General features: G+C 67.1%; 49 protein-coding genes, 1 pseudogene and 1 riboswitch (2 of these 51 running past the window's edge). Of the genes and pseudogenes, 22 read left to right on the top strand and 28 right to left on the bottom strand.

Annotation, left to right across the window (positions count from 1 at the left end):
* The 3 genes from TFC3_RS03195 to TFC3_RS03185 all read right to left on the bottom strand — a co-directional run.
* Positions 1-359, bottom strand: the start of a protein-coding gene (locus TFC3_RS03195) for a rhamnulokinase family protein (protein WP_236717962.1). It extends 1249 nt beyond the left edge of the window; only the first 359 of its 1608 coding nucleotides appear in the window; its start codon is at positions 357-359; its stop codon lies off the left edge, out of view.
* Positions 356-2386, bottom strand: a complete 2031-nt coding sequence (locus TFC3_RS03190; protein WP_067495358.1) for a bifunctional rhamnulose-1-phosphate aldolase/short-chain dehydrogenase — start codon at positions 2384-2386, stop codon at positions 356-358. The genes TFC3_RS03195 and TFC3_RS03190 overlap by 4 nt, the downstream gene beginning before the upstream one ends.
* A gap of 191 nt (positions 2387-2577) precedes the next feature.
* A complete protein-coding gene (locus tag TFC3_RS03185) occupies positions 2578-3609 on the bottom strand; it encodes a LacI family DNA-binding transcriptional regulator (protein WP_236717961.1) in 1032 nt (343 codons plus the stop codon).
* A gap of 133 nt (positions 3610-3742) precedes the next feature.
* Between TFC3_RS03185 and TFC3_RS03180 the strand changes: the two genes are divergently transcribed.
* From TFC3_RS03180 to rhaI, 5 genes are read left to right on the top strand one after another with little or no spacing between them, the layout of a single operon-like run.
* Positions 3743-5230, top strand: a complete 1488-nt coding sequence (locus TFC3_RS03180; protein ID WP_236717960.1) for a sugar ABC transporter ATP-binding protein — start codon at positions 3743-3745, stop codon at positions 5228-5230.
* Entirely contained in the window at positions 5230-6240 is a 1011-nt protein-coding gene (locus TFC3_RS03175; protein WP_067495351.1) for an ABC transporter permease, read from the top strand. The genes TFC3_RS03180 and TFC3_RS03175 overlap by 1 nt, the downstream gene beginning before the upstream one ends.
* On the top strand, positions 6233-7216 hold the full coding sequence (locus TFC3_RS03170; RefSeq protein WP_067495349.1) for an ABC transporter permease: 984 nt from the start codon (positions 6233-6235) through the stop codon (positions 7214-7216). Before TFC3_RS03175 ends, TFC3_RS03170 begins: the two co-directional genes overlap by 8 nt.
* 24 nt (positions 7217-7240) lie before the next feature.
* Entirely contained in the window at positions 7241-8314 is a 1074-nt protein-coding gene (gene rhaS, locus TFC3_RS03165) for a rhamnose ABC transporter substrate-binding protein (RefSeq protein ID WP_067495348.1), read from the top strand.
* Positions 8315-8336: 22 nt separating this feature from the next.
* Positions 8337-9503, top strand: a complete 1167-nt coding sequence (gene rhaI / locus TFC3_RS03160) for an L-rhamnose isomerase (RefSeq protein WP_067495340.1) — start codon at positions 8337-8339, stop codon at positions 9501-9503.
* Positions 9504-9612: 109 nt separating this feature from the next.
* Here the strand turns inward: rhaI and TFC3_RS03155 are convergent, their stop codons facing one another.
* Positions 9613-10470 (bottom strand): AraC family transcriptional regulator, encoded by an 858-nt coding sequence (locus TFC3_RS03155; RefSeq protein ID WP_067495337.1) that lies wholly within the window; start codon positions 10468-10470, stop codon positions 9613-9615.
* A gap of 97 nt (positions 10471-10567) precedes the next feature.
* Between TFC3_RS03155 and TFC3_RS03150 the strand changes: the two genes are divergently transcribed.
* Positions 10568-11554 (top strand): aldo/keto reductase, encoded by a 987-nt coding sequence (locus TFC3_RS03150; protein WP_082771834.1) that lies wholly within the window; start codon positions 10568-10570, stop codon positions 11552-11554.
* 68 nt (positions 11555-11622) lie between these two features.
* Here the strand turns inward: TFC3_RS03150 and TFC3_RS03145 are convergent, their stop codons facing one another.
* The 3 genes from TFC3_RS03145 to TFC3_RS03135 all read right to left on the bottom strand — a co-directional run bounded on the left by TFC3_RS03145 (position 11623) and on the right by TFC3_RS03135 (position 14683).
* Complete coding sequence (locus TFC3_RS03145) at positions 11623-12396, bottom strand: ATP-binding cassette domain-containing protein (protein WP_067495330.1); 774 nt, start codon at positions 12394-12396, stop codon at positions 11623-11625.
* Positions 12397-12659: 263 nt separating this feature from the next.
* On the bottom strand, positions 12660-13712 hold the full coding sequence (locus tag TFC3_RS03140; protein WP_236717959.1) for an ABC transporter permease: 1053 nt from the start codon (positions 13710-13712) through the stop codon (positions 12660-12662).
* Positions 13685-14683: a substrate-binding domain-containing protein gene (locus TFC3_RS03135; RefSeq protein WP_236717958.1), complete on the bottom strand. Its 999-nt coding sequence runs from the start codon at positions 14681-14683 to the stop codon at positions 13685-13687. The genes TFC3_RS03140 and TFC3_RS03135 overlap by 28 nt, the downstream gene beginning before the upstream one ends.
* A gap of 223 nt (positions 14684-14906) precedes the next feature.
* Between TFC3_RS03135 and TFC3_RS03130 the strand changes: the two genes are divergently transcribed.
* Positions 14907-15836 carry a LacI family DNA-binding transcriptional regulator gene (locus tag TFC3_RS03130; protein WP_236717957.1) on the top strand — a complete coding sequence of 310 codons (930 nt, stop codon included), beginning with the start codon at positions 14907-14909 and terminating at the stop codon, positions 15834-15836.
* Here TFC3_RS03130 and TFC3_RS03125 read toward each other — a convergent pair.
* Positions 15823-18024 (bottom strand): discoidin domain-containing protein, encoded by a 2202-nt coding sequence (locus TFC3_RS03125; RefSeq protein WP_067495321.1) that lies wholly within the window; start codon positions 18022-18024, stop codon positions 15823-15825. The two genes, TFC3_RS03130 and TFC3_RS03125, sit on opposite strands and share 14 nt — an antisense overlap.
* A gap of 387 nt (positions 18025-18411) precedes the next feature.
* Here TFC3_RS03125 and TFC3_RS03120 point away from each other — a divergent pair, with 387 nt between their 5' ends.
* Positions 18412-18915, top strand: a complete 504-nt coding sequence (locus tag TFC3_RS03120; protein WP_067505861.1) for a metallophosphoesterase — start codon at positions 18412-18414, stop codon at positions 18913-18915.
* A 36-nt stretch (positions 18916-18951) separates the two neighbouring features.
* Entirely contained in the window at positions 18952-19092 is a 141-nt protein-coding gene (locus tag TFC3_RS35275) for a hypothetical protein (protein WP_201787115.1), read from the top strand.
* On the opposite strand, the gene TFC3_RS03115 is transcribed toward TFC3_RS35275, so the two are convergent.
* Positions 19085-20158, bottom strand: coding sequence for an L-dopachrome tautomerase-related protein (locus TFC3_RS03115; protein ID WP_067505857.1), 1074 nt, complete (start codon positions 20156-20158; stop codon positions 19085-19087). The genes TFC3_RS35275 and TFC3_RS03115 overlap by 8 nt on opposite strands.
* A gap of 44 nt (positions 20159-20202) precedes the next feature.
* Positions 20203-21624, bottom strand: coding sequence for a glycine hydroxymethyltransferase (locus TFC3_RS03110; protein WP_067495319.1), 1422 nt, complete (start codon positions 21622-21624; stop codon positions 20203-20205).
* A 19-nt stretch (positions 21625-21643) separates the two neighbouring features.
* A riboswitch (ZMP/ZTP riboswitch) is annotated at positions 21644-21738 on the bottom strand.
* Between the two features lie 26 nt (positions 21739-21764).
* Between TFC3_RS03110 and TFC3_RS03105 the strand changes: the two genes are divergently transcribed.
* On the top strand, positions 21765-23318 hold the full coding sequence (locus TFC3_RS03105) for a sodium:proton antiporter (RefSeq protein WP_067495316.1): 1554 nt from the start codon (positions 21765-21767) through the stop codon (positions 23316-23318).
* On the opposite strand, the gene TFC3_RS03100 is transcribed toward TFC3_RS03105, so the two are convergent.
* Positions 23291-23923 (bottom strand): maleylpyruvate isomerase family mycothiol-dependent enzyme, encoded by a 633-nt coding sequence (locus TFC3_RS03100; RefSeq protein WP_161952522.1) that lies wholly within the window; start codon positions 23921-23923, stop codon positions 23291-23293. The genes TFC3_RS03105 and TFC3_RS03100 overlap by 28 nt on opposite strands.
* A 5-nt stretch (positions 23924-23928) precedes the next feature.
* The gene (locus TFC3_RS03095; RefSeq protein ID WP_201787114.1) at positions 23929-24534 is read right to left on the bottom strand and encodes a TetR/AcrR family transcriptional regulator; all 606 of its coding nucleotides are present in this window, start codon (positions 24532-24534) and stop codon (positions 23929-23931) included.
* 119 nt (positions 24535-24653) lie between these two features.
* Between TFC3_RS03095 and TFC3_RS03090 the strand changes: the two genes are divergently transcribed.
* Positions 24654-25907, top strand: a complete 1254-nt coding sequence (locus TFC3_RS03090; RefSeq protein ID WP_067495306.1) for a DUF6271 family protein — start codon at positions 24654-24656, stop codon at positions 25905-25907.
* A 1-nt stretch (position 25908) separates the two neighbouring features.
* Entirely contained in the window at positions 25909-27051 is a 1143-nt protein-coding gene (locus tag TFC3_RS03085; RefSeq protein WP_067495302.1) for an MFS transporter, read from the top strand.
* 65 nt (positions 27052-27116) lie between these two features.
* On the opposite strand, the gene TFC3_RS03080 is transcribed toward TFC3_RS03085, so the two are convergent.
* The 5 genes from TFC3_RS03080 to TFC3_RS03060 all read right to left on the bottom strand — a co-directional run bounded on the left by TFC3_RS03080 (position 27117) and on the right by TFC3_RS03060 (position 33237).
* Entirely contained in the window at positions 27117-27653 is a 537-nt protein-coding gene (locus TFC3_RS03080) for a YsnF/AvaK domain-containing protein (protein WP_236717956.1), read from the bottom strand.
* Positions 27654-27721: 68 nt separating this feature from the next.
* The gene (locus TFC3_RS03075) at positions 27722-28471 is read right to left on the bottom strand and encodes a DUF2382 domain-containing protein (RefSeq protein WP_067495296.1); all 750 of its coding nucleotides are present in this window, start codon (positions 28469-28471) and stop codon (positions 27722-27724) included.
* A gap of 408 nt (positions 28472-28879) precedes the next feature.
* Complete coding sequence (locus tag TFC3_RS03070) at positions 28880-29515, bottom strand: hypothetical protein (RefSeq protein WP_153040073.1); 636 nt, start codon at positions 29513-29515, stop codon at positions 28880-28882.
* A 36-nt stretch (positions 29516-29551) separates the two neighbouring features.
* A complete protein-coding gene (locus TFC3_RS03065; RefSeq protein ID WP_067495290.1) occupies positions 29552-29878 on the bottom strand; it encodes a hypothetical protein in 327 nt (108 codons plus the stop codon).
* A 392-nt stretch (positions 29879-30270) separates the two neighbouring features.
* A complete protein-coding gene (locus TFC3_RS03060) occupies positions 30271-33237 on the bottom strand; it encodes a discoidin domain-containing protein (protein ID WP_067505854.1) in 2967 nt (988 codons plus the stop codon).
* Positions 33238-33405: 168 nt separating this feature from the next.
* Here TFC3_RS03060 and TFC3_RS03055 point away from each other — a divergent pair, with 168 nt between their 5' ends.
* The 3 genes from TFC3_RS03055 to TFC3_RS03045 all read left to right on the top strand — a co-directional run bounded on the left by TFC3_RS03055 (position 33406) and on the right by TFC3_RS03045 (position 36783).
* The gene (locus tag TFC3_RS03055) at positions 33406-34803 is read left to right on the top strand and encodes a hypothetical protein (protein WP_067495287.1); all 1398 of its coding nucleotides are present in this window, start codon (positions 33406-33408) and stop codon (positions 34801-34803) included.
* 91 nt (positions 34804-34894) lie between these two features.
* Positions 34895-36148 (top strand): ATP/GTP-binding protein, encoded by a 1254-nt coding sequence (locus tag TFC3_RS03050; RefSeq protein ID WP_067495284.1) that lies wholly within the window; start codon positions 34895-34897, stop codon positions 36146-36148.
* Positions 36145-36783 (top strand): RloB family protein, encoded by a 639-nt coding sequence (locus tag TFC3_RS03045; protein WP_082771832.1) that lies wholly within the window; start codon positions 36145-36147, stop codon positions 36781-36783. Before TFC3_RS03050 ends, TFC3_RS03045 begins: the two co-directional genes overlap by 4 nt.
* A 74-nt stretch (positions 36784-36857) precedes the next feature.
* Here the strand turns inward: TFC3_RS03045 and TFC3_RS03040 are convergent, their stop codons facing one another.
* The 9 genes from TFC3_RS03040 to TFC3_RS03000 all read right to left on the bottom strand — a co-directional run bounded on the left by TFC3_RS03040 (position 36858) and on the right by TFC3_RS03000 (position 47735).
* Positions 36858-39086: a family 43 glycosylhydrolase gene (locus TFC3_RS03040; RefSeq protein ID WP_067495276.1), complete on the bottom strand. Its 2229-nt coding sequence runs from the start codon at positions 39084-39086 to the stop codon at positions 36858-36860.
* Positions 39087-39103: 17 nt separating this feature from the next.
* Positions 39104-39919, bottom strand: a complete 816-nt coding sequence (locus TFC3_RS03035) for a formylglycine-generating enzyme family protein (protein WP_236717955.1) — start codon at positions 39917-39919, stop codon at positions 39104-39106.
* A gap of 89 nt (positions 39920-40008) precedes the next feature.
* The gene (locus TFC3_RS03030) at positions 40009-41430 is read right to left on the bottom strand and encodes a sulfatase (RefSeq protein WP_067495269.1); all 1422 of its coding nucleotides are present in this window, start codon (positions 41428-41430) and stop codon (positions 40009-40011) included.
* Positions 41427-42893 (bottom strand): sulfatase-like hydrolase/transferase, encoded by a 1467-nt coding sequence (locus TFC3_RS03025; RefSeq protein WP_201787113.1) that lies wholly within the window; start codon positions 42891-42893, stop codon positions 41427-41429. The genes TFC3_RS03030 and TFC3_RS03025 overlap by 4 nt, the downstream gene beginning before the upstream one ends.
* A complete protein-coding gene (locus TFC3_RS03020) occupies positions 42890-43873 on the bottom strand; it encodes an aliphatic sulfonate ABC transporter substrate-binding protein (protein ID WP_067495267.1) in 984 nt (327 codons plus the stop codon). The genes TFC3_RS03025 and TFC3_RS03020 overlap by 4 nt, the downstream gene beginning before the upstream one ends.
* The gene (locus TFC3_RS03015; RefSeq protein ID WP_236717954.1) at positions 43870-44628 is read right to left on the bottom strand and encodes an ABC transporter ATP-binding protein; all 759 of its coding nucleotides are present in this window, start codon (positions 44626-44628) and stop codon (positions 43870-43872) included. Before TFC3_RS03015 ends, TFC3_RS03020 begins: the two co-directional genes overlap by 4 nt.
* Positions 44625-45428 (bottom strand): ABC transporter permease, encoded by an 804-nt coding sequence (locus TFC3_RS03010; RefSeq protein WP_067495261.1) that lies wholly within the window; start codon positions 45426-45428, stop codon positions 44625-44627. The genes TFC3_RS03015 and TFC3_RS03010 overlap by 4 nt, the downstream gene beginning before the upstream one ends.
* Positions 45425-46579, bottom strand: coding sequence for an ROK family transcriptional regulator (locus TFC3_RS03005; protein ID WP_067495258.1), 1155 nt, complete (start codon positions 46577-46579; stop codon positions 45425-45427). Before TFC3_RS03005 ends, TFC3_RS03010 begins: the two co-directional genes overlap by 4 nt.
* A 100-nt stretch (positions 46580-46679) precedes the next feature.
* Positions 46680-47735 (bottom strand): aldo/keto reductase, encoded by a 1056-nt coding sequence (locus TFC3_RS03000; protein WP_067495256.1) that lies wholly within the window; start codon positions 47733-47735, stop codon positions 46680-46682.
* A 248-nt stretch (positions 47736-47983) separates the two neighbouring features.
* Between TFC3_RS03000 and TFC3_RS02995 the strand changes: the two genes are divergently transcribed.
* Positions 47984-48820 carry a helix-turn-helix transcriptional regulator gene (locus TFC3_RS02995; protein ID WP_369819561.1) on the top strand — a complete coding sequence of 279 codons (837 nt, stop codon included), beginning with the start codon at positions 47984-47986 and terminating at the stop codon, positions 48818-48820.
* A gap of 13 nt (positions 48821-48833) precedes the next feature.
* On the opposite strand, the gene TFC3_RS02990 is transcribed toward TFC3_RS02995, so the two are convergent.
* Positions 48834-49640, bottom strand: coding sequence for an SDR family oxidoreductase (locus TFC3_RS02990; protein ID WP_067495253.1), 807 nt, complete (start codon positions 49638-49640; stop codon positions 48834-48836).
* Positions 49641-49745: 105 nt separating this feature from the next.
* Here TFC3_RS02990 and TFC3_RS02985 point away from each other — a divergent pair, with 105 nt between their 5' ends.
* From TFC3_RS02985 to TFC3_RS02970, 4 genes are all read left to right on the top strand, one after another.
* Positions 49746-50930 carry a zinc-dependent alcohol dehydrogenase gene (locus tag TFC3_RS02985; protein WP_067495250.1) on the top strand — a complete coding sequence of 395 codons (1185 nt, stop codon included), beginning with the start codon at positions 49746-49748 and terminating at the stop codon, positions 50928-50930.
* A 9-nt stretch (positions 50931-50939) separates the two neighbouring features.
* Positions 50940-51449, top strand: coding sequence for an LURP-one-related/scramblase family protein (locus tag TFC3_RS02980; RefSeq protein ID WP_067495247.1), 510 nt, complete (start codon positions 50940-50942; stop codon positions 51447-51449).
* Positions 51450-51682: 233 nt separating this feature from the next.
* A complete protein-coding gene (locus TFC3_RS02975; RefSeq protein ID WP_067495244.1) occupies positions 51683-52492 on the top strand; it encodes an RNA polymerase sigma factor SigF in 810 nt (269 codons plus the stop codon).
* A 64-nt stretch (positions 52493-52556) separates the two neighbouring features.
* Positions 52557-53756, top strand: coding sequence for an alpha-amylase family glycosyl hydrolase (locus tag TFC3_RS02970; RefSeq protein ID WP_082771831.1), 1200 nt, complete (start codon positions 52557-52559; stop codon positions 53754-53756).
* 84 nt (positions 53757-53840) lie between these two features.
* Here the strand turns inward: TFC3_RS02970 and TFC3_RS02965 are convergent, their stop codons facing one another.
* Positions 53841-55634 (bottom strand): sulfatase-like hydrolase/transferase, encoded by a 1794-nt coding sequence (locus TFC3_RS02965; RefSeq protein WP_153040072.1) that lies wholly within the window; start codon positions 55632-55634, stop codon positions 53841-53843.
* On the opposite strand from TFC3_RS02965, the pseudogene TFC3_RS40305 reads away from it, so the two are divergent.
* Both TFC3_RS40305 and TFC3_RS02960 read left to right on the top strand, forming a co-directional pair.
* A pseudogene (locus tag TFC3_RS40305) lies at positions 55605-55730 on the top strand (DNA polymerase ligase N-terminal domain-containing protein); the annotation flags it as partial. The gene TFC3_RS02965 and the pseudogene TFC3_RS40305 sit on opposite strands and share 30 nt — an antisense overlap.
* A gap of 301 nt (positions 55731-56031) precedes the next feature.
* Positions 56032-57671, top strand: partial view of a GH92 family glycosyl hydrolase gene (locus TFC3_RS02960; RefSeq protein WP_067495241.1) — the 5' portion only. Its footprint extends 1225 nt past the window's final position; 1640 of the gene's 2865 nt are visible here — the first part of the coding sequence; it begins with the start codon at positions 56032-56034; its stop codon lies off the right edge, out of view.

Raw genomic sequence — 57671 nt, 5'->3', positions numbered from 1 at the left:
TGAATCGGATTCCCCAGCAGAGCACCGGACTCGTCGAGCAAGCCATAGTCCACCGCCCACGAGTCAACCCCCATGCCGGCAACCGGGCCCGCCCGCCGCAAGCCTTCGAGGACACCCCGGTACAGGGCAAGAATGTCCCAGTGCAGCGTCCCGCCCACCCGCACCGGCTCATTGGCGAACCGGTACACCTCGGTCAGCCGCAGCTCACCGGCCCCCACCCGGCCCAGCATCACCCGACCGCTGGAGGCACCCAGGTCAACCGCCGCAAAGACCGCAGGAACGCCGCCAAACTCGAAACCGGCAGCAGACACCGCAGGATCGCCACCCCCGGAACCCGCAGCAACCTCCACCGCGGTCACCGCAGGAACGCAGCCGCGACGCCCGCATCGACCGGGATGTGCAGCCCCGTGGTGTGCGTCAGATCGCCGCCAGCCAAAACGAAAACCGCGTTCGCCACATGCTCGGGCAAGACCTCGCGCTTCAGTAAGGTGCGTTGGGCGTAATACTCCCCGAGCTTTTCTTCCGGCACGCCATATACTGCGGCTCGTTGGGCGCCCCAGCCTCCGGCGAAGATGCCTGATCCCCGCACCACTCCGTCGGGGTTTATGCCGTTGACTTTGATGCCGTGCGGGCCCAATTCCGCGGCCAACAGCCGGACCTGGTGCGCCTGATCGGCTTTCGCAGCACCGTAGGCCACATTGTTCGGGCCGGCGAACAACGAGTTCTTACTGGAAATGTAGACGATGTCGCCGCCCAAGCCTTGCGCGATCAGCACCTTCGCCGCGGCTTTGGACACCAGGAACGAACCCTTGGCCATCACGTCGTGCTGCAGATCCCAGTCAACCTCGGTGGTTTCCAGCAGCGGCTTGGACACCGACAGTCCGGCATTGTTGACTACCAGGTCGAGGCCGCCGAACGCCAGCACGGCTTCGCGGACCGCCGCCGCTACGGCCGCTTCCGAGGTCACGTCCGCTTCTACGGCTACGGCTGTGTCCGTACCCCCCATCTCCGCTGCCACTTTCCGGGCCGCCGCTGCGTTGCGGTCCGCGACCACAACGCAGGCGCCCTCCGCAGCCAGCCGCAGGGCAATCGCCCGGCCGATGCCCGAACCGCCGCCCGTGACCAGCGCGATCCGGGTGGCCAGCGGCTTGGGCCGGGGCAGGCGCTGCAACTTGGCCTCTTCGAGCGCCCAGTACTCGATCCGGAACTTCTCGGCTTCGTCAATCGGAGCGTAGGTCGACACGGATTCAGCGCCGTGCATCACGTTGATGGCATTGACATAAAACTCGCCGGCCACGCGCGCGGTTTGTTTGGTCGCGCCGAAGCTGAACATGCCCACGCCCGGCACAAGCACGATCGCGGGGTCCGCACCACGCATGGCCGGACTTTCCGCGTCCGCATGCCGCCGGTAATACGCACGATAATCCTCGCGATAGGCCGCGTGCAATTCTTTCAGTCGAGCTTCGACCAGTTCCAGGGCAGCATCGGGCGCCGTATCCAAGACCAGAGGCCTGATTTTGGTACGCACAAAGTGGTCCGGGCACGAAGTGCCAAGCGCCGCCAACTCGGGCATGCGCTCGCGTCCCACGAAGTCCAGCACAACATCGGTGGCGGTGTAATGGCCGACCTGGGTCCGGTCGGCTGATACCAGCCCGCGCACGATCGGCAGAAGCTCGGCCGCGCGCTCACGACGTACCGGCTCAGGAAGTGGCTCTTGAATGAGCTCTCCGAATGGCTCGGGGCGCGCATGCCCGGTCAGGTAGGCAGCCGCGGTGTTGATGATCTCGTGCGACCGCGCCTCGCATTCTTCGCTGGTCGCGCCCCACGCGGTGATCCCGTGCCCGCCGAGAATGACGCCGATGGCCTGGGGATTCGCGCGTTGAACGGCCGCGAGGTCGAGGCCCAACTGGAATCCGGGACGACGCCACGGCACCCACAGCACCCGATCGCCGAAGATCTCCTTGGTCAGCGCCGGCCCGTCGGCGGCGGTGGCGATCGCGATGCCCGCGTCCGGATGCAGATGGTCCACATGCGACGCGTCAACCAACCCGTGCATGGCGGTGTCGATGGAAGGCGCGGCGCCACCCCGGCCGTGCAGGCAGTAGTCGAACGCGGCAACCATCTCGTCCTCTCGCTCGACCCCGGGATAGGCACCGGCGAGCGCACGAAGACGGTCGAGGCGGAGTACGGCCAAACCGGGCTCCGTCAGGGTGCCCAGGTCGCCGCCGGAACCCTTGACCCACAACAGCTCGGCGGGTTCCTGGGTGACCGGGTCGGTTTCCGTCCCCTTGGCCGAGGTGTTGCCGCCGGCGTAGTTCGTGGTGCGCGGGTTGGCGCCGAGGCGGTTGCTGCGGCCGAGGAGTTCGCTGACTACGGGGTTCGCCATGAGCTTCCTTCGGGTTGGGGAGCGGTCATCCGAGCCGGGCCTTACCGTTCGGCGCTTTCCGGGCCTGCATTGTTATGAAACGTTTCATAAACTGGATGCAGGCTACGGCCGCAACGGCATGGGGGTCAATAGCGACGGATTGAAGCGCGTCCATCTGAAACGTTGCGAACGAGCGCTCGGAAACATCGCGTTCAGTAGTTGCGCCGGGAAACCGTCGAAGCGCGCGCCACCAACTCCGGCACGAACGACAACTGCTCGTGGCGATGCTCTGGGTTTCCCGACTCGTCGAGCACCAACTTCGCCGCCGCGCGCCCCAACTCCTGCCGGGGCTGGCGTACCGACGTCAGCGGAACAGCCGCAGCAGCCGCGAACTCGATGTCGTCGAAACCCACGATCGCCAAGTCCTCGGGAATCCGCAGCCCCGCCCCGATCGCCTGCTGCAACAACCCCAGCGCCAGCAGATCGTTCACGCAGAACGCAGCCGTGGGACGACGACGCACGGGAAGACCGGCGAGCCGCTCCCCCGCCGAGCGCCCCTCCACCACCGTGGATCCCGCCGTCGGCAGGAACGTCAGATCATCCGCTGCCATCCCCAGCTCGGCCCACACCTGCCGGGCACCTTCGAGGCGTTCGCGTACCTGCCCTATCGACTCGGGGCCACCGATCACCGCGACCCGGCGGTGGCCCTGTTCGACCAGGTGTTCCACCGCTATCCGGCCGCCCAGAACGTCATCCACCGCCACCGAGCAGAACTCGCCGCCGGCCGCGACGCGGTCGACGATGACCACCGGGATGCCGCGTTTGGCGATCTCCCGCAAGTGTTTGGCACCGGGGTCCACCGGGGTGATCAACAAACCCTGCACCCGCTGCTGCACCAACCGGTCGAGATGAACTTCCTCGCGCCCGGGCCGGCCGTTGCTGTTGCAGATGAACAGGGACATGTCCGCGTCCTCGGCGGCCAGTTCGATGCCCTGGGCAACGTCGTGGAAGAACGGGTTGCTGCCGTCGAGCATGACGTACGCCAGCGCCCGGCTGGTGCCCGCGCGCAACTGGCGGGCCGACTCGTTGCGGATGAAGCCGAGGTCGGCCATGGCTCGTTCGACCCGTTCGCGGGTGGCCGCGCTGACCACCTCGGGCCGATTCATCACATTCGATACGGTGCCGAGGGAAACCCCGGCGGACGCGGCGACGTCCTTGACGGACGGGCTTCTGCCGATGGCCACCCTGCCCCCTTTGAAACGTTGAAGCGACATCGTACGGCACGTGTCTTATTTGCCGCTTGACACTTGTGATCCGCGCCACCTACGTTCGTGACACGGCGGATGAAACATTTCAACCGGTGATCCGGAGGTGATCGTGAGCCCGTTGCTCGAGATCCGCGGCGTGAGCAAATCCTTCGGGGCGGTGTCTGCCGTGCAGGAGGTCAGCTTCTCTCTCGTGGCCGGCGAGGCCCACGCGCTCGTCGGGGAGAACGGCGCCGGGAAGTCGACAATCGTCAAGATGCTGGCCGGGGTGCATCGGCCCGACACCGGCACCCTGCTCGTTGACGGCCGCGAGGTGACGTTCACGAACCCGGCCGACGCCAAGGCCGCCGGGATTGCCGTCATCTATCAGGAACCCACGCTTTTCCCGGACCTCTCGGTCGCCGAGAACATCGCGATGGGCAACCAGCCGCTGACCCGCCTGCGGCAGATCGACCGCAAAACCATGAATGCCAACGCGGTACGGCTGTTCGCGCGCCTTGGCGTCCACATCGACCCGGCCCGCCCGGCTCGCGGCCTGTCCATCGCCGACCAGCAGCTCGTCGAAATCGCTAAGGCCCTGTCGAGCCACGCGCGGGTGCTCATCATGGACGAGCCAACCGCCGCGCTCAGCGGCGTGGAGGTCGACCGCCTGTTCGCCGTCACCCGAGCCCTCCGCGACGAAGGCGCGGCGATCATGTTCATCTCGCACCGCTTCGAGGAGATCACCGCGCTCTGCCAGCGCGTCACGATCATGCGCGACGGCAAGCATGTCTGCACCGAGCCGGTCAGCGACCTCGGCGTCGACGACATGATCCGGCGCATGGTCGGGCGAGACCTCAGCGCGCTCTATCCCAAGCAGGAAGCCACGATCGGCGAAACAGTCCTCGAAGTCCAGGGTCTGAGCCGCGCGGGCGTGTTCCGCGACATCAGCTTCCAGGTCAGGGCCGGCGAGATCGTGGCGCTGGCCGGGCTGGTGGGGGCCGGACGCTCGGAGGTCATGCAGGCCGTGTTCGGCGTGGACAAGTACGACAGCGGCACAGTCACGTTTCTCGGCAGGAAGCTCAAACCCGGCAACCCGCGCGCGTCAATGACGGCCGGGATGGGGCTGGTACCCGAGGACCGCCGCCAGCAGGGCCTGGTCATGGAACTCTCCATCGAGCGGAACGTGACGTTGCCGCGCTCGCGGGCGCTGGCCAAGCTGGGACTGCTCTTCGGCGGCACCGAGCGCCGCGAAGCCGCCGGGTGGACCAAGCAGCTGCAGACCAAATTCGGCCGGCTGACCGATCCGGTCGCCACGTTGTCCGGCGGCAACCAGCAGAAGGTAGTGCTGGCCAAGTGGCTGGCCACCGGGCCGAAGCTGCTGATCGTCGACGAACCTACCCGCGGCATCGACGTGGGCACCAAGGCCGAAGTTCACCGGCTGCTGTCGTCGCTGGCGGCCCGCGGCCTGGCCGTCGTCATGGTCTCGTCCGAGCTGCCCGAGGTGCTCGGGATGGCCGACCGCATCGTCGTGCTCCGGGAGGGCCACGTGACCGCCCAGCTGACCCGAGCCGAGGCCACCGAGGAGAGCGTCATGTACGCGGCGATGGGAGCCTCGTGATGGCCACCGTCGCCAGTCCGCCCCACGCCCGGCAGAACCCGCTGGCAAAGACCCGTGAGCTGGGCATCGTCATCGCGCTCGCGGCACTGGTCGCTTACACCACCGTCAGCCAGCCGCGGTTCTTGTCGGCGCAGAGCATCCGGGACATCCTGCTGAACACCGCGATCCTGGCGGTGATGGCGGCCGGCCAGGCGGTTGTCGTGATCACCCGCAACATCGACCTGTCGGTGGGCTCGGTGCTCGGGGTCAGCGCGTTCACCGTCGCCAGCATGATGAGCGCCGACCCGGGCCTGCCGATGGTCGTGGCGCTGGTGACCGGGCTCGTGGTCGGCGCGGTGGCCGGGCTGCTCAACGGGGTGCTGGTCCGCTACGGCCGGGTGCCCGCGCTGGTGGTCACGCTCGGCACGATGTACATCTTCCGCGGGCTCATCTACTCCTGGGCCGGCGGCGGGCAGGTGAACGCCGATGAGTTGCCCACGCACTTCCTGCAGTTCGCCAACGACTCGATCCTGGGCGTCCCGTGGCTGGTCCTGATCGCGCTGGTGGTGGTCGGCGGGGTCGCGCTGCTCATGCGCAACTACCGGCTCGGCCGCGAGCTGTACGCCATGGGATCCAGCCCCAGCGCCGCCGAGCTGGCCGGCATCAAGGTGGCCCGCAACCTGCTCACCGCGTTCATCGTCAGCGGGGCGCTGGCCGGGCTGGCCGGGGTGCTGTTCGCCTCGCGCTTCGGCACCATCGACGCCTCGGCCGGCAACGGCTACGAGCTGAACGTTGTGGCCGCGGTGGTGGTCGGCGGGGTCGCGGTCTCCGGGGGCAGCGGCACGGTGTGGGGCGCGGGTCTCGGCGCGCTGCTGCTGACCGTGATCGGTAGCGCCCTGACCGTGCTGGACATCAACCAGTTCTGGCAGCAGGCCATCGTGGGCGCGCTGATCGTGCTGGCAATCTGTGCCGACCGCATTGTGGCCGTCCGCATCGCCCGCTCCCTGCGAAAGAGGGACAGCCATGTTTAGGGGCAGACTCGCGAGCTGGGACGCCATCATCCTCGCGCTGACCGTCGTGGTGCTGGTGGTGGCCTCGCTCGGCGTGCCCAACTTCGGTACCAGCCGCAACTTCACGTTCCTGGTGCTCGATCTGATGCCGATCGCGCTGGTCGCGCTCCCGATGACGCTGATCATCGTGACGGGCGAGATCGACTTGTCGGTGGCGAGCATCCTGGGTCTGGCGAGTTCGCTGATGGGCTGGTTCTGGAACAACGGGTTGTCCATCGAGACGATCATCCCACTGGTCGTCGTGATCGGTGCGGTGCTCGGGGCGGTAAACGGCTTGCTGGTCAACGCGCTCGGGCTGCCCTCGCTGGCCGTCACCATCGGCACCCTTGCGCTGTATCGAGGGCTGGCCTTCGTGGTGCTCGGCGACGGCGCGGTGGCCGACTTCCCGTTCACCTACACCGGCTGGGTCACCGGCACGATCGGCGGCGGTCCGGTGCCCAACGTTCTCATCCTGATCGTGGCGCTCGCCGTGATCTTCGGCATCGTGCTGCACGCGACGCCCTTCGGCCGCTCGCTGTATGCGATCGGAGCCAACGACAAGGCCGCGCATTTCTCCGGCATCCGAGTGGCGAGAAGCAAATTCTGGCTGTACGTCGCCAGCGGCGCGATCGCGGCACTGGTCGGTATCCTGTGGACCCTGCGCTACTCCAGTGCCCGCGCGGACAACGGTTCCGGCCTCGAACTCGCCGTCGTCGCGGCGGTGCTGCTCGGCGGCGTTTCCATCTTCGGCGGCAAAGGCAACCTTCCGGGCGTACTCGCTGGCGTTGTTCTGCTTGCCGCTCTGCAGAACGCCTTACGCCTGCAGGACGTCTCCGGTCAGGCCCTCAACATCGTCACCGGGGCTTTGCTCGTGCTCTCGGTTCTGCTGCCCAACCTTGCTTCTTCGCTGCGCACCGCACTTCAACGGCGTAAGCGCCGTCAAGCCGTAACCAGCTGAATTCCCCCGGCCCGAGGAGTTGCCATGTTCCGCTCGCACCCACGGATAGTGACCGCAGCCACCGCCTCCCTGCTCGTCGTTGGCCTGTCCGCTTGCGGCGGCACCACCAAGGACAGCGCGTCCAGCAGCGGCGGCGGTTCCCAGGCCAGCGCGGCCGCCGACCCGAACGCGAAGATCGAGGAAGGCTTGAAGATCGCCTATCTGCCCAAGCAGCTCAACAACCCGTACTCCGACGTCGAGACCAGCGGCGGCAAGGTGGCAGTCGGCGAGCTCAAGGGCGAGTACAAGCTGGTCGGCCCCAACGATGCCAGCGCGTCGTCGCAGGTCAGCTATATCAACACGCTGATCCAGCAGCAGCAGAACGTGATCGTGGTGGCGGCCAACGACCCGAACGCGGTCTGCCCGTCACTCAACCAGGCCCGCCAGGCCGGCATCAAGGTGGTGTCGTTCGACTCCGATGCCTCCAAGGACTGCCGCGACGCGTTCATCAACCAGGCGACCACGCAGGGCATCGGCGAAAGCCTGACCAAGATGGCAAACGAGCTGGCCGGTGGCGAGGGCGAGATCGCGATCCTGTCGGCCACCCCGAACGCCACGAACCAGAACGCGTGGATCGAGGTGATGAAGACCGAGTTGGCCAAGCCCGAGAACAGCAAGCTCAAGCTGGTCAAGACCGTGTACGGCAACGACGACGACCAGAAGTCGTTCCAGGAGGCGCAGGGCCTGCTGCAGTCGTACCCCAATCTGAAGGTGATCGTGTCCCCGACCACGGTGGGTATTGCCGCGGCCTCGCGCTACGTCAGTTCTTCGAATTACAAGGGCAAGGTGCAGATCACCGGGCTGGGCCTGCCGAACCAGATGCGCGAGTACGTCAAGGACGCCACGGTGAAGAAGTTCGCGCTGTGGAACCCGGCCGACATCGGCTACCTGGCCGCCTACGCCGGTGCCGCCCTCGCCTCCGGGCAGATCACCGGCGCGCAGGGTCAGAAGTTCACCGCCGGCAAGCTCGGCGAGTACACGATCGGCGCCGACGGCGAGATCGTGCTCGGCCCGCCCACCGAGTTCACCGCTGAGAACATCGATCAGTTCAACTTCTGATGCGGGAAGAAGCGTGACAGCCATGACCGATCTCGCCGCCGTCAAGCGCACCCTGAGCGCCCAGCGGGTGGAGACCCCATCCTGGGCGTTCGGCAATTCGGGAACCCGCTTCAAGGTCTTCGCCCAGCCCGGCGTCCCGCGCTCCCCGCAGGAAAAGATCGCCGACGCCGCGGTCGTGCACAAATACACGGGCGTGGCGCCCACAGTGGCTTTGCACATCCCCTGGGACAAGGTCGACGATTACGCCTCGCTGGCTGCTTACGCTTCGTCGTTGGGCGTGGCGATCGGTGCAATGAACACCAACGTTTTCCAGGACGACGATTACAAGCTGGGCTCGGTGACAAACCCCGATCCGGCGGTACGGCGAAAAGCCACCGATCACCTGCTCGAAGCGATCGCCATCATGGACCAGACCGGCTCCCGTGATCTCAAGCTGTGGTTCTCCGACGGCATCAATTATCCCGGCCAGGACGACCTGACCAACCGCCAGGACCGGCTCGCCGAGGCGCTGCGCGAGACCTACGCCCGGCTCGGGGAAAACCAGCGGATCCTCTTGGAATACAAGCTCTTCGAGCCGGCCTTCTACGCCACCGACATTCCCGACTGGGGTACGTCCTACGCTCACTGCCTGGAGCTGGGCCCCCGAGCCACGGTTTGCATCGATACCGGCCACCACGCTCCCGGCACCAATATCGAGTTCATCGTGGCGTTTCTGCTACGCCAGAAGAAGCTCGGTGCGTTCGACTTCAACAGCCGCTTCTACGCCGATGACGACCTCATGGCAGGGGCGGCAGACCCGTTCCAACTGTTCCGGATCATGTACGAAATCGTGCGGGGCAACGCGCTGGACCCGGCGTACGGCATCAATTTCATGCTCGACCAATGCCACAACATCGAGGCAAAGATCCCGGCCATCATCCGCTCGGTGCTCAACATCCAGGAAGCGACGGCCAAGGCTCTGCTGGTGGATCGGAACGCCCTGGCTGCGGCGCAGAACAACGGCGACGTGCTGGAGGCGAACGGGGTGCTGATGGACGCTTACAACACCGATGTACGGCCGCTGCTCGCCGAGGTCCGCAGCGATCTGGGCCTGGACCCGGATCCGGTGGCGGCGTACAAGCGCAGCGGCTACCAGGAGAAGATCGTCGAGGAGCGGGTCGGCGGCCAGCAGGCCGGCTGGGGAGCCTGATCCGCCGGCCACTGACGGGCCGCCGAAGCTCACCGGATCCTCGAAGCCCGCGAGAACCTGGGCAAGGTGCTGCGCCGGCCTTGACCGCTCCGTGACGCTGGCGCGTGGCTCAGCTCTCAACAGAGCTGAGCAGCAGCCGGTCGGTGTCGCGGCCCGGCGGCAAACCGTAGAAGCGGCGGTACTCCCGGTTGAACTGGGTGGCGCTGGCATATCCGACGGCCACGGCGACCTGGGCTGCGGTGGCTGAGCCGCGCAGCAGCAAGCGCCGGGCCTCCTGCAGCCGCATTTGCTTCTGGAACTGCAGCGGGCTCAAGCCGGTGGCGGTCTTGAAGTGCCGGTGCAGCGTGGCCGGGCTCATGTGGGCGATCGCGGCCAGGTCGTCGATGCGCAAAGGCTGGGCGTAGTGGCTGACGATCCAGGACGCCGCCGTGCGGATGCGGGCGGCAGCGGTGTCGGCGTGCGCCCATTGCCGCAGGGCCGGGCCGAGCGGGCTGGTCAGGAGCCGGTAGAGGATTTCGCCTTCGATCCGCTCGGCCAGCGCCTTGATGTCACGCGGCTCGTCCAGCAGGGCGACCCAGCGGGTGACCGCGTCGACGATGCCGGGGGTCATCGGCGCGGTCGTCTGCATCTCCATCAGCTCCTGCGGGCCGGCGTCCATCAGCACGTCGTCCAGCGCGCTGATTTCCAGATGCAGAACCACCGACCGGTACGGCAACCGCTCGAACGCCGCGGTGACCGGCATGGCGACCGAGTTGAGGAACATGTCGCCGGTGTCGACGAGCCAGCTTCGCTCGCCCGCGAAGCTGCGTTTAGCGCCGCCGACAACGAAGCAGACCATCGGCGAGTACAGGAGGTCGGCCGGGACGATGGGCTCGTCGAGCGCGACCAGCGTCTGGCGGGGCACCGCGGTCTGCGAGCCGAACCCGGTGCTGTGCCGTTCGATGGCGCCGGTCAGGCGTTCCAGCATGGCACCTCCATCAGCACGGCTCCTTTGAGAGGATCAGGCAAGGCTATGCGAGTCCACGCCCATGCCGCCACGTGATGCTCGTCCTAGCGTTGAGGCCATGCAGAAACGCGTACTGGGACAGCAGGGCCTCGAGGTCAGCGCGATGGGCCTGGGCACCATGGGCATGACGATGGCGTACGGCGCGGCCGACGAGCAGGGCGGCATCGCCACCATCCACAAGGCGTACGAACTTGGCGTTACCTTCTTCGACACCGCCGAGCTGTACGGCGGCGGCACCGGCAGCAATGAGCAACTCGTCGGCCGGGCGGTGAAGGGCTTCCGCGACGACGTGGTGATCGCCACCAAGTTCGGCTTCGACCTCAGCGATCCGGCCAAGGTCGGCACCGCGTTCAACAGCCGGCCCGAGCACATCCGTGAGGTGGCCGAGAACAGCCTGCGCTACCTCGGCACCGACCGCCTCGACGTGTTCTACCAGCACCGCGTCGACCCGGACGTGCCGATCGAGGACGTGGCCGGCACGGTCGGCGAGCTCATCTCGGAAGGCAAGGTGCGCTACTTCGGGCTCAGCGAGGCGGGACCGGACATCATCCGGCGCGCTCACGCCGTACATCCGGTGGCGGTTCTGCAGACCGAATACTCAGTGTTCGAGCGAGCCGTCGAAGCCGAGGTGCTGCCGGCGGTCCGGGAGCTGGGCATCGGGTTCGTGCCCTATTCGCCGCTCGGGCGCGGTTTCCTGACCGATGACGTGAAGCCGGCGGCGGAGTATGCCGAGGGCGACATGCGCCGATTCGACGAGCGCTGGCAGCCGGGCAACTACGAGAAGAACTTCGCTGCCGTACGAGATCTGACCGCCCTCGCCAGCAGCAAGGGCATCCCGGTGACCCAGCTGGCTCTGGCCTGGCTGCTCGCCCAGGCCCCGGACATCGTGCCGATCCCGGGCACCCGCAACCCGCAACGCCTGGCCGAGAACGTGGCGGCAGCCGAGGTCGAACTCACGCCGGACGACCTCGCACGCATCCGCGAAATCCTGCCGCACGGCGCCGCCGGGGCCCGCTACCCCAAGGTCATGCTGCCCACCTGGTAACACCGGCCCGCGCCGGAAAACGACGACGGCCGGCCCCGATGATGTGACACCGAGGCCGGTCGCCGTGCTCAAGCCGCGTGCGGTGGGGGTTCGGCCGCGCCGGTCATGATGGCCACCGCCTCGCTCATGCTGTGGCTCTGCGGGGTGATGACAGTGGCCCGCCGGCCCAGGCGCTGGATGTGGATACGGTCGGCCACCTCGAACACGTGCGGCATGTTGTGGCTGATCAGGATCACTGGCAGCCCGCGGTCGCGGACATCGCGGATCAGCTGCAGCACCCGGTTGCCCTCCTTGACGCCCAGCGCCGCGGTGGGCTCGTCGAGGATGACCACCTTGCTGCCGAACGCCGCCGACCGGGCGACCGCCACTGCCTGACGCTGGCCGCCGGACAGCGATTCCACCGCCTGCGCGATGTTCTGCAGCGTGCCAACACCCAGCTCGGACATGTGCCGGCGCGCCTCGGAACGCATGTGGCCCTTGTCGAGCATGCGGAACACGCTGCCGAGCACCCCCGGGCGGCGCTGTTCGCGGCCGAGGAACAGGTTGTCGGCGATGTCCAGGCCGGGGGCGACCGCGAGGGTCTGGTAGACGGTTTCGATGCCGGCCTCGCGAGCCTCCATCGGGTTGCGGAACTGCACCCGCTGCCCGTCGAGGTAGATCTCGCCGTCGTCCGGGATGAGCGCGCCGGACAGCGCCTTGATCAGGCTGGACTTGCCGGCACCGTTGTCCCCGATCACCGCGAGGATCTCACCGGGATACAGCTCGAGGTCGCCGCTCTCGATTGCCGTGACCCGTCCGTACCTCTTCGTCAGGCCCCTTGCCTCCAAAACCGGCGCGGTCATGACTGAGTCCCCTTTGTCATGCCCTCATGGCCCTCACCGTCACGGCCATCAGCCGCACCCGCTGAGCGCGGTTCGGTGCAATCGGTCATGACTGAATCTCCCTTGTCATGCCCTCATGGCCCTCACCGTCACGGCCATCAGCCGCACCCGCTGAGCGCAGTTCGGTGCAATCGGTCATGACTGAATCTCCCTTGTCATGCCCTCATGGCCCTCACCGTCACGGCCACAAGCCGCACCCGCTGAGCGCAGTTCGGTGCAATCGGTCATGACTTGACCTTCCTGATCCATTGGTCGAGCGAGACAGCGACCAGAACCAGCAAGCCGATCGCGAAGCCCTGCCAGACCACCTCGACGCCGCCGAGTTGCAGGCCGTTGCGGAACACGCCGACGATCAGGGCGCCGATCAGCGTGCCGATGACCCCGCCGCGCCCACCGAACAGGCTCGTGCCGCCCAGCACCACGGCGGTGATGGAGTCGAGGTTGTACTCGGTGCCGACGTTGGGGCTGGCCGACGCGAGCCGGCCGATGAGGATCCACCCGCCTACCGCATAGAGCAGACCGGCGACCGTGTAGACCGAGAACAGCACTTTGCCGGTACGGATGCCGGCCAGCCGCGCCGCCTCGATGTCATCGCCGGTCGCGTAGACGTGCTTGCCCCACGCGGTGTGGCCGAGCGAGTAGAAGAACAGCACGAACAGCAACACCATGATGATCGAGCCGTACGTGAGCCGGAACCCGCCGAGCGACAGCGAGTTCCCGGTCCACGTCATGATCGAGGGCATGTCGGTGCCACGGACCGTCTCGCTGTTGGAGATCACCGAGTTCAGCGAGAAGAAGATCGTCAGCGTGCCGAGCGTGACGATGAACGGCGGCAGCTTGATCCGGGTGACCAGGAAACCGTTGAGCGCACCCATCGCGGTGCCGAAGGCCAGCCCGGCCAGCAGCGCCAGCACCCCGGGCATCCCGGCCCGGGTGCAGAAGACCGCCATCAGGATGGAGGAGAACACCGCGATGGCGCCGGCCGCGAGGTCGATGCCCGCGGTCAGGATCACCAGGGTCTGTCCGAGCGCGAGCACCGCAATGACGGTGACCTGGGCGAGCACGAGCGAGAGGTTGGCCGCGGAGAAGAAGCGGACGTTGACGATGGAAAAGGCAATGATCGCCACGATCAGCACGGCCAGCGGGCCGAGGACCGGGTTGCCGTGCAGGATGTGCTGCACGCGCAGGCCGAGGGAATCGTTTCTGGCTACGTCGAAGTCGGTGGCGCTCTCGGTGGCAGTTGCCATGGTCAGCCCCAGCAGTTCTGCGTGCCCCACGTGGAATTCTTGGCTTCCACGCCGGCCTGCGGGTCGTCGGTGATCAGGGTGGTGCCGGTGTCGATGAAGTCCTTACCGGCGGTGGCCTGCGGTTTCGTCCCGTCCTTGGCGAACTTGGCGATGGCCTCGATGCCCAGGCTGGCCATCTTGAGCGGGAACTGCATCGAGGTGGCGCCGATGACGCCCTTCTTGACGTTCTCGACGCCGGGGCAGCCGCCGTCGATGGACACGATGACCGCGTCGTCGCGCCCGGCCGCCTTGAGGGCCTGGTACGCCCCGGCCGCCGCGGGTTCGTTGATGGTGTAGACCAGGTTGATCGACGGGTCCTTCTGCAGCAGGTTCTCCATGGCGGTGCGCCCGCCGTCCTCGGCGCCGTCGGTGACGTCATGACCGGCGATCCGCGGGTCCTTCTCGTCGCCGATCTTGTTGGCGTCGCCCACGTCGATCCCGAAGCCGTCGAGGAAACCCTGGTCGCGCTTGACGTCCACGGACACCTGGTTGGCGTTGAGGTCGAGCATGGCGATCTTGGCCTGTTTGCCGTCCTTGGCGAACTTCGCCTGAGCCCACTGCCCGATGAGCTTGCCGGCCTGATAGTTGTCGGTGGCGAAGGTGGCATCGGCGGCGTTCGGCGGGTCCACCGGGGTGTCCAGGGCGATGACGAGCATGTCCTGGCGGTGGGCGAGGTCGATCGACGGGACTATCGCCTTGGAGTCGTTCGGCGTGATGAGGAAGCCTTTGGCTCCGTACGAGGTCAAGTTTTCGATCGCCAGCACCTGAGCCTCATTGTCGCCGTCCTGCTTGCCCGCGAACGACTGCAGCTCCACGCCTTGCTGTCCGGCAGCGCGTTGCGCGCCTTTCCTCATGGTGACGAAAAACGGGTTCGTGTCGGTCTTGGTGATCAGGCCGACCACAGGCTCCCCGGTGCCGCCGCCACACGCGCTCAGCGTTGTGAGCACAAGCGTGGCTGCCATCACCGCGGGGCCAAGGCGCCCTCCCCTGATCACGACCCAGTGCCGCATGTCCCCTCCGAACCGATTTAGCAGACATCGAGAGACAACGTTGTCTAGCAGTAGACGTCCACCCGGTGCGACTGTCAACAATGAGTTTCGTCAATGTTGCCGACAGTGATCTACTGGGCGTCGCCCGCGGGGCGATGAGCCGGAGGGGGATCGGGGCGGGATGAGCCGGCCCACGATGAACGACGTTGCCCGGCAAGCGGGTGTGAGCCTCAAAACCGTCTCACGGGTGGTGAACGGCGAGACGACGGTGGACCCCGCGCTCGCGGCGCGCGTACGCGAAGCGGTGGCCTCGCTGGGATACCGGCCGAACCTGGGCGCCAGCCTGCTTCGGCGCGCGGACCAGCGTACCGGGACAATTGGTCTGCTCTTGCCCGATCTGGTGAGCCCCTTTTCCGCGGCCCTGCACCGGGCGATCGACGCCGAGGTCACCCGGCGCGGCGCCCAGGTGCTCAGCGGCAACGTCGGCCACGATCCGGCGCGGGAACGCGACCTCGCCGAAACGTTCGCCCGTCAGCACGCCGACGGCCTGATCATCACGCCCGTGGCCGCGCGGCAGAGTCACCTGGCGCCGGATATACCTGCTGTTTTCGTCGACCGGCGGGCCCGCGGTTGGCCCGCCGACACCGTGCTCGCCACCAATCACGCCGGGGCCAAGCAAGCCGTCGAGCACCTGCAGCGGCACGGGCACCGGCGCATCGCCTACATCGGAACCATGCCCGGCGCGCGGCGCCACGGGTATCGCCGCGCGATGGCCGCAGCGGGTCTCGTCAAGGTGGAGCGTAACGATCCCGAACAGGCGTTACTCGAGGCGCCAACGGCGTTGTTCACCGAGAGCCGCACGGTCACCGTCGCCGCGATCCGCGCGTTGCAGGCGGCCGGGATGCAGCGCCGGGTGGCCCTGGTCGGCTTTGACGACTTCCCGCTGGCCGACCTGCTCGACCCGGGGATCACGGTGGTCGCGCAGGATCCGGTGGCGATGGGCCGGGCGGCGGCGCGGGCCTTATTCGAGCGCATAGCCGGGGGTACGGCCGAACCGCGGGTGATCAGCATCCCGACGACGCTGATCGCCCGCGGTTCGGGTGAGGTTGCTATCAGGGGAAGTTGATGACCGTGGACGGGACCACCGCGGCCGCCGTCACCGGCGCACCGATGTTGTTGACCACGTGGTCGATGGTGCCGGAGGCCAGCGAGATGGTGAAGATGTTGTGCAGCTTCACCCCGCCGTTGGCCGGCGCCTGGAACCCGTTCGCCGAATGCACGTTCGGATTCACGTTGAAGAACGCGTAGCTGCCCATGCCCCACGCCTCGTGGCTGGTCACGTTGTCGGCGACCTTGTAGGCCGGGTAGCCGGTGCCGTCGCTGCGCCAGGCGGCGTTCGACGGCGGGTCGTACGGCTGCTCGTTCTGCAGGAAGTACGTGCGGCCGCCGTTGCCGTTCCAGATGACCTCGTTCTTCTGGTAGTGCTCGACGAACAGGCCGTACGCGGTGACGTTCTGACCGTTGACGATCAGGCCGGTGTCGGCCGTGTTGACCGTCCAGCCGTAGGTCCCGGCGTTGCCGTGGTCGGCGCGCCAGGCCCAGATGTGGTCGATGATCGTGTTGTTGCTGTTGATCAGCAGGCTGTTGGTGGCCTTGCCGGCAATCGAGCCGCCGATGCGGAAGAACACGTCCTGCACGGTGGTCGGGTTGCCCGCGTGGTTGGCGTTGCTGCCGTTCGGGCCGATCACCAGCAGGTTCGGCGAGTTGGTCGTACCGGCGTCGAAGAGCACGCCGGCGACCTTGACGCCATCGACGTCGGCGACCTGCATCGCGGTGACGCCGTTGTCCGGGATGATCGTGGCGTAGCCGAGGCCGAGCACCACCGTGTTGGCCCGGGTCACGTTGATCGTCTGGTTGACGTGGTAGACGCCCGGCTGGAACAGCAGGTTGAGGCCCTGGGCCAGCGCCTGGTTGATGGTGGCGGCCGAGTCACCCGGCTTGGCCACGTAGAACTGGCTCAGCGGCAGGCTGGTGCCCGGGGTGTTGCCGTTCGCCCAGGTAACACCCGAGGCGTTCTGCTGCAGGTTGGGCACGAAGACGGCGTACTGACCACCGGTCTGGTACAGGTACGGCTTCTCCCGGATGACCGGCGCGGTGTTGATCGTGGTGTACGCCGGGTTCGGGAAGCTGCTCGCCGGGGCGCCCTGCACGCCGACGAACACCTGGTTCCACACCGCGTTGAGGTTCGAGCCGATCGTGCTGTTGCGGGTGAACCACTGCTGCTGCGAGTACTGCTGCTCGACGCCGCTGATCCGCGAGTCGGCGATGTAGCCGCCGGACGCCCAGCCGTAGCCGTTGGGGGCGAGGTTGAGGTCGCCGTGCACGTCCATGCGCCGGAACGGTGCGGCCTGCGAGACAGCCCACCGGTCGCCGCCGCTGACCGGGTAGACGGACAGGTTCTCCACCGAACGCCAGAAGTTCTGGGTGGCGTTGCCCTGGAACCAGCCGGCGTCGACGGTGATGTCACCGTTGATCCGCACGTCCTGCGGGTTCTGGCCGAGGCCGAGCACCGAGGTGTAGAAGCCGACCTGAATGTTCAGGCCGTTGTAGGTGCCCGGCTTGAACGCCAGCACGTAGCGCTGCAGGCCGAACTGGTTCGACTCCTGCTGACGGAAGATCGTGTCGGCCTGGCTCTGGATCGAGGCCGAGGACATCGACGGGTCGAAGACGATCACGTTGGAGCCAAGGCTGCCACCGCCGGGAACGCTCGGGCCGGTCGGCGGGGTGGTCGGATCGGTTGCCGTACCGCCGAAGACCTTGAATTCCCAGAGCGAATAGCCGTACACCGTGGCGCGCGAGGTGCCGTACATGCGCACGTACCGGGCGGTCGCGGTGACGTTGACGCTCTGCACGCCGACCTGGCCGGCCAGGGTGCCGGTCGCGTCAGTCCAGGTGCTGCCGTTGGCCGAGGTCTGAATCTTGAAGGCCGTGGCGTACGCGGCCTCCCAGTTCAGCTCGACCCGGTTGATCGCCGAGCTGCTGCCCAAGTCGACCTGCAGCCAGGACGGGTCGGTGAAGCCGGACGCCCAGCGCGTGCCCGTGTTGCCGTCGACCGCGGCCTCGGCCGGGAAGGCACCCTGGTTCTCGTAGGACGATGCGGTCACCGGCTTGCCCTGTGACAGCAACGTCTCAGCGGCGTGCGCGCTCAGCGTGGTGACAGCGGTGAACGCGGTGACCACCGCGACGACCAGACCGCCGGCGGCGCCGAGGCGCCACCGGCGGCGAGATCGGGGGATGGTGGTGGGGACGGTCATGACCTCTCCTCGTACGGAGGTACGGATACGCGGGGTTCGCATCCGGTTTTGACGCAGGCTTGGGGAAGCCCACTGGCGGTAGCGATCTCGGGAGAGCGCTTCCTCGTGCTGTGACGCTAAGTTCGTTACGTCGATGTGTCAAAGGTTCGGCCACAGCGTTACAAACTCGTCTCGGAACCGGTTCCGCCCGCCCTGCGGGCACCGGCTCCAGTTGACCACCGCCGAACTGGGCAAAAACCCCTTTTTCCCCATGCTGGACACCATGGCGGCGCGCTTGGCAAGGCGCGATAACCGATTTCCGGTTCCGGAACCAGGCGCCGGTTTCAGCAACTCCCAGCAGGACGTCCTTTTCCGTCATAAGGGATAAGAGTGACTACCATGAACGCCATGCGCCTGGCCCTGACCACCGACACCCACCTCCCCAAACGCGCCCGCGACCTCCCGGCTCAGCTGTGGTCAGCCATCGACGACGCGGACGTGGTCATCCACGCCGGCGACTGGGTGGACGAGGCGGCGCTGGACGCCTTCGAGGCCCGCTCCCACCGCCTGATCGCCTGCTACGGCAATAACGACGGCCCAGCCCTGCGCGCCCGCCTCCCGCTCATCGCCCGAGCCATCCTCGACGGCGTACGCCTGGCCGTCGTCCACGAAACCGGCGACGCGAAGGGCCGCGAGGGCCGCTGCGACACCATGTTCCCGGACACGGACGTGCTGGTCTTCGGCCACTCCCACATCCCCTGGGACACCACCACGCCCGCCGGGCTGCGCTTGCTCAACCCGGGCAGCCCCACCGACCGCCGCCGCCAGCCGTTCTGCACGTACATGACGGCAACCATCGGGGGCGGCAAACTCACCGAGGTCGTCCGGCACGAAATTCCGAAAGCCCGATGACAACGCGGCCTGCGCGATCAGGGCCTGACTGTTGACGTGGCCCGCAACGGGTTGATCGCCGCGGCGAAAATCGAGCCGACCTCGTACGACGTCATGGTTCTGGATCGTGATCTTCCGGGCCCGCACGGCGACCTGCCCATCACCACACAACCCGGAATCGGCTACCGCATCATCTGAGCCGCACCGGGCCGGCGTCGATCGGGGTACGGAACAGCGAATACGGATACTTCCGCTGATCCTGCCCGCCCCGATAATCGGCCTGCCGGTGCAATTGGTTCGCGGTCACGTAAACGTATCCGCCGGCCACCGACATGGTGTCCGGCCACAGCAGGCGGGGGTCGTGCACCAGCGTTTCCATGGTGCCGTCCGGGCGCCGGCGCAGAACAGCGTTGTTCTCCGGGCTGGTTGCGTACAGGTTGCCCTGATCATCGGTTTCCAGGCCGTCGGAAATGCCGCCCTTGTCGCCCTCATCGCGGACGGTTGCCGCTATGTCCTCTTCCGACGCGGTACGGTCGCAAAGCGCCGAAGCGTCGACGCTGTACCAATGGCGCGACATCAGCGGGCAGTACCAGAGGCGCTCCCCGTCGGCCGAGATGGCGATGCCGTCGGCACCCATGGTGACCGGCTCGGCGCTGTCCGGTGAGGGAAATGGCCGGCCCTCGACGTACGGCGTGCAGGGCACTGCCTTGGTCGACGGGTGATCGTGCAGGCGGCGCAACGCCGTGCCGCTGGTCAGGTCGACCACGATGATGCCGTTCGGGCCCTTGTCGGCCGAGTCGGTGATGTAGGCGACGTTGCGGCGCAGGTCGAAGCGCACGTCGTTCAGGTACGTGGTCGGCAGGGCGGCCGCGCGGTCGAACACGATGGTCTGGATGACCGTGTCGTGGGCCAGGTCGATGCAGACCAGCTTGGGGCCGCACATCTGGGTTTCCTGGAACATCGGGGAGCCGGTGTCCAGCACCCAGAGCCGGTCCGCCGGGTCCACCACGATGCTCTGCACCGACACGAACGCCTTGGGGTCATCGTCGCCCGACGGGCTGTTCCAGGCCTGGTCGGGATACGGCACCACGGCGCCGTCCTTGATCTCGGCAACCGTGCAGGGGACGTGGTCACCCCACTTCGGGAAGTTCACGAAGATGCGCCCGGTGGACGAGACGCTCACGCCGGTGGGCATGGGTCCGCTGTCGAACGTGTGCACCGTCTCCAGCTCGCCGAAGCGTTCGTCTTCCGGCTGCTCGCTCATGGCCCGGCGCTTACCCACCGCACCGGGCCCCAAACGAAACGATGTCAGCCCAGGTCGACCGACGGGTAGAGCGGGAACGCGCCGAGCAGCTCGCTGGCCTGCTTGCTGACGCGGTCGGACAGCGCCGGGTCGAGGTCGAACTTGGCCTTGCTGGCGCCGGGCTTGGTCTGGCTGAGCACGGTGTGCATGAGCTCGGCGATCTGGTCCATCTCGGCGGTGCCGAGGCCGCGGGTGGTCAGCGCGGGCGTGCCGATGCGGATGCCGGAGGTGTACCAGGCGCCGTTCGGGTCGCTCGGGATGGCGTTGCGGTTGGTGACGATGCCGCTGTCCAGCAGCGCCTGCTCGGCCTGGCGACCGGTCAGGCCGTACTTGTCGACGTCGACCAGCACCAGGTGGTTGTCGGTGCCGCCGCTGACCAGGGTGGCGCCGCGCTGCTTGAGCCCCTCGGCCAGGGCCTGGCTGTTGTCGACGATCCGCTGGGCGTAGCCCGCGAACTCGGGGCGGCGGGCCTCGGCGAACGCGATTGCCTTGGCCGCCATGACGTGCGGCAGCGGGCCACCCAGCACCATCGGGCAACCGCGGTCGACCTGGGCGGAGAGCTCGGGGCCGCAGAAGACCGCGCCACCGCGCGGGCCACGCAGGCTCTTGTGAGTGGTGGTGGTGACGATGTGGGCGTGTTCGATCGGGTTGAAGTCGCCAGTGAACACCTTGCCCGCCACCAGACCGGCGAAGTGGGCCATGTCGACCATGAAGGTCGCGCCGACCTCATCGGCGATCTCGCGCATCTGGGCGAAATTCACCTTGCGCGGGTACGCCGAGTAGCCACCGACGATGACGGCCGGCTTGAACTCCTTGGCGCTCTCGCGCAGCGCGGCGTAGTCGATCTGCCCGGTCGCCGGGTCGACGCCGTAGCTGCGCTGGTCGAACATCTTGCCGGAGATGTTGGGGCGGAAGCCGTGGGTGAGGTGACCGCCGGCGTCCAAGCTCATGCCGAGCAGGCGCTGGTTGCCGAACGCCTGGCGCAGTTCGGCCCACTCGGCGTCGGTCAGGTCGTTGATCTGGCGCTTGCCGAACTTCTCCAGGTACGGCACCTCGACCCGGTCTGCCAGGATTGCCCAGTAGGCCACCAGGTTGGCGTCGATGCCGGAGTGCGGCTGCACATAGGCGTACTCCGCCCCGAACAGCGCCTTGGCGTGCTCGACGGCGACCGACTCGACGGTGTCGACGTTCTGGCAGCCGGCATAGAAGCGGCGGCCGATGGTGCCCTCGGCGTACTTGTCGGACAGCCAGTTGCCCATGGCCAGCAGCACGGCCGGGGAGGCGTAGTTCTCGGAGGCGATCAGCTTGAGCGACTCGCGCTGATCGTGCAGTTCCTTGGCGATCGCGTCGGCGATGCGCGGCTCCACGGCGCGCACGGCATCGAGTGCGGCGCGAAAAGCGGTGGATTCAGCGTTCAGCTCGGACATCGGACCTCCCTATCACAGGTTGTGAGGCCCAGGCGCACGGCAGGTCACCCGTTCGATGGGTGAGGCCGCTCCCCGATGGTCATCCATCCGAACGCGCCAGTCACGGCCCAGGGTGCAGTGTACTCACTACGCTGTTGATCGTGAACGGCGTCCAGATCCTGCTCATCATCGGCGTGGGCATCGCTATCTCCGCGCTCGCCAGCCGGCGCAACCTGCAACCGGGGCTCATCGTGGTGACGCTGGCCGCGGCGGCCAGCTTCCTGCCCGGCGTCCCGCGCCTCGACCTGGAGAGCGAACTCATGCTCGCCATCGTGGTGCCACCGCTGCTCTACTCGGCGGCCCGCGGCGCCTCGTTCACCGCGTTCGGCAAGAACCTGCGGGCAATCATCAACCTCGGCTTCCTTCTCGTGGTGCTGACCGCCGGCGCTCTCGGGGTGCTGTCGTCGTGGCTGCTGCCCTCGATCGGCTTGGCGGCGGCCTTCGTCCTGGGCTCGGTACTCGCGCCGCCGGACACCATCACCACGGTGTCGCACGGTGACGAACTGGGCCTGCCCAAACGGGTGACCACCATTTTGACGGGGGAAAGCCTGGTCAATGACGCGACCGCGCTGACGCTGTTCACCATTGCCGTGGGCGCGGTCAGCGGCGAGCACGTGACGTGGGGTTCCGGCATCCGGGATTTCGCGCACAACGCGGGAGTTGGCCTGGGCGTCGGGGCATTGTTTGCGATTGCGACGTTGTGGCTGCGCAAGCGGCTGGGCAACCCCACGCTCGAAACGACGCTGGCCCTGCTCGTGCCGTTCACCGCGCTCCTGACCGCCGAGCAACTGCACGCGTCCGGCATTCTCGCGGTCGTGACAGCAGCATTCTCGATCAGCATCAACACGTCCCTCGACCCACGCCACCAATACGCCGGCGCCTACCGCACCCGCCTGCAGGAGGAGGCGTTCTGGCCGGTCATTGACTTCCTGCTGGAAACGTTTGTGTTCGCCTACATCGGCTTGCAACTGCGCTTCGTCATTGAAGACCTCAGAGCCGAAGACGATCCGGGCCTTTCGCGTACGATCATTGCGGCCGTGGTGTTGCTCGCCGCCGCAATTGTCCTGCGATTCGCAGGCGTCTACCTGCTGTTCGGCCGGTGGAAACTCAACGACCTGATGAACAAGCGCCGCCTCGACGCCGACCCGCAGTTCGCCCGGCGCCTCGCGGAAAGGCGCAACCGCCGATCGCGTACGAGAAAAGAACGGGACCAGCCGCTCGGCGCCCCCACCGGCCGGGAGTCACTGGTGGTCAGCTGGACCGGAATGCGCGGCATTCTGACCCTGGCCGCGGCGGCCTCGATCCCCGAAACCACGGCCAGCGGCGAGCCCTTCCCCGGCCGTGCCGCTTTCCAGGCAATCGCGCTGATCGTCACGCTCGGAACCTTGCTTCTTCAGGGCACCACCATTCGCTGGCTCATCGGCGCGCTCAAGCTGGATGTCGGGCCGGAACGCCAGCAGGCGGCCGAGATGCGGGAACGCGCCGAGGACCTGATCAGGAAGGCGGCCACCGGCGACGACACCGACGCCGACTTCGACAAGCAACGCGCCGCCCTCAGCGAGGCGGTCATGCACGGCAAGGTCGACGAGGAAACCGCAAAGGAGCTGATCGGCGAGATCGACCTGCGTCAGGCGGCTCGGCGCACGATCCGCTGACGCAGCAGCGAAGCCCCGTCGCCGGTCAATTCCGCAAGCGCGGCGGGGCGGCCGGTCAGCGCCAGCATCACGGCCTCCGCGGGGCCTTGCACAAGAGCGCCGGAGCCGGTCGACCAGCCCAGGTCTGTGGCCTCGAAACGCAATCCGTCGCGCAGCCCCTTTGCCACGAACAAGCCATTGGATTGCTTGCCGGCCAGGAACTCCAGCGACGCTTGCAGCGCCTCGGGCTTCAATTCGGCCGCTACGCCGAGCGGGCGGCGCATGTCCTGACCGTGCACTTGCAGATCGGTGAGCTGCCCCAGGAAACCGACCCGGGGAGCCCGATACGGCGTCTCGGCGTTTTCCCGCAGCACCGCGGCGATATCGGCTACCGGCCGCTCCGCGATCCGAGCGGCCAGGATGGCGAACGCCCGGTGCAGGTTGAAGCGGCTCTTCACCATTGCCGGCAGATACCAACCGGCTTTGATGGCGAACGGTGAGATGAGATGGGCGGCAACCTGCTTGACCGTCCATTGCATACACAGGCTGGGGGTTTGCAGTTGCCGCTGGTCCAGACCTTCGATGAAGTCGGCCACACGCAATCGTTCAGCGGTGATCATCGGCATCGGATTCATCGCGCTTCTCCCAGTCTCATCAGGGCGTCGATCATCAGTTGCGCGTGCAGGTCGAAGAGTTCGTTCAGGTCGAGGCCGGGGTCCATCTGCTTGGCCAGGAACATGCCGTCGGCGGCCGCGATCGCATAGCTGAGCAGCCGGTCGACGGCCGCAGGATCGGCTGCTGGGGCCAACTGGACCGCGAAATCGGCGAGCCGTTGCCGCCCGATGTCGCGCAGGTCGAGGAACCGCTTACGGGCGCTCAGCTCGGTGGGCCGGCGCTCCAGCACGAGCATGAAGCCGAGGCGCAGGAACTCCGGCGCCTCATGAAAAGCGTCAGCGGTGCCGGAGGCCAGCATCATTGCGGCTTGCATCTCCGACGAGCCTTCGGGGGCGGTGACCGAGCGCATCCACACCTCGAAGCGGTCCTCGAGAACGGCCTCGAAAAGGGCTTCCTTGTTGGCGAAGTGCCAATAGATGGAGCTGGCTGGCAGCCCGGACTTCTGGCTGACCGCGGCGATGCTGGTGCCGTCATAGCCGCGCTCGGTGGCCACCTCGACCGCAGCCGCGAGGATCCTCCGGCGTGACTCCTCGCCGTTCGCTCGCCGCTTCCGCTCCGCCACGACGACCACCTTACTGGAATGATCACTACAGGAACAGGGTCACCCGGCCACCTTGTGAGGCAGGGAGATCACCTAGTACGTTCGGCGCGGCCCAGTCGATCGGCGAAAGTGAATGCTTGATGAACGTCGCAGTCCGTCGCCGGGCTTGCCTGGTCGTGCCGACCAATCGAGAGTGCACCGCCACGCTGGCCGAGGTGGTCGCCGAGGCCGAGTACGCCAGAACTGAGCTGGGCGCCGACGTGCAGGTGCTGGTGCTGGACTCGTCCACTGAGTTCGAAGCACACGCGAAGGTGCTGAGCGCGGCGGCGAATGTCTGGCACCTCGACGAGTCGCAGCAGCGAGCCTTCCTGCAACGGGTCATCCGGCGAGCCGAGGTCATCAAGCCGGATCTGTTGCTGGACCTGATGCTGCCGCGGGGACTGTCATACGGTGCCTGCACCAATCGCGCCTTTCTGATTGCCGCGGCGCTCGGCTGCGACTCGGTGCACCGGCGCGATTCCGACTTGTACTTCCAGACGTACCAGGGGAAGAAGGTCTTTCCGATTGAGGTGGAACTGTCGGCGCTGGGCCGGCCCGCGCGCGACGTGGTGACCGCTGAGGACCAGCTTGAGGAAAGCCGCAAGGACCTGACGGTTCAGATGGTCGGCGGCTCGTTCGTCGGGGACATGTCCGTTGACATTGCGGAGATCCGGAACCACGACGCCTATTACGACTTGGTCAGCCTGTGGGCCGCCGAGGGCAGCACCGATGCGGAAAAACAGGCCCTGGTCGAGAATTCGTTCACCGGCAGCGCGGCCTTCGACGGCGACCGGTCACTGTTGTCGGTGGTCGATCCCATGCGTGTCGACATGCACAACATCGCGTTTCACGGGTTGCACGAGCGGGTGCCACTGCCCCCGGCCACCGACACCATCGGCAGCGATTACTTCCTGATCCACGTGGCCGACAAGGCGGGGCTGCCCGGGGTGCTGCACAACCGCCACATCGTCAATTTCCACACCGCCGAACGCAAGAGCGACGCGGGCTTTTGGTCGTACCAGATGCGCTTTGCGAAATTCATCTTGTCGATGTACTACTTCCACTTCATCTACGAGCGGATGCGCACCGACGACCCGGCCGGCATAGCGGCGATTGTGCGAGCCAGCACGTGGCAGCCGCGCGAACCCAACGAGGCGAAAGCCGACCTGCTGGAACGGGCCTATCGGCGCCTCGGCGGGCGGTTCACGACCGTGGCCGACCTCGTGCGCGAGCGCCGCGAGACCCTGCTACTCGAAGCACGACGGGACATTGACGATTTCGCGCTCCTCATAGACGCGTGGGCCGGCCTGATTGCCGCCGCCCGCGAAACTCCCCTCTGCGCCGAGGACAACTGACATGTCATTCCGCCGTTCGCAACTGTCCATCGCCGCATTGTTCGCCGCTCTGGGCTTCCAATACTCGACGTGGGCCGCCCGCATTCCCGCCATCACCGAACGCCTCGACCTGTCCGCCGCCGAGGTGGGCGTGTTGCTGCTGGCCGCCGGCGTGGGCGCGGTCGTGTCGTTCCCGCTGGTCCCCAAGCTGATGGCCGCGTACGGTTCCCGCCGCCTCGCCGTCGCCGCCGTGTTCGTACTGGTAGCCGCGCTGGCCGGCCTCGCCACCGCGCCCACCTTCCCGCTGGCGCTGGCCGTGTTGCTGGTGGACGGCGTGGCGGTCGGCTGCCTGAACGTCGCGATGAACGCCCAGGGCGCCGCGCTGGAAAGCACCTCGGGACGTACGACAATGGCCAAGCTGCACGCCATGTTCAGCGCCGGCATCTTCAGCGCCGCACTGCTGGCCTCGGCCATCACCTCGATGACATTGCACTTCATCGTCGCCGGAGCCATCCTGGTGGCCCTGGTGCTGCTGGCCCGCCCGGCGCTGCTGGACCAGGACCTGCCGAACCCCGGCAAACCCGAAGGCCGCTCAGCGTTCCGTCCGACAACGGTAGTGCTGTGGCTGGGCCTGGCCATGCTGCTGGCCACCATCACCGAGGGCGCGATGACCGACTGGTCGGCGTTGTACCTCAAGGAGGTCGCGCACGCCTCGGATCGCTTGCTGCCGCTCGGCATCGCGGTCACCGCGGGCATGATGCTGACCGCCCGTCTGTTCGCCGACGGCTGGCGTGACCGCTGGGGCGACAAGCGGGTGGTGGTTGCCGGAGGAACGCTGGCCGGTGCTGGGCTGGCGGTGGCGCTGCTGGTCGGGGGCGCCTATCCCGCGCTGGCCGGATTCGCTTGTGTGGGGTTGGGGATGGCTGCGGTCAGCCCTTGCTTGTATGTGGCGGCGGCTCACCATGGGTCGACGGCGCTGACCATGGCTGCGGCCATGGGCACCACCGGGTTGCTGGTTGGGCCGCCGGCTATCGGGTTCATTGCTGAGGGGACGAGTTTGGCTTGGGGGCTGGGGACTGTGGTGGGTACCGCCTGGCTGGCTGTGGTTAGTGTGCTGCCGGTCCGGTGGGGGTCGCGGGATTCTGCGGAACGGGTTGACGCTTAGCCTTTCAGCGCGCCTTCACCCGGCTCGGTCTTCAGCCTTGGGGCGGTTCTCACCCGGTTCCGTCTTCAGTCGAGGGTGGTGCGGGGCTGGCCAGGGAGGTCGGCTTCGATGCGTTCCTTGCGGACCTGGCCGGAGATGACATGGTCGTCGGTGTGCACGAGCTTGGTCAGGCGAACCCGCTGGACCGGAACGATCTCGGTGGTGACCACGGGCCGTTCCTCATGCAGGGTGACCTCGAAGATCGTTCCCCCGTCGGGACCGCCGAACGTCTCGCTGGGGCCGAACACGTCGGGGTCCTCCACCAGTTGACGACCGCCAACCGGAATTTCCTCCTGCTCCAGACGCAGTTCCTCACGGCGTACCTGAACGGTTATCTGCACCTCCTCGGTAACCACATATTTGCGCAGCCGGGCACGTCCGGTTTCATAAACCTCGGTGCTGGCGACCAGCCGCTCCTCGGACCGGGTCATCGCTTCGCCGGTTTCCTGCAGGGCGGCGATCAGCTCCTCACGACGCATTCCTTCGCTGTTGAGGATGCCGGCGGTGGTGCCGCGGGCGCGCAACTCGTCGTCGGTGAGAGCCTGCAATTCGGTGCTGTTCATCATTGCCTCCATCAACAGTCGAGGGAGGGAGGCGGCCGGGTCTGATGACCCGGCCGCCTCCCCGCGGGTCAGAGGCGGTCGCGGCCGTCGGGGCCGTCGAACTCGATCTGCTCCTTGCGGACCTGACCGCTGACGGTCTCCTGGTCACGCACGGTTTCCTTACCCAGCCGGACCCGCTCCACTGGTACGACCTCGGTGTCCACAACCGCACGCTCGGCGTGCAAGGTGACCTCGTGCTCGGCCTCGCTGATCTCCGGCCCGTCGAAGGCGTCACCCACGTTGGCGTCGGTGATCGGCTCGCGCTCAAGGCGGACTTCCTCGCGGGTGACCGGGACGTTGACCTGCTGCTCCTCGGTCACGACGTACTTGCGCAGGCGAGCGCGACCGGCTTCCTCGGTGCGGGTGCCGGCGACCAGGCGCTCCTCGGAACGGGTCATCGCGTCGCCCGCGTCGCCGTCTGCCCGGCCGTAGCTTTCGCCGCCGTAGTTCTCGGTGCCGTAGTTGTCACTGTTCAGGCCATAGAAGGTGTACAGCTCGTTTTCCTCGGTGGCCGAAAGCGGTCCGTCAGCATCGATGCGCGGGGCGTCCTTGACCTGGTCCTTGCGATAGGCAACCGTGATGCGATCCTCGGACACCCGGGCACCTTGCAGGGGGATGAAGCTTTCCTTCGTACCGAAGAGACCGGTCCTGACGGTGACCCACTCCGGTTCGCCACTCTGGGCGTCGAGGAAGACCTGCCCAACCGAACCGATCTTGTCACCATCGGTCTCGTAGACGTCAGCGTTGTCGAGGCGGGCGATATCGTTCTGGGTGATCACGGCAAGTCCTTTCCATGGGGTTTCGCGTGCATTTATCGGGATTTGCATAAGCTTTAAACGGCAAACCGGTGCGCTTTTGGTTGCATTCTTTCTGCGCTTCTCACGCGGCCTGTCCGCGCGCTTCGTGGCGCTCTGCGCCCGAGGTGGCGCTGCTCCGAAAGCTTGATGCCAAAGACGATGCCCGTCCGTTTGGGCCATAAACCCGCAACCTTGCGGATGTAGCCCGCGCAGGTGGTAGCCGGCGCTGCCGGCCTGCGCCGGACGACATCTGGCAAGCCCACGCTGATTAGAAATCCCGCTGGTGGGGATTGGAACGGGGATAGTTCGGTTCAGCTTCGCTCGGCACGACAGGTGCTTCGGTTTCAGCACGACAGGTGCTTCGGTTTCAGCACGACAGGTGCTTCGGTTTCAGCACGACAGGTTCGGAGGGGACAACATGAGGGTGATCAAGCTGGCCGCCGGCGTGGCGATCGGGTACGTGCTCGGCAGCCGCGCGGGCCGCGAAAAGTACGACCAGATCGTCGCCATGGCCCGCAAGGCCCAGGGCCTTCCCGCCGTCGAGCAGGCTGAGGGTTTGGTTGACTCCGCCAAGCAGAAGGCTTCGGCGGGTTCCTCGAGGTCGGATTCTTCGGTCTCAGGTTCTGGGTCGGACTCCGGTTCCGCCTCTGGCTCCGGTTTCGCGGCTGCGTCCGGCTCCGGATCAGGTTCCGCTTCGGGCTCCGGCGCTGGGTCTGGGTCTGGGTCGACGACGGCGGGCAAATCGGGCAGTGGCTCTGTCAAGCCGAGCACGCCTCCCACCGGCAGCGGTTCCGCGACTTCTGGCGCCAGCGATTCCCCGACGTCGAGCAAGTCCGCGACCGGTGGCAGCAGCTCGGGGACCTCAAGCACCTCCCCGTCGAGCAGCAGCTCCGCAACGAGCGGCAACTCCGCGACGGGCGGCAACTCCGCGACGACGAAGCCTGCGACCAGCGGGACGACGACGAAGCCCACGACCAGCGACAATGCAACGGCAGGCACCTCGGCCTCCGGCAGCAAGGCGACCAAGGCCACAACCACCAGCCCCGCCGTGACGACGACGCCTCAGACCGGCAGCCCCACCACCCCGGCCAAGCCCGCGACCGGCAGCTCCACCACCACGGCCAAGCCCGCGACGAGCGCCAGCACGGCCAAGCCCGCAACGAGCACCAGCACGGCGAAGCCCGCGACGAGCACCAGCACGGCCAAGCCCGCGACGAGCAGCTCCAGTGCGACAGACAAGCCTGCGACCAGCAGTTCTGCCACAACGTCGAAGTCCGCGTCCGCCAAGCCGGCGAGCGAAAGCGACTCGGCGAGTACGGCCAAGCCCACGGCAGGCAAATCCGCGAGCGGCAGCGACGAGGCTGTGAAAGCGACGCCCGCTACGGTCAAGCCGGCGATTGATCATGACAACGTGACGGCCACGCCTGCGACGGTCAAGGCTGCGATCGAGCATGACACCGCGACGGCTGCTGCTGGTACCCCGGTGCCGCGCCCGCCCCGCCGACCGGCTAAGAGCGACCCCACGACGTCCGGCTCCTCCACCAACCCCCTGGCGTAGGAGCGTAAGCCCCCTGGCGTAAGAGCGTCAGCGCGCCAAGGCCGTCAGCACGCCAAGGCCGTCAGCACGCCAAGGCCGTCAGCACGACAAAGGCACGAAAAGGCGCCTCAGCGATAAGAGGGCCACCCCCAAAGCCCGGCAACCGTAATCAAGCAGTCAAGCCGAAAAGACAAACAAAGCACCACCAATCAGAAGCGAGCCGGGCCTGAAAGCCCGGCTCGCTTCACGTAATGGAGAACTCCCGAACCTCAGCATCCCCCTCACGCCACCCGTCAATACTCAACGCCACATACCGCGCCCGTTCCCCCAGCGCCGCGTACGAGAGCCCATCCTGCGACCCGTCGATCCGGTAAGGCCGACGCTTCCCGGCCGTCCACGACACCGCCACGTCCTTGATCACACGAACAGCGCCCACATCCACCACCATCCGGGCGGCAGACCCGGGGCGCCAGCTCGTAGCCGGGTTGCCGTCTACGGCTCGGGACGGAGACGTCATTCCGGGCGGGAGGGGTGACGTGGGGAAGGTGGTGCGGCCGCGGGCCAGGTCTGCGGTTGGGGTGATGGGGACGCCGGGGAAGGTTACTGTGCGGGATTCGCCGGCGCTTACTCGTACCGTTGTGGTCCAGGGTCCGGTTTGGAGTTTGACTGTTACCCGGTGGGGGCGGGGGGCTTTGACGATCAGCTGGTGAGAATCGGTGACCTCGAAGGTGGTGCCGGGGGGCAGGGTGCCGGTGACGGTGAAGCGAGGGGGCTCGACGCGGGCGGTGGCGCCGGGGAGGGTGGCGCGCCATTCAAGGCCTTGGGGGGTCACGGTTTGGGTGCCGGCATAGAGCAGGTGGCGGGATGGGAGATGGACCGGGGTGTTGCGGACCGGGTCCGGGGTGAGGTTGAACAGGCTGAGGTAGCCGTCGGCGTCGCTCACCAGCAAACCCTTGGCGGCGGGCAGGGTGCGGGCGGCCGCTGCGGGGACATCCTTTCCAGCACCGGTGTAGCCCTCGATGATGGGGGCGGGGGCGTGGACCTCGGTGGCGGAAACGGTGATGGGGGTCTTGGCGCCGTGGGTGACCAGGGCCGCCCGGCCGTCGATGGTGACCCAGCGGCCGGCTGCTCGGGTTTCAGGGACGGCTGCGGCGTCGGTCCAGGTTACGGCGTCGGTTGAGGTTTGGATGACGAACTTTTTGCCGTACGCGGCTTCCCAGGCGATGCGGACGCCGGCCACTTGCACCGGGGACCCCAGGTCCACGGCGATCCAGCTGTCCGGGCGGGTGCGTTCCTCGCGGGACACGGCCCAGCGGGATTCGAGGTTGCCGTCGGTGGCGTTACGAGCGGGGTACCACATGTCCTCGGAGGAGGCGATCGGCATCGCGCCCTGGGCCAGGTCCGCGCCGTGGACGTCGAGCACCTCGAACGTATACATCGAATACCCGTACCGGGTGGCCGGCTCGCGGCCGAGCATCCGCACGTAGCGGGCGTCGCGCGGGGTGAAAGTGATGTTGCCGGATACCTGGTCGGTGAGGTCGGCGCGGCCGCCGGCGTAGGTGAACGTGCGGGAGCCGTCCAGGCCGGGCACCCCGGGCATGGTGAGGTTGAACAGGGTCAGACCGCCCTCGCCGGGCAGGCCAGTGCTGGCGTAGACGACGGTGCCGGTCGGCAGCGTGGTCAGGCCGGCGTAGCGCGAGTTCACGGCCAGCACGGTGGCGGTGGCGTCGAAGCCGTCACGATTCCTCTGGTACGCCGTGGTCCAGCGGTCGGTGACGTCGGTGCCGTTGGGCAGGAACACCGAGTGAGTGGTGTCGATGAGCCAGTTGTCGTGACCGGGCTGCCACAGGAAGCTCACGTGTTCGGGCTTGGTGACGGCCGCGGCGAACGCGGTCTCGGACTGCTGGACGGTCAGGCCGACCTCATCACCGAAGACCCGGGTGCCGCGGGCGGCCAGGAAGAACTGTTCCGGGGTGACCGGGCGCACGGGGTCGGCGCGCAGGCGGTGGAAGAGGTAGGCGATGGCGAGTTCGGCGCGGGCCTCGGCCTCGTACTTCTCCTCGCCGCTGAACTTGGTGAGCTGGTTCCTGGGTGCGTAGCGGACATAGGGCATCAGGCGCTCGGCCAGGTCGGCTTCGGCCCGGGCGGCGTTGCGGTCGCCGCGGACCTGGGCCAGGTAGGCCAGCGGCAGCACGTCGCGCCCATACAGGTGGTAGCGGTCGGCGAGCATCGGCATGACCGGCTCACCGGCGTCGCTGGCCAGCAACATCAGCGTGCGCCAGAGCTCGTCGCCGTTGGGCTGGTGGCTCAGCACCTGGGGCACCGCCTGCTGGGCCACCAGGAAGTGGATCGCCGCGCGGCCCGCCGTACGCCAAAGCTCGGCCTGGTAGTGGGGGTTGGCCGACTGGTGGTTCTCGACGATGAAGGAGTCATGCAGGTTGTGGGCGGTCAGCAGCCGGTCGATGCGCTTGCCGTCGATGGTCGCCGGGTTGGCCCGGTCGGCGGCGGGCAGACCGCTCTGGTTGACCGTCCACAGCAGAAACCGCTCACGCCACTCGGCGGCCGCAGCCGAGTCGCCCGCCCAGGCCAGGCCGGGAGCCAGCGACTGCGCGTAGACGCCCATCTCCTCGAGCTTGGTGTCGCCCTGCCAGCCCCCGGTCGTGCCGTTCGGGCTCCAGTCGCCGCTCATCGGGTCGTTGCCGGTGCCCAACCCGAACGCGTAGGCGGCCTGGCCGGTAGCGATGGCCTGCACGTTGTTCTGCGTGTCGGCGTCCAGGTCGGCCCACATCAGCCGCGCGGCGAGCACGAAGTAGAGCTCGAAGGTCGAGTCCCAGAACAGTTGCCGGCCCCACCCGGTGCCGCCGGCGAGCCGGTTGCTGGCGGCGTAGCGCTGAATCGTGGTGACGGTCTTGGCGCGCAGGGTGGCCGCGTCGATGTCGGCGAGGTGGGGGTCGTAGTCGTCGAGGCCGAGCAGCACGGCGTTGCCCAGCACGACGGCGAAGCGGAAGTCGGCGGCGGCGTAGGCCCCGATCGAGGGGTCCCACTGCTGCTCGACCCACCGGGTGTGCACGTGCAGCACCTGCCGATAGATGTCGGCGACCGGGTCGTCCTTGCCGGCGGCCCACGACGTGGTGGCGGCGGTCACCGGCAGGGACGCGGCGCTGCTCAGGCTGGCCAGAGCCAGTAGCTGGCGGCGGGACAGTGGCAACACGGAACCTCCCCGGCGGATCGGAATCGCCAGTACAGCCTTCGCTTCCACGCCAAAGGCTGTCAAATCCGCCGTAGGTGATCGGGAAGGTCGCGCTCGCCGGTCTGACGTTCACGCCTCGTTCGGCTCGGCTTCCATTGATGTGTGGCAATAACTCTTAGCCTCAACCACATGATCGGTCTTCGCGTGATGGGCGCGACCATGGTCAGCGCCACGCTCATTGCCCTGCCTGCCCCCGCACACGCCGCTTCCACCGACGACTTGCCGTTTGCTTCAGCGGTTTCGCGGGCGACGCACAACTCGTACTCGGGCACCATCTCCGGTGCCCGGGGCTCGATAGTCCATCAGCTCGATTCGGGTGTGCGGTTCGTGGAGTTCGACGTCTGGAGTGGCGACTACGCAAGCGCCGGCGACTACCGGATCGGGCACAACTCCGCGGGCAACCAGGTCGACCACACCGGCGGCAATCCCGCCGGGGACCATCTTCGCGACTGGCTGACCGCGGTCAGCACCTGGTCGGCGGCACACCCCTCGGCCTCCCCGGTCACCGTGCTGCTCGACCTCAAGGACGATCCGACCGCGCGGACGTCCTACGCGACCGGCAACCTCGCGGCGCTGAACCAGGAAATCTCCGACGTCTTCGGCACTCGCCTGGTCCGGGCGCTCGATACTTCCGGCGCGCTGCCGACGGTTGGTTCCCTGCGCGGCCGGGTGGTGACAGTGCTTTCCGGCAACGCGACGGCGCGCACGGGCTACAAGCGGGAGACGGGCAGCAACCCCGCGGTGGCGATCAACGCCGCCGGCAAGGTGGTCGAGGTGCACGACAACGGATCGGGCGTCCTCTGGTACTGGACCGGAACGTACGGCACGGACGGAAAGCTGACCTGGCAGCGGCACGGCAAGTACGACACCGGCAAGAACCCGGCCGTGGCGCTCAACAACGACGGCACCCTCGTCGAAGTTCACCAGGCGCCGAGCAACAACAACCTGTGGGCCCGCGCCGGCCACCTCGGCGAAACCGGCGAGATCACCTGGTCAGCGGCGGCCAAGTATGACACCGGCGTTCTGCCCAGCGTCGCGTTCACCGACCCGGCCACCTCCTCGTTCCGCGAAATTCACCAGAGCCAGGGCAACACCCAGAACTGGGATTGGAAGGGTACGGCCGGAGCATCCACCATCACCTGGGGCGCCCACGCCACCACTTCCGACGCTCGCTTCCCGACCACCACGGCAACGTCTTCCGGGCGTACGGTCAAGGTGTCAGCAGGCACGCTAACCGCAACCACCGACCGCGCCCCGGCCGCTCGCATTCGCTTCCCGCAACTGTCCTTCGTGGAATACCAGTCGGGCGACAGCGCGGAACTCAAGGACGGCGCGCTCTTCTGGGCGGCACCGGCTTCGAACAAGTCCTTCATCACCTCGGCCCGCCAGTCCGGCGTCACCGCCCGCGGCTGGGATTTCGACTCGGCCGCGCTGGCGACCGACCCGCTCGCCAACTTCCCGGCCACGAACTCCCCCGACGCCGACTGGTACAAGACCCTCCTCACCCGCCCCGACGCAGTCGCCTGAGAGCGTCCAGGAGGTTAGCAGGGACCGCTATTCGTTAAAATATGACGAAAAGAAGAATCTGTCAGCGGGGTGTCGGCGCTAAGCTAGCCCTGTGCTGATCAGGTTCGAGGTGTCCAACTTCCGGTCGATCGCTGAGGCGGTCGAGCTCTCGATGGTCGCCGTCGACCGGAACCGTGAAAGCGTGCGTGCGGCGCCACAGCTAGGCGTTGACCTCCTGACCCGCGCTGCCGTCTTCGGACCCAACGCCTCCGGCAAGTCCAATGTCATGGCGGCGCTCGCCTGGCTGCATGACGCAGTAGCCGACTCCCTACGCTATTGGGATGACGCGATTCCGGTGGAACCGTTCGCGTTTGGCGACAGGCTTGCCGAGACGACCGAATTCGTGGTGGAAGTGGCCATCGATGGGATCCGTTTCGAGTATGTGCTCGAGGTGAGCGGTGAACGGGTGTTCTACGAAGGCCTCTTCCACTACCCGGAAAAGAAACGACGGCGGCTGTTCGAACGCGAAGGGCTGGATCTCAAGCTTCAGCGAGGGCTCGGAGCGCTATCAGGCACACGAGAACTGCTCACCGAACGGACCCTGGCTCTGTCGGCGGCGAGACGGTTCGACGAGCCATTGGTCAGCCGATTTGTGCAAGAAATCCGGAACATCCGGACCTTTGGCCTAGGCAGGTTTACGCGTTCTCGTACGCGCTCCAACGATTCCACCGAGCGCTGGTTCGACAATGCTGCGGAACAGCCCGCCCTCTTCACTGACGAGACGGATCGCGATCGGGAACAGGCGCTGGCAATGCTACGGCTAGCCGATCTCGGAATCGAGGACGTCCTGATCGACGATCAGAATATTGTTTTTCCGGGCTCCGATGAGGTACGGACACACCGGCGGCTGAGACTTGTGCACAAGGCCGGAGACGCGACCGCTCCGCTTGACTTCTTAGCTGAATCGGAAGGCACGAGAACCTGGTTCAGGCTGATCGGGCCTGTTCTGTCGGCGCTGCGCCTTGGCTCGGTCGTGGTCTTCGACGAGCTTGACGCGAGCCTGCACCCGACGCTTTCTGCCGAACTGCTGAAGATTTTCGGCAGCGCCACGCTGAACCCACTCGGCGCGCAGCTCATCTTCACGTCGCACGATACCAGCCTGCTGAATCATCTGAACCGCGACGAACTCTGGCTGACGGAGAAGCGCGTGAACGGCTCCACCCACTTGGGCGCGCTCGCCGAATTCGCCGGCGAACGAGTCCGCAAATCCCAGGATCTGGAGAACGCGTATCTTCATGGCCGCTTCGGCGCCCTGCCTCAAATAGATCAAAGCAGATTGCTGCGAGCGCTCGGGCTGATCGGATGAGCGTCCCACGGCCACGCCGCCGCACCGGCTCACCGCTGAAGAGGGCGACGGGCAAGCGTCCCGAACTGCGAACCTTTGTGGTCTTCTGCGAGGGTAAGAAATCTGAGCCGGATTACGTCAACGGGTTGAAACGTCTTCCGCATGTCGCTCAGAACACCGCCCTCAATATCGAGATCCATCCCGAGCAGGGTGCTCCCATCACGCTGGTTGAGATGGCAGTGGCACGCAAGGAGGATCGTGAGGTCGACGAGTGCTGGTGCTTGTTCGACGTTGAGTGGCCGCAAAACCACACCCGCCTCGCCGAGGCGATAGCGCTTGCTCGGACGTTTCACATCAATGTGGCAGTGTCCAACCCCTGCTTTGAAATCTGGCTCATCCTGCATTTCCAGGACTACGGCAGGTTCGACAACACGGACGTGGTTGAACGAACGAGTCGCGCGCTGGACGGCCGCAAGGGCAAGGGGATTGAGCCACAGCGGTACATGCCGTTGCGTAAGGAAGCGGCTCGGCGCGCAGCGCAGCTGGAGAACCGGCACTCGCGCGCAGGCACGCGCTTTCCTCAGGACAACCCCTCTTCCGGCATGCACCGCTTCCTTGAGGCAGTCGAAAGGCCAGCCGGACCAGCGGACGGTTAGAGCGGGAAGGAAGCGGCTCAGCTGGCAGCCAAGCTTGTGAAGGCGGCCGACCGAGCCGGCCGCCTCCGAGTAGGTCAGTGGCCGTACGTCCGGACGTAGTCGAACGTGCCGGTTGCACCGGACGTGTTCATGGACACCAGGCCGATTTTGAGCGGGCCGCCGCGCGGGAAGGACCAAGCGCCACCCCACTCCCAGGTCTTGCCGTCGGTGCTGGAGGCCATGCGCACGTCGTTGGCGTTGTTTGCGGCGTCATAGTGGTAGGCCAGCCGCAGCCATGTCGTCGCCCGAGCCGGTCCACCGAACATCGGCCCGGAGAACGTCTGACCTGTTGAAACCCGCGTGTGCTCCTTCGTGAACTCGATGGTCTGCTGCACGGCGGCGGGTCCGTAGGTGGTCAGTGGCAGCACCGAGTGAACCAGCTTCACGAAGCGGTCGTCGTTCTCGTACAGCAGCAACCCGGCCTGCTGGTTCCCGCGCGTGCCGTCGAAGGTCAACTTCGTTTCGACCACAAAATCGTTCGCCGGTACGTCCCGGGTCAGCACGGACGCCGAGTTGTCCCCCAGATACAGTTCCGCCTGCTGAGTCGGCCAGACCAAGGAACCCCCGCTGACCGTCGCACCCGGGTTGCCCCGCACCCAGCTCCACCCGGCCCCGAGCGAGGTACCGGTGAACTCGTCGGAATACGCCGGCAGCAGGACCCCCACCGCCGGGTCGGCCACCCGCTTGGTGACCGGCTGGTACAGCGGCGCCGCGCCCAAGTTGTCCACGTCCGCGGCGCCCGACTTCGACACCGCGCCGATGCGCCCACCGCCGAAGGAGGCCGGCACAGCGACCGAAACCGTGGCTACAGCGTCCCGCAGCCGAGCGGCGGAAACCTCGGCGTACAGCGACGTCCCCCGCTTCTCCAGCGCGATGGTGTGCCACGAGTTGTAGTTGAAGTTCGCCGGCAGCGGCGCCGACGTCTGCGCCCCGCCCACCGACACGACGAAGCGCTTGGTGCTGCTGTCCAGCCAAGCCGCGATCTGCTTGCTAGCCGACTGGTAGCTCGCCACGATGCCGGCCGAGGTCCCCCGCACGTCACCTTCCACCCGCACGTCACCGCCGATCGAGGCGTTGCTCAGCACGGTCGAGGCCGTGGTGGTCGACAGGTGACCGTCCACCAGCGGCCAGTTGGTGCCGAAGCCGGCCGAGGATTCGAAGGTGCTACCGACGGTCCAGGTGGTTACCGGCGCGGTCTGCGCCCCCGCGGACGGGCCGGCCCCGGCATTGACCACGGGCCACCCGTTTATCCAGTCCAGCCGGTCGATGAGCAGCGGCCGCCTGGTCAGGTTGAGCGTGGCGCCGTTGGCCCCGGTGACCGGCGGGAAATCCGGGTCCTTCTCGGAGATGGCGTGGTAGACGAGCCAGTCCTGCCCGGCCAGGTCGGTGGTGAAGGCGTTGTGCCCCGGTCCGGCCCAGCCGTTGCCATTGGCCGCGACGACGATGCCGTCCTTGCTGGTGGTGTCCATCAGGTTCAGCCCACCGGGGCTGGTGAACGGGCCGGTGGGCGAGGTGGCCCGGCCGACCTTGGTGACATATCCGCTGAACGCGCCGTCGCAGCAGCCGCCGTCGGAATAGAACAGGTAGTAGTAGCCGCCGCGGTGAACGACGAAGCCGCCTTCCATCCGCCGGCCCCGGGCAATGGTGGTGACCGCGCCGGTGATGGCGGTGGCATTGTCGTTCATCCTGGCCGCGCAAATGGTGTCGTAGCTACCCCAATAGAGGTAGTACGAGCCGTCGGTGTCCTGGAACATCGCCTGGTCGATGGTGCCGCTCGGGCAGCCGCTGCCGTTCGGCACGATCAACCCGCGATCGGTCCACGGCCCGTTCGGATTCGGGCTGGTGACCAGTGCGATACCGCCGGTCGATTGGGCGTAGGTCAGGTGGTACTCATTGTTGAAATAGCGGATGTCCGGCGCCCACTGCCGCGCCGCCGCAGGCCACCACGATGGTTTCGCATTCAGGGCGAAGACATCTCCCTCGTACGTCCAGTGCACGAGGTCGGCCGAACTGAGAATCGGCAGGATGTGCTCCCCGGTCTCCCCTTTGCTGTTGAAGATCGGGTTCGTGGTGCCGTACGCGTACCACTTGCCATCTTTGGCCTTGATCGTGGCCGGGTCGGGGAACGTGTCGACGGTTCCGGCGCTGACCGGATTGGTGTAGGTGGCGGCCCGGACAGCGGCGGCCACGGGGCTGGTTGGCGCAATTGCGCCGAGTCCCGTGATGCTCAGAAGCAGGGACAGGAGGACGGGGGTTTTACGCATCCGTGCGTGACCTCCAGCTAGACGGCTATCGTGCGAAATCCCGTGTTGCCGGTTGAGGAATCGGGGGTGTTCGAGGAACGGGCGGCACATCGGTAGCGATTGCAGTACGAGTCGTGACACAGGTACGAGCCACCGCGAATGACCCGGGCGGCACCCAGAGCGGGCCCCTGCGGGTTGTCCACCGGCGACTGCGCGTAGTAGGCCGGCGAGAACCAGTCGGCACACCATTCCCAGACGTTGCCGATGGGCTGGTAAAGGCCGTAGTCGTTGGGTTTGTAGCTGCGGGCGGGGGCCGTGGTGAGCCAGCCGTCCTCGGCGGTGTTGCCGACCGGGAATTCGCCCTGCCAGATGTTGCAGTTCCATTCGGCCGGCAGCTCGTCACCCCACGGGTAGCGCTGCGATTCCCGGCCGCCGCGGGCCGCGCCTTCCCATTCGGCTTCGGTGGGCAGCCGACGCCCGGCCCACGTGCAGTAGGCCTGGGCGTCGTTCCAGCTCACGTGCACGACTGGGTGATCGTCAAGCGCGGTCGAGGACGGGCCGTCAGGGTGCGCCCAATCGGCGCCGGTGACGCCCAGCCACCACGGGGTTCCGGCCATCTGCCCGGCCACCTGATCCGGGTCGGAGACGGCCAGGTGGAAGACGGCCGACCAGCCGTATTGCTCGGCCTCGGTGCGATAGCCAGTCGCTTCGGTGAAAGCCCGGAAATCGGCGACGGTCACGGTGGTGGCATCGATGGAGAAGCCATCTATTCGCACGGGATGCAGCGGCGTTTCGCCGTCTGGCCGGACGCCATCGTCGCCGGCGTCGCCCATCACGAAGGTTTGAGCGGGCACGAGAACTTGAGCGAGGCCGTGCCGGCCACGAACAGCGAAGCCGACGGACGGCAGCGACGGCCGACCGGCGGACGGGGAGCAGCAGGAACTCATAATCCCACCGGCTTTGCTTGCGAAGGATGTGGCTTGTCGAGCAATCGTGCCTGCTCCTGCCACATGCGCCGGGCCAAATCGTCGCGGATCGAAACGTACGCCGGATCGTGGTAGACGTTTCGCAGCTCGCGCGGATCCACGGCGAGGTCGTAGAGCTCCCATTCGCCGGGATAGGTGAAGGCGCCGGTTCCGGGCTGGCCGAGCCCGTCGTTGTAGAAGTAGATCAGCTTGTAGCGCTCGGTTCGGTAACCGTAGTGCGCAGGTGCTTTGTGGAAGATGTCGTCGTGTTCCCAGTAGCGGTAATACATGCCGGTGGCCGAGGGCTGCTGCGGGGTGCCGAGCAGATCGGGCCAGAAGGTGCGGCCCTGCATGCGGGGATGCGATGCGACTCCGGCGACGTCGAGAATGGTCTGCGCCCAGTCGACATTGGTGACGATGCCGGTGAACGGCTCGCCCGGCGGCAGGCGGCGGGGGTAGCTGAGCACCAGCGGCATGCGCAGCGATTCCTCGTACATGAACCGCTTGTCGAACCAGCCGTGGTCGCCGAGGAAGAAGCCCTGGTCGGAGGCATACATGAGCAGGGTGTCAGCGAAGTCACCGCGGTCGCGCAGAAAATCGGTGACCCGGCCGACGTTCTCATCCACCGCCTGCACACAGCGCAGGTAATCCTGCATGAAACGCTGGTACTTCCACAGCGCCTCGGCCTCGTAGTCCAGCCCCGGCGGCGGATCAACTTTGAGATCCTCGGCGTTCAAATGCTCGGCAATACGCATGGCCGCCCGGCGCGCCGACGACGTACGGGTGGCGTAGTCGTCATCAAAGGTGCCGGGCACCGGGATTGGCTCGGTGAACAGGTGGGCGTGCCGCGGATGCGGAACCCACGGCCGGTGCGGCGCCTTGTGATAGATCAGCACGCACCACGGGTCATCGCCGTCCAGCGACTCGACCCATTCGAGAGCCAGATCGGTGAGGACGTCGGTGGTGTAGCCGGGAACCGTGCGCAGCCCGGCCGCGGACAGCAAGGCTGGATCGTGGTATTCGCCTTGCTCGATCAGCACATCCCAGTAGTCGAAGTGCTGAGGATTGTGGCCCTCGCCATCGCCCATGTGCCATTTGCCGACCATTGCCGTGCGATATCCGGCGGCCTTGAGCTGGGAGACAAACGTGGGCTGCGACGCGTCGATCGGGGTCACCAGCGTGGTCACCCCGTTGACGTGGCTGTACGTGCCGGTGAGGATGCTGGCCCGGCTCGGCGAGCACAGCGAATTCGTCGCGAAGCAATTGTCGAAACGGCGGCCGAGACTCGCAATCTCGTCGATGCGCGGCGTCGCGTTGACCACCGAGCCGTACGCCGAGATCGCATGCGCCGCATGGTCGTCGGTGAGGATCATGACGATGTTCGGCCGCCGGTTCGTCATCGGTAGGACGCCTCGTCGAGCCCGCTCTGAGTGGGGTCGTGGTCGACCTCGCCGATGTCGTACATGGACGTCATCCAGTGGTAGAAGCGGTCGTCGCGCTCCACCAGCAGGCCGTACAGCCGCTTGAGCATCCGCCCGCGCACCTCGGCCATCTCCGGATGGTGGTAGATGTTGAGCAGCTCGTCGGGATCGTTGTGCAGGTCGTACAGCTCGTTCGTGGAGTCCGGGTTGACCACGAGCTTGTAGCGGTCCTCACGCAACATCCGCTGCGGGTACGGGAAGTGGTGCCCATGGAACTCCCCGACAATGTCCTGCTGCCACTGCGGGTGCTCCCCGCGTACCAACGGGACCAGGCTGCGCGAGTCCACGGCCTGATCGGCAGGTGCGCCGGCCAGGTCAAGGATGGTCGCGGTGCAGTCGAGCAGGCTGACGAACTCGGTACGCACCTGCGGCGGCGCGCCCGGGATCCGCACGATGCCCGGCGTGCGGTAGATGTCCTCGTACATGGCCGGGCCCTTGTCGTGCAGCCGGTGTGAGCCGGTGAACTCGCCGTGGTCGCAGGTGAAGAACACCGACGTCTGCCCGGTCAGGCCCAGCTCGTCGAGCGCGGCCAGGATCCGCCCGATCTGCTCGTCGATCAGCGTGACGTAACCCCAGTAGACCGCGATGAGCTTGCGCGTCACCTCGATCGGCATGGTGTCGAACGTCCAGTGGGCGCTGTAGTTGCGCTGCACCGGCGGCTTGCCCTCGAACGTTTCGGCGATCGACTTCGGCAGCTCGACCAGCGCCGGGTCCACCATGTCGAAGTAAGCATCCGGCACGATGTACGGCAGGTGCGGCCCGAAGAAGTGCGTCGACAGGTAGAACGGCTTACCTTCCTCGGCGTACCGGCGCATCAGCTCGATGGTCCGGGTGGCGAGGTAGTACTCGAACGTCGCCTCGACCGGCTGGTGCAGCCGGGCCGCGAGCAGGTTACCCGGCCCACCGTTGGGGAGCGTGCCGCGGATGCGATCGCTGATCTCGTACGGCGGAAGGTCGTTCTCCAACAGATAGGCCAGATAATCCGGGCTGTCCACCGGGTTGTGCCAGCCCGGCAGCTCGGGGCCGTCGAAGCCGTAGTCCGCGTGCGTCTTCTTGGTGCCGGCATGCCACTTGCCCACCAGCCCGGTGTTCCAGCCCCGCTCGCGCAGCGCCTGCGGGAACGTGAACGTGCCGTCCGCCAAATCCTCTTGATAACCGACGTTGCGCTCGTGGTTGGCCAGCACCTTGTGCCGGAACGGCGCCTGCCCGGTGAGCAGGCTGGCCCGCGACGGCGTGCAGATCGCGGTGGGCGTGTACCAGCGATCGAACCGGGTCCCGGTGCGAGCGAGCTCGTCCAGGTGGGGGGTGCGGGCATGAGGATTCCCGTACGCCCCCAGCGTGTCGACCCGGTGCTGGTCGGTCATCAGGAAGAGAACGTTCACTGAGCCGCCTTGCTGAAGGCCTCACCCAGGTAGTACGTCTTCGGGTCCGGGTTCTCCTTGAGCTTGCCGGCGCCCACGAAGTAGTCGCCGAGGCCCTTGAACCACTTCTCGGCCGTACCGTCGGTGTTGTAGCCGTCGATCGTCTTGCTGTCGAGCATCTCGCTGTTCGCGGCGTCGGCCTTGACCGCTGCCTCGTCCTGCTTGAGCATCGCGGCGACCAGCTTGACCGTCTGATCCGGGTTCGCCTTGCGGTAATCCATGGCTTCCCGCAGTACCTGAGGAACCTTTGTTGCCTTGTCCCCCGAAGCGGCGTCGTTGGAAGCCACGAACGCGGTCGGGAAGGACACCTCGCTGGCGAAGTCCGCGTCCTTGGCCAGCTCCACCAGGTCGGGCTTCTTGGTCTTGATGTTGTTGAGCAGCGGGTACCAGATGCCGGCCGCGTCGATCTGCCCGGAGGAGAACGCCGACACGATGGTCGCGGCCTCCATCGGCACGCGCTGGATGTCGTTGCTGGTCAGCCCGGCCTTCTTGAGCGCCAGGGTGAGGATCATGTCCCCGGACGTCCCCTCGGGCACGCCGACCTTCTTGCCCTTGAGCTGGCTCAGGTCGGTGATCCCGGCCTGGGCGATGACCCGGTCGGCGTTGCCCAGCGAGTTCAGCGCGACGATCTTCGCCTTGCCCGAGGCGGGCAGCCAGATCGCGCCGGGGCCGATGTAGCCGAAGTCCAGATCACCAGCGTTGAGCGCGGTGACCTGCAGCGGGCCGTTGGTGAACACCTTGGTGCTGGCTTCGAGGCCATGCTTGGCCCACAGCTTCTGGTCGTTGGCCACGGCGAGCAGGCTGGTGCCGTTGTAGTCACCGATGTAGCCGAAGTTGACCTTCGTGGTGCCGCCGCTGCTGCTGCCGCTGTCATCGTCGTTGCCGCAGGCCGCCAAGGCCAGCGTCGCGGCCGCGCCGAAGATCAAAGAACGTCGTTTCATCGGGACTCCTGGTGGTAGACGGCATTCCAGACGCGGTTGCGCAGGGCCGTGAAGGCGGGGCTGAGCCGCAGCTCGTCATTGCGGGGGTAGGGCAGATCGACGTCGATGATCTCGACGATGCGGCCCGGCCGGGCCGCCATCACGACGACCCGGTTGGCCAGGAACACGGCCTCGTCGACGTCGTGGGTGATGAAGACGACCGTGCGCTTCTCCTGACTCCAGGTCGCGAGGAGCTGGTCCTGCAGACGTACGCGGGTCAGCGCATCAACAGCGCCGAAGGGCTCGTCCATCAGCAGGATCGACGGGTTGACCGCGTACGCCCGGGCGATGGCCACGCGCTGCTTCATGCCGCCGGACAGCGTCTTGGGCAGCGCGTCGGCGAACTGGGTGAGCCCGACCAGGTCGATGAAGTGCTCGGCGATGCGGCGGCGCTCGTCGCGCCCCACGCCCTTGGTCTTGAGGCCGAACTCCACGTTCTTGCGCACGGTCAGCCACGGGAACAGCGCGTACTGCTGGAAGATCACGCCGCGCTCGGGTCCCGGGCCGGTCACCGCCTGCCCGTCCACGAGGGCCTGCCCGCTCGTCGGCGTCTCCAGCCCGGCGAGGATGTTCATCAGCGTGGTCTTGCCGCAGCCGGACGGGCCCACCACGGTGACGAACTCGTTGTCGGCCAGCTCCAGCGACACGTCGCCGAGCGCGGTGAACGTCTCGCCCTTGAGCGGATAGCTCTTGTGGATGCGATCAATCGTGATCAACGGCGCTCCTGCCAGTTCGTCAGCTTGGTCTCGGCCAGCAGGAGCAGCCGGTCCATGATCAGGCCGAGCACGCCGATGGTGATCAGCCCGACGAAGATCGTGGGGAGGTCGTAGTAGAGCTGCGCGCTCTGCATCCGGTAGCCCAGGCCCTGCTGCGCGGCGATCAGCTCGGCGGCGACCAGCGTGGCCCAGGACGACCCGAGACCCACCCGCATGCCGACGAGAATGAAAGGCGTGGACGCCGGTACGACCACGCGGGTGAACAGGACCCGGTCGTTGGCACCGAGCACCCGGGCCGCGTTGATCAGCGTCCTGTCGACGTTGACCACGCCCTGGAACGTGGAGATCACGCAGGCCAGGAACGAGGCCAGGAAGATGACGAAGATCTTCGGGGTCTCACCGATGCCCATCAGCACGATGGCCAGCGGGATGATCGCGAGCGGTGGGATCGTGCGGAAGAACTGCACCCAAGGTTCGACGAGACCGCGGACAGTGCCATACCAACCCATCAAGAATCCGACGGGTACGGCCACAGCGACGCCGAGCACGAAACCGATCAGCACGCGGGTCAGGCTGGCCACGATGTCGTCGAACAAGGTGCCATCGGTGATCAGCTCGCCGTAGCGCTTGAGCACCTCGGGCGGGGTCGGCAGGTCGACGCCGGATGTGGCCAGCCCCCACCAGACGCCGACGCCGGCCACCACCGAGACGGCGTTGAGCACCAGCATGCGGGTGCGCACCCGGCGCCGGGGCGCCTTCTTCTGCACTGCCGGCGCGGCGGTGTCGGCCAAAATCGTCATGCCATGCTCCCTGCGGCTTCCGGGTAGCCCGCCAGCAGCGGGGACTGTCTGAACAACGCGGCGATGGCCCCGCGGGCGCCGTCGTCGTCGCCGAGGCGCGCGGCCCGGATGTCCGGACGGTCCCCGCCAACCGGCACCAGCTCCGCCTCGACGATCGCCCCCGCGCGAGCCACGATGCCGGGAGCTGCGGAAACCAGCCGGCCGCCGATGACGATGCGTTCCGGGTTGAGGATCAGCGCGGCGTTGGCGAGCACCTTGCCGACCGCGGTGGCAGCGCGTTCCACGGTTGCCGTCGCGGTGGGCTCACCGGCGGCCACGGCGGCGGCGAGGTCGTCGAGCCCGGCGAGCCGGCACGCGCGCAGGACCGCGGGGACCGAAGCAACGGTTTCGAGGCAGCCACGCTTGCCGCACCGGCACACATCTCCGGCCGGGTCGGCGGGGATGTGCCCGAACTCCCCGGCCACGCCGTAGCGACCGGCGACCAGGCGGCCACTGACCACCAGGCCGCCGCCGATGCCGTCGGAGAGGCGGACGTAAAGCACGTCGCGGGCTTCTTCGCCGTCCGCGATGGCCTCGGCGAGCGCCGCGAAGCGGGTGTTGTTGTCGACCAGCACCGGCGCAGCGAACCGCTGGCGGAACGCGGCGGCGGCCTGCTCGTAGTGCGGGCTTCCGGCGGGCTGCGGTCCCGCCACGCCGACCCCGATGCCCTGCAACGCCTGGTAGGTGACCCCGGAGTCGCGCCCGATCCGGTCGATCAGCGCGAACGCGGCGGCCAGCCGCTCGTCCCACGGCGTCTCGGCCGCGTACGAGCCTTGGTCCTGCGCGATGATCTCGTGCGAGGCGTCGGCGACCGCCACCCGGACCCGGGTGTGGCCCAGGTCCACGCCCATGAACTGCCCGGAGTGCGGGTCCAGGGCGAGCAACTCGGCCGGGCGTCCACTGCCGGCGCGCACCTGGGCATCGGTGGTGACCACAACGATCGCGCCCCGCGCCAGCAGCTCGCTCGTGATCTCCGAGAGCGTGGTGCGCGACAGCCCCACCCGGGCCGCGATCTGGGCTCGGCTGAGGCTGCCGCGCTCACGCAGCAGCGTCAGGACGCGCTCCTCATGAGCGCGCCTGACCAGCGCATGTACGCCCTCAACACCCGGCACGGTCGCAACGGTAGGACCGCTTGAATTTTTCCGTCAACACTCCGGCATAATTATCTCTACTTCACAGCTAGGATTACTTCGCTGGAAACAAGGTGATAACTTAGCGCCGCCGCTGGGCCGGGTCGGTCAGCGCCGGAGGCAGGTAGCCGCTGTCGGCCCGGCTGAAGGTGCTGCCCGGCGGCACGATCTCGTCGATGCGGTCGAGGACGTCCGCGCTCAGCGTCACCTCGGCGGCGCCGAGCTGAGACTCCAACTGCTCCATGGTGCGCGGACCGATAATGGGCGCGGTGACCCCCGGGTGGGCCAGCACGAACGCGATGGCCAGGTGCACCAGGCTCAGCCCGGCATCGTCCGCCAGGGCGCCAAGCTTGTCCGCCGCCTCGAACTTGCGCTGGTTCTCCGGCAGCGAGAGGTCGTAGCGCTGCGGCAAGCGGTTGGCCCGGGTCGACTCCGGGGTGTCCTGACCCTTGCGGTACTTGCCGCTGAGCCAGCCACCGGCGAGCGGGCTCCACGGGATGACGCCCATGCCGTACTGCTGGGCCACCGGGAGCAGATCGGCCTCGATCCCGCGCACGAGCATCGAGTACGGCGGCTGCTCGGTGACGAAGCGACCCAGCGCCCGCCGCTGCGACACCCACTGTGCCTCGACGATCTGGTGCGCCGGGAACGTGGAGCAGCCGAACGCGCGGATCTTGCCCTGGCGCTGCAGGTCGGTGAGCGCGGACAGGGTCTCCTCAAGGTCGGTGTCCGGCGACGGGCGGTGCACCTGGTAGAGGTCGATCCAGTCGGTGTTCAGCCGGCGCAGGCTGTTCTCCACCTCCCGGATGATCCAGCGGCGTGAGTTGCCCTGGCTGTTGGGGTCACCCTTGGTGCCCATCGGCGCATCGCTGGCCACGCCCATCTGACCGTGGAACTTGGTGGCCAGAATGACGTCGTCACGCCGCCCGTCCGCCAGCGCCTTGCCCACGATGATCTCGCTCTCGCCCTGCGAGTAGACGTCGGCGGTGTCGATGAAGTTGACGCCCGCGTCCAGGGCCCGATGGATGATCCGCACGGACTCGTCGTGGTCGGGCTCACCCCACGCCCCGAACATCATCGCGCCGAGGCAGAGCGGGCTTACCTGCATACCGGTTCTTCCGAGGCTTCTGTACTCCATGCCAGCGGGGTTCCCCGTTCCAAGTTCCGGAACCAGGATTGCTTGCTTGTTAACTAATGCATCGATGAAGATGGCCGTAGGCATGACCCGTCCCCGAGCACGCCGTTCCCCCCTTGGAGCGCCGGCCCCGTCCTCACGGCCGGCGCTCCGGCGTTTCCTCGTTCTGAGCTGCGGCGTTTCCAGGGACAGCTTGTCCGTGGATCCGCGAGTCCTTCCTCCTGCGCCGCCGCAGGAGGCAATCTTGAGAGATGGTGGACCGCGCTCAACTGGCCGACTTTCTGCGTACGCGGCGGGAGGCCCTGCAACCGGAGGATGTCGGGCTGCCCCGGGGTGCCCGGCGGCGCACCGGCGGGCTGCGGCGCGAGGAAGTGGCGTCGCTCAGCGGCATGTCGGCCGACTATTACAGCCGCATCGAGCAGAACCGCGGGCCGGTGCCCTCGGAGCAGATGCTCGCCGCGATCGCCAGGGGTCTGCACCTGACGCTGGACGAGCGGGATCACCTCTTCCGCCTCGCAGGTCACGCCACGCCCCACCGGGTCACCCGCGCCCACCACCTGAGCCCGGGCATCATGCGCATCCTGGATCGGCTGCAGGACACCCCGGCCCAGGTAATGAGCAGTCTGGGTGAGACGCTGAGCCAGACGCCCCCGGCGATCGCGCTGCTGGGCGACGACTCTCGCTGGACCGGCATGGCCCGCAGCATGGTCTACCGCTGGTACACCGAGCCGGAGTCACGCCTGATCTACCCCGAGGACGACCATTCCTTGCTCGGGCGCATCTTCACCGCGCAGTTGCGAATGGTCTACACCCAGGAGGGCAAGGACTCGCGGGCGGCCGCCGTCGTTGAGGCATTACACGACAAGAGCGCGGAATTCCGTACGGTGTGGAGCTCGCACGACATCAGCGCCCCCCATTCGGATCTCAAGCGCATCTCCCACCCTGAACTTGGCATCATCGAGGTGTACTGCCAGACCCTTACCGATCCCCGGCAGGGTCAGGCGCTGCTGGTGTTCACCGCCGTGCCGGGAACCGAGAGCCACGAGAAACTGCAGCTGCTCTCGGTCCTCGGCAGTCAGCGGTTGTGAGCACCGGCCCAGGTCACTTGCCGGAGCCGGGCTCGGCCATCTTCTCGTGCATCTTGGCCTTCACCGAGTCGGGCAGCACCTTCGACGCCGCGCCCTGCACCTTGGTCATCACCGAGCCGGCCACGACCTTCTCCTCGCCCTTCATGAGTGCCTTGAAACCCTGCTCGGCGACCTGAGCCGGGTCGTCCTTCTTGCTGGATCCGACCCGGGTGTCGTCCATCTCGGCGCGGTGGAAGAAGTTCGTCTCGGTCGGGCCGGGCATCAGCGAGGTGACCGTGACGCCGGTGTCCTTGAGTTCGGTGCGCACGGCCTCGGCGAACGACTGCACGAACGACTTCGAGGCGTTGTAGACCGCCTGGTAGGTGCCCGGCATCTCGGAGGCGATGGAGGAGGTGAACAGCACCCGGCCGGCGCCGCGCGCGACCATGCCGGGCAGCACCCGCTTGGCCAGGTGGACCGTCGAGGTGACGTTCACGTCGATCACGTTGAGCTCGTCGCGCAGGTCGGTGTCGCGGGTGAAGTCGCCGCCGATGCCGCGCCCGGCGTTGAGCGCGATGGCGTCGACCGGACGGCCGGTTTCCTGGATCTTCGAGTAGAGGGTCTCGACGCCTTCGTAGGTCGCGAGGTCTGCTCGTACCGCGGTCACCTGATTTTGACCGTCACGCCGCAGGTTGGTGGCCGCCTGCTCGATGTCCTCGTCCTCGGCGGCGATCAGCAGGTCGTATCCGTTCTCGACGAATTGGCGGGCCAGCTCGTAGCCGATGCCGCTGGAAGCGCCGGTGACCACTGCGAATTCACGTCCGGTGGGTGTCGTCGTCATGAGATTCGGATGCCCGCGCTCATCGGAGTTAATCCGGGGCTTCGCCGGGCATCTTGAGGGCGACGCAGTTCAAAGACGCAGTTCAAAGAAGAGCCGGAGGACCGCATGCGCGCATTGACTTGGCAGGGTACGGCGAAGGTTTCCGTGGAGGATGTGCCCGACCCCAAGATCCAGGAGCCCACGGATGCGATCGTACGGATGACCTCCACCGCCATCTGCGGCTCCGACCTGCACCTGTACGACGTGCTCGGCATGTACCTGGACAAGGGTGACGTGCTGGGACACGAGCCGATGGGCATCGTCGAGGAGGTCGGCTCCGAGGTCACCCACATCAAGCCGGGCGACCGGGTGGTCATCCCGTTCAACATCTCCTGCGGCTACTGCTACATGTGCAAGCGCGGCTACTTCGCCCAGTGCGAGACCACCCAGGTCAAGGAGCACGGCAAGGGTGCCTCCCTGTTCGGTTACACCAAGCTGTACGGCCAGGTGCCGGGCGGTCAGGCCGAGTACCTGCGCGTGCCGCAGGCGCACTTCGGGCCGATCAAGGTGCCGGACGGCCACCCCGACGAGCGCTTCCTCTTCCTCTCCGACGTGCTGACCACCTCGTGGCAGGCCGCCAAGTGGGCCGACATCGTGCCCGGCGGCAGCGTGTTCGTGACCGGACTGGGCCCGATCGGCCAGATGACCGCTCGCATCGCCCGTCACCTGGGTGCCGAGCGCGTCATCGCCACCGACAACGTGCCCGAGCGCCTGGAGATGGCCCGCCGCAACGGCATCGAGGTCATCAACTTCGACGAGGTCGACGACGTCCCGGCAGCGGTCTACGACATGACCAACGGCCGGGGCGCGGACAGCGTGGTCGAGGCGGTCGGCATGGAGGCCCACGGCACACCGGTGCAGGAGTTCGCGCAGAAGGCGGCCGGGCTGCTCCCCGACGCCATCGCGCGCAAGGCGATCGACACCGCCGGGGTGGACCGGATGGGCGCGCTGCGCACGGCGTTCGCCTCGGTGCGCCGCGCCGGCACGGTGTCCATCATCGGCGTGTACGGCGGGCAGGCCGACCCGATGCCGATGTTCGACCTGTTCGACAAGGGCGTGACCCTGCGCATGGGCCAGGCGCACGTCAAGCAGTGGGTGGACGAGATCATGCCGCTGCTCACCGGCGACGGCGACCCGCTGGGCGTGGACGATCTGGTCACCCACCGGGTGCCGCTGGAGGAAGCGCCGCAGGCCTATGACATGTTCAAGAAGAAGGAGGACGGCTGCATCAAGGTTGTGCTCAAGCCGTAGCTTCGTCCTATGTATGTCATCAGGGAGAAGTTCTTCTCGGTAGGCGACGACTTCGATGTGCTCGATGAGCACGGCACGAAGCTGTACCGGGTCGACGGCAAGGTGCTCAGCGTCCGCAACAAGGTGGTGATCGAGGACCCGTCCGGCGCCGAGGTGGCCAGCGTGCACCGGCACCTCGTGGCGCTGCGGCCCACGTACGAGATCCGGATCGGCGGCGAGAAGGCCGCCGAGGTGCACAAAAAGTTGTTCACCCCGTTCCGCGACAAGTTCACCATCGACGTTCCCGGGCCCGACGACCTGACCATGAAGGGCGACCTGCTCGACCACGAGTACGTGATTGAGCGCGGCGGCCGGGATGTCGCCGCGGTGTCAAAGCGGTGGCTGACCATCCGGGACACCTACGCCGTCCAGGTTACTGCCGGTGAGGACCCACTGCTGATCATTGGCAGCGTCCTTGCCCTGGATCTGGCCCTGGAGCGCGAAGAAAAGAAAAAAGAAAAAGAGGAACAAAACGATTGAAAACCCGATAATCTATCGTGTTCTCCCGGTTACTGAAGGTGACTCATACTTTCGGCTGGTCAAGGCTCGTCCTGTCGGATAAGGTCTCGGTAACCGAAAGGCCTAGCATGCGCGTGGGCGGCGTCGGGCTTCGACCGCCGTCCACATGCTGAGCTGATAAAGACACCCCAGCCCGACGGGCTCGGCTCATGCCGGACCGGCTCTCCGGACAGGTGCCAGGGAGGACCACGGAAATGACTGTCACCCAGTCGGCCCCGTCGACCACTGCGTCGACGACCATCAGCGAGGCGCCTGCGGACAGCGCCGCTGATCTGCTCAACGCCATGGCGGCAATGCCGGCCGGTCACCCGTCGCGCGCAAGCCTTCGCGACCGGGCTATCGAGGCCTGGCTGCCGCTGGCCCGCCATCTCGCCCACCGCTACTCCGGCCGCGGCGAACCCACCGACGACCTGGTGCAGACCGCCACCGTCGGCCTGATCAAAGCCGTCGACAAGTTCGACCCCGAACGCGGCGTCGACTTCGCCGGCTACGCCATCCCCACCATCATCGGTGAGATCAAGCGCCACTTCCGCGACCGCACCTGGTCGGTCCGCGTGCCGCGCCGGCTGCAGGAGCTGCGCCTGGCCATCACCGAGGCCAACGCCACCCTCACCCACAGCCTCGGCCGCTCCCCGCAGGTGGCCGACATCGCCGCCCACCTCGGCGTCACCGAGGAAGACGTCCTGGAAGGCCTCGAAGGCGCCCGCGCCTACAACGCCACCAGCCTGTCCACGCCGATCAGCGCCGACGGCAGCACCGAACTCGGCGACACCCTCGGCGGCGAGGACTACGAATTCGAACTCGCCGAAACCCGCGTAGCCCTGGGCCCGGCCCTGGCCTCGCTGGACGAGCGTGAGCAGAAGATCCTGACGCTGCGCTTCTACGGCAACCTGACCCAGTCGCAGATCGCCGACCAGGTGGGCATCTCCCAGATGCACGTCAGCCGGCTGCTCACCAAGGCGCTGACCAAGCTGCGCGGCCAGCTGGCCGCCGACACCATCTGATCTTTTCCACCACGAAAAGCCGGTCCTGGTTCAGGGCCGGCTTTTCGGCTTCCCGGGGGGACACATGACCGAGGCCGGCTGGGTGCAGCACGCCGTGTGGTGGCAGGTCTATCCGCTCGGCTTCGCCGGTGCCTACCCGGTCCGCCCAGGCGTGCACAGCGGCGGCCTGCATCGGCTGCAGGCGTGGCTCGACTACGCGATCGAGCTGGGCGCATCCGGGCTGCTGCTGGGGCCGATCTTCGCCTCCGAGACGCACGGCTACGACACCGTCGACCACCTCCGCATCGACCCGCGGCTCGGCGGCAACGAGGATTTCGACCAGCTGATCGCCGCCGCGCACGACCGGGGGCTGCGGGTGCTGCTCGACGGCGTGTTCAACCATGTGGGTCGCGGGCACGCCGCGGCGGCCCGGGAATCGTGGACCGGCCGAGGGGTGTTCGAAGGCCACGACTCGCTGGTGACCCTCAACCACGACGAGCCGGCCGTGGCGGACTACGTCACCGAGGTCATGCAGCACTGGTTGCGCCGCGGTGCCGACGGGTGGCGGCTGGACGCGGCTTATGCGGTGCCCACCGGCTTCTGGGCGCGGGTGCTGCCCCGGGTACGCGCCGAGTTCCCGGAGGCGTACATCTTTGGTGAGGTCATCCACGGCGATTACGCCGCGTTCGTCGAGCAATCCACTGTTGACTCGGTGACCCAGTACGAGCTGTGGAAGGCCATCTGGAGTGCGCTGAACGACGGCAACTTCTTCGAACTCGGCTGGGCCCTGGAACGGCACAACAGCTTCCTCGACACGTTCGCGCCGCAGACCTTCATCGGCAACCACGACGTGACCCGCATCGCCAGCCAGCTCACCGACGAACGCAACATCCCGCTGGCCTTGGCCATCCTGCTGACCATCGGCGGCACCCCAAGCATCTGGTCCGGCGACGAACAAGGCTTCCGTGGCGTCAAAGAGGAAAAGGCCAACGGGGACGACGCCATCCGGCCCGAGTTCCCAGCTACGCCGGCCGAGTTGGCGCCGTACGGGGACAGTCTCCGCCGTTTGCATCAGGATCTGATCGGCCTGCGCCGGCGGCATCCGTGGCTGCACCGGGCCCGCACCCGGCAGCTGCACTTGACCAATGAGCAGTTCGTCTACGAGGCGTTCGACGGCGATTCGAGGCTGGTGGTGGCGCTCAACGCGGGTGACGAGCCGGCGCTGGTGCCGACGGTGGGTGGCGGGAAGGTCGAGTTGGCGGCGCGCAGCTGGACGGCTTCCTGAGCGGCCCAGATCAAGCGTGGCGGATCGGCGCGGCGCTGGATCGGGTTCGCAAAGGTGAGGCCCGCTACCGCGCCGTGCTGGAGATCAGCGGGGCGGGGACAGGGCGCGGCTGACGTCGCCGGTCGGGCCGAACGCGGTCAGGAACCTGTCGCGGAACTGGTTCATCGGCCAGACCGGGGCGTTGGGGGCCGGCTTGATGCCGTCGCTCCAGTTCCAGTCGGCGACCTTGTCCAGCACCTTCTTGTCCTTGGCCAGGATCGTGATCGGGACATCGTGGCTGGCGCCGTCGCCGACCACGATCGGGGCCGGCTGGTGGTCGCCGAGGAAGACCATGACGGTGTTGTCGTCACCGAATTTTTCCAGGTACGAGATGATCGTGGTCAGCGTGTACTGCACCGAGCGGGCGTACTCGTGCTTGACCTTCTCCGGGTCGCTCCACACCGACTTGGCGCTCTTCGCGTTCTGCTTGAGCTGGGTGTAGACCGCGCCGTCGCCGACATCCTTCCAGTCGATGAAGGTCGGCAGCGGCGCCCACGGGGTGTGGCTGGACACGAGCGGCATCTCGACGAACATGGGCGAGTGCGCGGGGGCGTGCACGTTCTTCTGGAACCAGTCGAGCGTGTACTGGTCGGGTTGCGGGCCCCAGCCGAACTTGGGGCCGGCGTATCCGGTGTTGCGGGAGTCGTACACGCGGTTGTAGCCGTAGAAGTTGCCCTCCGGCCAGGCCCGGGTGGCCCCCGGCATGACGCTCATGGTGTCCCAGTCGGCCTTCTTGAACAGGCTGGTCAGGGTCAGCCGGTCGCTGGAGGTCAGGTTGCGGTAGCGCTGCTGGTTGTTGATCCACAAGCCGGAGAGCAGGGTGGAGTGGGCCAGCCAGCTACCGCCGCCGGCAGTGGGTGAGGTCAGCCAGCCCGATTTGGCCACATAGCCCGCCTTGGCCAGCGATGCCGACCCTTCGTCGAGGACTTTGACCGTACCCGGATTGAGGGCTGGATCCTCGACCGCCGACCGCCCGTAGCTCTCGACGAAGGTGACCATCACGTCCTTGCCGCGCAGCGAGGTGAGCAGCTGATCCGGCGGGGTGGTGGCAAAGGCGTCGATCTTGACCTCGCGGGCGAACGTCTTCTCGTCGTTGAGGCCCTTCTTGACCGAGTGGGCGCGGTCCCAGGCGTAGGTGTAGCTGCTGCGCGCGGCGACCGGGATGCCGGTGAAGGCCTGCACGCCGAGCATGAGCAGAACGACCCAGATCGCGGTGCCGGTGATCGCGGTGCCCGCGGCGGCCTTGCGGTGCTGGTCGCCCAGCTTGACGACCCGGATCGCGGCCCAGGTCAGCAGGCTGACGATGAGCAGGATCAGCGCGATGACGCCGATCAGCGCGCCGATCGCCCCGGCCGAGCCGACCGAGTCCTTGAGGAACGACTCGGCGTCGTCGACCAGCACCCAGTCCAGCACCGGGTCGAACGGGCGGGCCAGGGTCTTGTAGAAGCCGATGTCCAGGATTTTCTCGACCACCAGCAGACCCAGACCGGCGCCGAGCACGCCCGCGACGATCTTCTTCCACCGGGCACCCGGGATCAGCAGGAGCAGGCCGATGGCCACGAAACCCTCGACCGGCAGCCGGAAGAACGCACCTGTTCGCAGCAGGCGGGTAAGAGTGTTGGGAAGCAACAGCGCGGCCACAATCAGCACGATCGCCGCAACGCTGAAGGCGATGCCGAGGCCGCGGCGCAACCTGCTGCGCTCCGGCGCCGGCTCGGTAGCGGCGGTGACTGGTTCAGACAAGACGTAGCCCTCCTCCGGGACACTCCAGGAGGCGTTACGGATCTCGTACGGCAGGAGTTCAATGCAGTGGCCGACCGACCATCGTTCGTTCTCCATGATCACCGCAAGCCACAACCCCACTACGATCTCCGGCTCGAAGAGGAGGGGGTGCTGAGGTCCTGGGCCGTGCCCCGGGGACTGCCGGTTGACCCGGCGCGCAACCGCCTGGCTGTGGCCGTACCGGATCATGATCTGGAGCATTTGACCTACACCGACGAGGACAAGTTCATCGCGGACATCGGGTGGTGGGAGCAGATCGACCGCAACGCCAAGCGGATGGTGTTCACGCTGCACGGGCGGGAGGGGATCCCATCGGTACGCGCTGATCCACACGGACGGGAAAAACTGGCTGCTCCATCTTGTCAAGAGCCGGCCACCTTCTTGACACATCGGACGGAGTCGATACAGGCTGAACCTCGACATGGCATGACATCGATGTCAGTAGGGGATCTGCATGCTCGGACGCCGTACCGTCGCCGCCCTCGCGGGTGTCGCCCTGACTGTTCCGTTCGGCGCGGCCGCGCAAGCCGCCGCCGCCGCTCTGCCGCCGCTGGTCTCGGAGCCCGCGGCCTACGTCAATCCGCTCATCGGCAGCACCAACCTCGGCAACACCTATCCCGGTGCGGTCACCCCGTTCGGCATGCTGGCGTGGAGCCCGCAGACCTCGCGAGGCACCCAGATCTCGACCCCCGCGCCGGGCGGCTACCAGTACACGGCCACACGCATCCGGGGCCTCAGCCTGACCCACCTCAGCGGTGTCGGGTGTTCCGGGGCAAACGGCGACATTCCGATTCTGCCGTACGTCGGGGAAGTGGCCAGTTCGCCGACCGCAGATGCCACGGACGCGGTGTTTGCCAGCACGTTCTCGCACGCCAACGAGGTGGCCAAGCCCGGCTACTACAAGGTCGGCCTGGACAGCGGGGCCGGCGCGGAGCTGACTGCCACGCCGCGCACCGGGTTCGGCAAGTTCACGTTCCCGGCGGACAAGAGCGCGAGCCTGTTGTTCCGTACGTCGATGTCGGAGACCGGCAGCGAAGACGCCTCGGTGCACATCGACCCGGCCACCCAGACCATCACGGGCTCGGTCAAGGCCGGTAACTTCTGCGGCCCGCAGAGCACGGACAACTCGCACGCGTACTACACGCTGCACTTCACGGCGAAGCTCGACCAGCCGTTCAGCGCCACCGGTACGTGGAAGGACGCGGCGCTCAACCCGGGTACCACGGACGCCACCGGCGGCAGCGGCTACAGCACCAGCGGCCGGCCAAACGCGGGCAAGGGCTCGGGCGGGTACGTCACCTTCGCCCCCGGTACGACCAGCGTGAACCTGCGCGTAGCGATCTCCTACGTGAGCCTTGACGGCGCTGTGGCCAACCTGAAGGCCGAGTCACCCGACCGGCTCAGCTTCAACTCGATCGCGGCCGGTGCACGCTCGGCCTGGACGGCCCGGCTGAAGAAGATCGGCATCGGCGGCGGTACCGAGGCCCAGAAGACGACGTTCTACACCGCGCTCTACCACTCGATGCTCGAGCCGACCCTGACCAGCGACGTGGACGGCCGCTACTACGGTGCCGATGACGCCATCCACACGTTATCCACAGGACAAAAGGCCCAATACGGTACGTTCTCCGGTTGGGACCAGTACCGGGCGCAAATCCAGCTACTGGCGGTCCTGGACCCGAAGCAGGCCTCCGACTACGCCCAGAGCCTGTTCAACTACGCCACCCAGCGCGACGGCGAGTGGGACCGGTGGCTGCTGCAGCACGGCAAGACCGCAGTCATGTCCGGGGACCCCGCGGCCGCCGCAGTCGCCGGCATGTACGCGTTCGGCGCCCGCGACTTCGACGTACAGGGTGCCTTCGACTCGCTGGTGGACGCGGCCACCGTGCCGACCGCCAACGACTCCAGCGACAAGGGCTGCAACGTCGAGTGCGTCGGCCAGCGCCCGGCCCTCGACAAGTACCTCGAACTCGGCTACGTCCCCGCCGACAACTGCCACTGCTGGGGCGGTGCGGCCGAGACGCTGGAGGACGCCGCTGCCGACTACGGCATCGCCCAGTTGGCCAAGGCGCTCGGCGACGACAAGCAGCACGC

Origin of the sequence: Actinoplanes sp. TFC3, assembly GCF_001553785.1 — a bacterium.
In the GTDB taxonomy this organism is placed as follows: Bacteria; Actinomycetota; Actinomycetes; order Mycobacteriales; family Micromonosporaceae; genus Actinoplanes.
This window is presented reverse-complemented; position numbering and strand designations above follow the sequence as displayed.

Bases quoted from the DNA above. Each gene is read 5' to 3' on its own strand.
- TFC3_RS03125 (WP_067495321.1), bottom strand. From the start codon at position 18,024: ATGACCGTCCCCACCACCATCCCCCGATCTCGCCGCCGGTGGCGCCTC.
- TFC3_RS02980 (WP_067495247.1), top strand. From the start codon at position 50,940: ATGTATGTCATCAGGGAGAAGTTCTTCTCGGTAGGCGACGACTTCGAT.
- TFC3_RS02965 (WP_153040072.1), bottom strand. From the start codon at position 55,634: ATGGAGAACGAACGATGGTCGGTCGGCCACTGCATTGAACTCCTGCCG.
- TFC3_RS02970 (WP_082771831.1), top strand. From the start codon at position 52,557: ATGACCGAGGCCGGCTGGGTGCAGCACGCCGTGTGGTGGCAGGTCTAT.
- TFC3_RS03040 (WP_067495276.1), bottom strand. From the start codon at position 39,086: ATGCGTAAAACCCCCGTCCTCCTGTCCCTGCTTCTGAGCATCACGGGA.
- TFC3_RS02990 (WP_067495253.1), bottom strand. From the start codon at position 49,640: ATGACGACGACACCCACCGGACGTGAATTCGCAGTGGTCACCGGCGCT.
- TFC3_RS03190 (WP_067495358.1), bottom strand. From the start codon at position 2,386: ATGGCGAACCCCGTAGTCAGCGAACTCCTCGGCCGCAGCAACCGCCTC.
- TFC3_RS03145 (WP_067495330.1), bottom strand. From the start codon at position 12,396: ATGACCGCGCCGGTTTTGGAGGCAAGGGGCCTGACGAAGAGGTACGGA.
- TFC3_RS02975 (WP_067495244.1), top strand. From the start codon at position 51,683: ATGACTGTCACCCAGTCGGCCCCGTCGACCACTGCGTCGACGACCATC.
- TFC3_RS03170 (WP_067495349.1), top strand. From the start codon at position 6,233: ATGTTTAGGGGCAGACTCGCGAGCTGGGACGCCATCATCCTCGCGCTG.
- TFC3_RS03055 (WP_067495287.1), top strand. From the start codon at position 33,406: ATGATCGGTCTTCGCGTGATGGGCGCGACCATGGTCAGCGCCACGCTC.
- TFC3_RS03045 (WP_082771832.1), top strand. From the start codon at position 36,145: ATGAGCGTCCCACGGCCACGCCGCCGCACCGGCTCACCGCTGAAGAGG.
- TFC3_RS03110 (WP_067495319.1), bottom strand. From the start codon at position 21,624: ATGTCCGAGCTGAACGCTGAATCCACCGCTTTTCGCGCCGCACTCGAT.
- TFC3_RS03175 (WP_067495351.1), top strand. From the start codon at position 5,230: ATGGCCACCGTCGCCAGTCCGCCCCACGCCCGGCAGAACCCGCTGGCA.
- rhaI (WP_067495340.1), top strand. From the start codon at position 8,337: ATGACCGATCTCGCCGCCGTCAAGCGCACCCTGAGCGCCCAGCGGGTG.
- TFC3_RS03085 (WP_067495302.1), top strand. From the start codon at position 25,909: ATGTCATTCCGCCGTTCGCAACTGTCCATCGCCGCATTGTTCGCCGCT.
- rhaS (WP_067495348.1), top strand. From the start codon at position 7,241: ATGTTCCGCTCGCACCCACGGATAGTGACCGCAGCCACCGCCTCCCTG.
- TFC3_RS03080 (WP_236717956.1), bottom strand. From the start codon at position 27,653: ATGAACAGCACCGAATTGCAGGCTCTCACCGACGACGAGTTGCGCGCC.
- TFC3_RS03150 (WP_082771834.1), top strand. From the start codon at position 10,568: ATGCAGAAACGCGTACTGGGACAGCAGGGCCTCGAGGTCAGCGCGATG.
- TFC3_RS03130 (WP_236717957.1), top strand. From the start codon at position 14,907: ATGAACGACGTTGCCCGGCAAGCGGGTGTGAGCCTCAAAACCGTCTCA.
- TFC3_RS02995 (WP_369819561.1), top strand. From the start codon at position 47,984: ATGGTGGACCGCGCTCAACTGGCCGACTTTCTGCGTACGCGGCGGGAG.
- TFC3_RS03100 (WP_161952522.1), bottom strand. From the start codon at position 23,923: ATGCCGATGATCACCGCTGAACGATTGCGTGTGGCCGACTTCATCGAA.
- TFC3_RS03115 (WP_067505857.1), bottom strand. From the start codon at position 20,158: ATGAGCGAGCAGCCGGAAGACGAACGCTTCGGCGAGCTGGAGACGGTG.
- TFC3_RS03030 (WP_067495269.1), bottom strand. From the start codon at position 41,430: ATGACGAACCGGCGGCCGAACATCGTCATGATCCTCACCGACGACCAT.
- TFC3_RS03010 (WP_067495261.1), bottom strand. From the start codon at position 45,428: ATGACGATTTTGGCCGACACCGCCGCGCCGGCAGTGCAGAAGAAGGCG.
- TFC3_RS03155 (WP_067495337.1), bottom strand. From the start codon at position 10,470: ATGCTGGAACGCCTGACCGGCGCCATCGAACGGCACAGCACCGGGTTC.
- TFC3_RS03000 (WP_067495256.1), bottom strand. From the start codon at position 47,735: ATGGAGTACAGAAGCCTCGGAAGAACCGGTATGCAGGTAAGCCCGCTC.
- TFC3_RS03020 (WP_067495267.1), bottom strand. From the start codon at position 43,873: ATGAAACGACGTTCTTTGATCTTCGGCGCGGCCGCGACGCTGGCCTTG.
- TFC3_RS03120 (WP_067505861.1), top strand. From the start codon at position 18,412: ATGCGCCTGGCCCTGACCACCGACACCCACCTCCCCAAACGCGCCCGC.
- TFC3_RS03090 (WP_067495306.1), top strand. From the start codon at position 24,654: ATGAACGTCGCAGTCCGTCGCCGGGCTTGCCTGGTCGTGCCGACCAAT.
- TFC3_RS02985 (WP_067495250.1), top strand. From the start codon at position 49,746: ATGCGCGCATTGACTTGGCAGGGTACGGCGAAGGTTTCCGTGGAGGAT.
- TFC3_RS03135 (WP_236717958.1), bottom strand. From the start codon at position 14,683: ATGGCAGCCACGCTTGTGCTCACAACGCTGAGCGCGTGTGGCGGCGGC.